Annotated in this window: 46 protein-coding genes; 23 read left to right on the forward strand and 23 right to left on the reverse strand. The window is 59.4% G+C overall.

What is annotated here, in order from left to right; genetic code table 11:
- From HW556_RS10345 to HW556_RS10365, 5 genes are all read left to right on the forward strand, one after another.
- Nucleotides 1-1,083 (forward strand): PHP domain-containing protein (locus HW556_RS10345; protein ID WP_246289608.1); only part of this gene is annotated, 1,083 nt, incomplete at its 5' end.
- Between the two features lie 147 nt (nucleotides 1,084-1,230).
- Nucleotides 1,231-2,289 (forward strand): glycosyltransferase family 9 protein, encoded by a 1,059-nt coding sequence (locus HW556_RS10350; protein ID WP_176899949.1) that lies wholly within the window; start codon nucleotides 1,231-1,233, stop codon nucleotides 2,287-2,289.
- 121 nt (nucleotides 2,290-2,410) lie between these two features.
- Nucleotides 2,411-3,064 (forward strand): hypothetical protein, encoded by a 654-nt coding sequence (locus HW556_RS10355; protein WP_176899950.1) that lies wholly within the window; start codon nucleotides 2,411-2,413, stop codon nucleotides 3,062-3,064.
- A 159-nt stretch (nucleotides 3,065-3,223) separates the two neighbouring features.
- A complete protein-coding gene (locus tag HW556_RS10360) occupies nucleotides 3,224-3,529 on the forward strand; it encodes a phosphoribosylpyrophosphate synthetase (protein WP_176899951.1) in 306 nt (101 codons plus the stop codon).
- A gap of 75 nt (nucleotides 3,530-3,604) precedes the next feature.
- Complete coding sequence (locus tag HW556_RS10365; protein ID WP_176899952.1) at nucleotides 3,605-3,967, forward strand: OsmC family protein; 363 nt, start codon at nucleotides 3,605-3,607, stop codon at nucleotides 3,965-3,967.
- Nucleotides 3,968-4,062: 95 nt separating this feature from the next.
- On the opposite strand, the gene serS is transcribed toward HW556_RS10365, so the two are convergent.
- Nucleotides 4,063-5,343: a serine--tRNA ligase gene (gene serS / locus HW556_RS10370; protein ID WP_176899953.1), complete on the reverse strand. Its 1,281-nt coding sequence runs from the start codon at nucleotides 5,341-5,343 to the stop codon at nucleotides 4,063-4,065.
- A 492-nt stretch (nucleotides 5,344-5,835) separates the two neighbouring features.
- On the opposite strand from serS, the gene rho reads away from it, so the two are divergent.
- Nucleotides 5,836-8,007: a transcription termination factor Rho gene (gene rho / locus HW556_RS10375; protein ID WP_176899954.1), complete on the forward strand. Its 2,172-nt coding sequence runs from the start codon at nucleotides 5,836-5,838 to the stop codon at nucleotides 8,005-8,007.
- Between the two features lie 183 nt (nucleotides 8,008-8,190).
- Here the strand turns inward: rho and HW556_RS10380 are convergent, their stop codons facing one another.
- The gene (locus tag HW556_RS10380; RefSeq protein WP_176899955.1) at nucleotides 8,191-8,667 is read right to left on the reverse strand and encodes a T9SS type A sorting domain-containing protein; all 477 of its coding nucleotides are present in this window, start codon (nucleotides 8,665-8,667) and stop codon (nucleotides 8,191-8,193) included.
- 1,044 nt (nucleotides 8,668-9,711) lie between these two features.
- Between HW556_RS10380 and HW556_RS10385 the strand changes: the two genes are divergently transcribed.
- Complete coding sequence (locus HW556_RS10385; protein WP_176899956.1) at nucleotides 9,712-10,374, forward strand: DsbA family protein; 663 nt, start codon at nucleotides 9,712-9,714, stop codon at nucleotides 10,372-10,374.
- Between the two features lie 26 nt (nucleotides 10,375-10,400).
- On the opposite strand, the gene HW556_RS10390 is transcribed toward HW556_RS10385, so the two are convergent.
- The 4 genes from HW556_RS10390 to HW556_RS10405 form a co-directional block, all read right to left on the reverse strand.
- Complete coding sequence (locus HW556_RS10390; protein ID WP_176899957.1) at nucleotides 10,401-11,027, reverse strand: hypothetical protein; 627 nt, start codon at nucleotides 11,025-11,027, stop codon at nucleotides 10,401-10,403.
- Between the two features lie 164 nt (nucleotides 11,028-11,191).
- A complete protein-coding gene (locus HW556_RS10395; protein WP_246289609.1) occupies nucleotides 11,192-12,115 on the reverse strand; it encodes a UbiA family prenyltransferase in 924 nt (307 codons plus the stop codon).
- 65 nt (nucleotides 12,116-12,180) lie between these two features.
- The gene (locus HW556_RS10400) at nucleotides 12,181-13,044 is read right to left on the reverse strand and encodes a class I SAM-dependent methyltransferase (RefSeq protein ID WP_176899958.1); all 864 of its coding nucleotides are present in this window, start codon (nucleotides 13,042-13,044) and stop codon (nucleotides 12,181-12,183) included.
- 62 nt (nucleotides 13,045-13,106) lie between these two features.
- A complete protein-coding gene (locus tag HW556_RS10405; RefSeq protein ID WP_176899959.1) occupies nucleotides 13,107-13,541 on the reverse strand; it encodes a hypothetical protein in 435 nt (144 codons plus the stop codon).
- Between the two features lie 380 nt (nucleotides 13,542-13,921).
- On the opposite strand from HW556_RS10405, the gene HW556_RS10410 reads away from it, so the two are divergent.
- From HW556_RS10410 to HW556_RS10445, 8 genes are all read left to right on the forward strand, one after another.
- The gene (locus HW556_RS10410) at nucleotides 13,922-14,560 is read left to right on the forward strand and encodes a hypothetical protein (protein ID WP_176899960.1); all 639 of its coding nucleotides are present in this window, start codon (nucleotides 13,922-13,924) and stop codon (nucleotides 14,558-14,560) included.
- Nucleotides 14,561-14,702: 142 nt separating this feature from the next.
- Nucleotides 14,703-14,996 (forward strand): winged helix-turn-helix domain-containing protein, encoded by a 294-nt coding sequence (locus HW556_RS10415; protein WP_176899961.1) that lies wholly within the window; start codon nucleotides 14,703-14,705, stop codon nucleotides 14,994-14,996.
- A gap of 58 nt (nucleotides 14,997-15,054) precedes the next feature.
- Complete coding sequence (locus HW556_RS10420; protein ID WP_176899962.1) at nucleotides 15,055-16,686, forward strand: DUF4153 domain-containing protein; 1,632 nt, start codon at nucleotides 15,055-15,057, stop codon at nucleotides 16,684-16,686.
- A 95-nt stretch (nucleotides 16,687-16,781) separates the two neighbouring features.
- On the forward strand, nucleotides 16,782-17,012 hold the full coding sequence (locus HW556_RS10425) for a hypothetical protein (RefSeq protein ID WP_176899963.1): 231 nt from the start codon (nucleotides 16,782-16,784) through the stop codon (nucleotides 17,010-17,012).
- Nucleotides 17,013-17,018: 6 nt separating this feature from the next.
- Nucleotides 17,019-17,396, forward strand: coding sequence for a hypothetical protein (locus tag HW556_RS10430; protein WP_176899964.1), 378 nt, complete (start codon nucleotides 17,019-17,021; stop codon nucleotides 17,394-17,396).
- Entirely contained in the window at nucleotides 17,393-17,767 is a 375-nt protein-coding gene (locus tag HW556_RS10435; protein ID WP_176899965.1) for a hypothetical protein, read from the forward strand. The genes HW556_RS10430 and HW556_RS10435 overlap by 4 nt, the downstream gene beginning before the upstream one ends.
- 80 nt (nucleotides 17,768-17,847) lie before the next feature.
- On the forward strand, nucleotides 17,848-18,243 hold the full coding sequence (locus tag HW556_RS10440) for a hypothetical protein (RefSeq protein ID WP_176899966.1): 396 nt from the start codon (nucleotides 17,848-17,850) through the stop codon (nucleotides 18,241-18,243).
- Between the two features lie 90 nt (nucleotides 18,244-18,333).
- Complete coding sequence (locus HW556_RS10445; RefSeq protein ID WP_246289610.1) at nucleotides 18,334-20,724, forward strand: transglycosylase domain-containing protein; 2,391 nt, start codon at nucleotides 18,334-18,336, stop codon at nucleotides 20,722-20,724.
- 93 nt (nucleotides 20,725-20,817) lie between these two features.
- Here the strand turns inward: HW556_RS10445 and HW556_RS10450 are convergent, their stop codons facing one another.
- The 5 genes from HW556_RS10450 to HW556_RS10470 form a co-directional block, all read right to left on the reverse strand.
- On the reverse strand, nucleotides 20,818-21,582 hold the full coding sequence (locus tag HW556_RS10450) for a creatininase family protein (protein WP_176899967.1): 765 nt from the start codon (nucleotides 21,580-21,582) through the stop codon (nucleotides 20,818-20,820).
- Nucleotides 21,579-22,040, reverse strand: coding sequence for a hypothetical protein (locus tag HW556_RS10455; RefSeq protein ID WP_176899968.1), 462 nt, complete (start codon nucleotides 22,038-22,040; stop codon nucleotides 21,579-21,581). Before HW556_RS10455 ends, HW556_RS10450 begins: the two co-directional genes overlap by 4 nt.
- 137 nt (nucleotides 22,041-22,177) lie before the next feature.
- On the reverse strand, nucleotides 22,178-23,086 hold the full coding sequence (locus tag HW556_RS10460; protein WP_176899969.1) for a TIGR01777 family oxidoreductase: 909 nt from the start codon (nucleotides 23,084-23,086) through the stop codon (nucleotides 22,178-22,180).
- A 121-nt stretch (nucleotides 23,087-23,207) separates the two neighbouring features.
- A complete protein-coding gene (gene folE / locus HW556_RS10465; protein WP_176899970.1) occupies nucleotides 23,208-23,897 on the reverse strand; it encodes a GTP cyclohydrolase I FolE in 690 nt (229 codons plus the stop codon).
- Nucleotides 23,890-24,297: a 6-pyruvoyl trahydropterin synthase family protein gene (locus HW556_RS10470; RefSeq protein WP_176899971.1), complete on the reverse strand. Its 408-nt coding sequence runs from the start codon at nucleotides 24,295-24,297 to the stop codon at nucleotides 23,890-23,892. Before HW556_RS10470 ends, folE begins: the two co-directional genes overlap by 8 nt.
- A gap of 239 nt (nucleotides 24,298-24,536) precedes the next feature.
- Between HW556_RS10470 and HW556_RS10475 the strand changes: the two genes are divergently transcribed.
- The gene (locus HW556_RS10475) at nucleotides 24,537-25,247 is read left to right on the forward strand and encodes a coiled-coil domain-containing protein (RefSeq protein ID WP_176899972.1); all 711 of its coding nucleotides are present in this window, start codon (nucleotides 24,537-24,539) and stop codon (nucleotides 25,245-25,247) included.
- Nucleotides 25,248-25,375: 128 nt separating this feature from the next.
- On the opposite strand, the gene HW556_RS10480 is transcribed toward HW556_RS10475, so the two are convergent.
- A complete protein-coding gene (locus HW556_RS10480; protein ID WP_176899973.1) occupies nucleotides 25,376-25,951 on the reverse strand; it encodes an inorganic diphosphatase in 576 nt (191 codons plus the stop codon).
- Nucleotides 25,952-26,142: 191 nt separating this feature from the next.
- Complete coding sequence (locus tag HW556_RS10485; protein ID WP_176899974.1) at nucleotides 26,143-29,121, reverse strand: M1 family metallopeptidase; 2,979 nt, start codon at nucleotides 29,119-29,121, stop codon at nucleotides 26,143-26,145.
- A gap of 156 nt (nucleotides 29,122-29,277) precedes the next feature.
- Here HW556_RS10485 and HW556_RS10490 point away from each other — a divergent pair, with 156 nt between their 5' ends.
- Nucleotides 29,278-29,703: a hypothetical protein gene (locus tag HW556_RS10490; protein WP_176899975.1), complete on the forward strand. Its 426-nt coding sequence runs from the start codon at nucleotides 29,278-29,280 to the stop codon at nucleotides 29,701-29,703.
- A gap of 167 nt (nucleotides 29,704-29,870) precedes the next feature.
- On the opposite strand, the gene rplS is transcribed toward HW556_RS10490, so the two are convergent.
- The 8 genes from rplS to HW556_RS10530 all read right to left on the reverse strand — a co-directional run bounded on the left by rplS (nucleotide 29,871) and on the right by HW556_RS10530 (nucleotide 38,495).
- Entirely contained in the window at nucleotides 29,871-30,254 is a 384-nt protein-coding gene (rplS, locus tag HW556_RS10495) for a 50S ribosomal protein L19 (protein WP_176899976.1), read from the reverse strand.
- A 139-nt stretch (nucleotides 30,255-30,393) separates the two neighbouring features.
- Entirely contained in the window at nucleotides 30,394-31,068 is a 675-nt protein-coding gene (gene trmD, locus HW556_RS10500) for a tRNA (guanosine(37)-N1)-methyltransferase TrmD (RefSeq protein WP_176899977.1), read from the reverse strand.
- Between the two features lie 11 nt (nucleotides 31,069-31,079).
- The gene (gene rimM / locus HW556_RS10505; protein ID WP_176899978.1) at nucleotides 31,080-31,667 is read right to left on the reverse strand and encodes a ribosome maturation factor RimM; all 588 of its coding nucleotides are present in this window, start codon (nucleotides 31,665-31,667) and stop codon (nucleotides 31,080-31,082) included.
- A gap of 98 nt (nucleotides 31,668-31,765) precedes the next feature.
- Nucleotides 31,766-32,350, reverse strand: coding sequence for a 30S ribosomal protein S16 (locus tag HW556_RS10510; RefSeq protein WP_176899979.1), 585 nt, complete (start codon nucleotides 32,348-32,350; stop codon nucleotides 31,766-31,768).
- A 193-nt stretch (nucleotides 32,351-32,543) separates the two neighbouring features.
- Entirely contained in the window at nucleotides 32,544-33,299 is a 756-nt protein-coding gene (locus tag HW556_RS10515) for an acyl-CoA desaturase (RefSeq protein WP_176899980.1), read from the reverse strand.
- Nucleotides 33,300-33,629: 330 nt separating this feature from the next.
- On the reverse strand, nucleotides 33,630-34,337 hold the full coding sequence (locus HW556_RS10520) for an RluA family pseudouridine synthase (protein WP_176899981.1): 708 nt from the start codon (nucleotides 34,335-34,337) through the stop codon (nucleotides 33,630-33,632).
- Between the two features lie 130 nt (nucleotides 34,338-34,467).
- A complete protein-coding gene (gene panB, locus HW556_RS10525; RefSeq protein WP_176899982.1) occupies nucleotides 34,468-35,283 on the reverse strand; it encodes a 3-methyl-2-oxobutanoate hydroxymethyltransferase in 816 nt (271 codons plus the stop codon).
- A gap of 248 nt (nucleotides 35,284-35,531) precedes the next feature.
- The gene (locus HW556_RS10530) at nucleotides 35,532-38,495 is read right to left on the reverse strand and encodes a putative LPS assembly protein LptD (protein WP_176899983.1); all 2,964 of its coding nucleotides are present in this window, start codon (nucleotides 38,493-38,495) and stop codon (nucleotides 35,532-35,534) included.
- A gap of 88 nt (nucleotides 38,496-38,583) precedes the next feature.
- Here HW556_RS10530 and HW556_RS10535 point away from each other — a divergent pair, with 88 nt between their 5' ends.
- The 6 genes from HW556_RS10535 to HW556_RS10560 all read left to right on the forward strand — a co-directional run bounded on the left by HW556_RS10535 (nucleotide 38,584) and on the right by HW556_RS10560 (nucleotide 45,487).
- The gene (locus tag HW556_RS10535) at nucleotides 38,584-39,396 is read left to right on the forward strand and encodes an N-acetylmuramoyl-L-alanine amidase family protein (protein WP_394354133.1); all 813 of its coding nucleotides are present in this window, start codon (nucleotides 38,584-38,586) and stop codon (nucleotides 39,394-39,396) included.
- 61 nt (nucleotides 39,397-39,457) lie between these two features.
- Complete coding sequence (locus HW556_RS10540) at nucleotides 39,458-40,462, forward strand: MlaD family protein (protein ID WP_176899984.1); 1,005 nt, start codon at nucleotides 39,458-39,460, stop codon at nucleotides 40,460-40,462.
- Between the two features lie 253 nt (nucleotides 40,463-40,715).
- Nucleotides 40,716-42,344, forward strand: coding sequence for an acyl-CoA carboxylase subunit beta (locus tag HW556_RS10545; protein WP_176899985.1), 1,629 nt, complete (start codon nucleotides 40,716-40,718; stop codon nucleotides 42,342-42,344).
- A gap of 16 nt (nucleotides 42,345-42,360) precedes the next feature.
- Nucleotides 42,361-42,864, forward strand: a complete 504-nt coding sequence (locus HW556_RS10550) for a hypothetical protein (RefSeq protein WP_176899986.1) — start codon at nucleotides 42,361-42,363, stop codon at nucleotides 42,862-42,864.
- A gap of 177 nt (nucleotides 42,865-43,041) precedes the next feature.
- Nucleotides 43,042-44,217, forward strand: a complete 1,176-nt coding sequence (locus HW556_RS10555; protein ID WP_176899987.1) for a hypothetical protein — start codon at nucleotides 43,042-43,044, stop codon at nucleotides 44,215-44,217.
- Between the two features lie 403 nt (nucleotides 44,218-44,620).
- Entirely contained in the window at nucleotides 44,621-45,487 is an 867-nt protein-coding gene (locus HW556_RS10560) for a transglutaminase-like domain-containing protein (RefSeq protein ID WP_176899988.1), read from the forward strand.
- Between the two features lie 81 nt (nucleotides 45,488-45,568).
- Here HW556_RS10560 and HW556_RS10565 read toward each other — a convergent pair whose 3' ends face one another.
- Both HW556_RS10565 and HW556_RS10570 read right to left on the reverse strand, forming a co-directional pair.
- On the reverse strand, nucleotides 45,569-46,171 hold the full coding sequence (locus tag HW556_RS10565) for a redoxin domain-containing protein (RefSeq protein ID WP_176899989.1): 603 nt from the start codon (nucleotides 46,169-46,171) through the stop codon (nucleotides 45,569-45,571).
- A gap of 32 nt (nucleotides 46,172-46,203) precedes the next feature.
- Nucleotides 46,204-46,857: a 4'-phosphopantetheinyl transferase superfamily protein gene (locus HW556_RS10570; protein WP_176899990.1), complete on the reverse strand. Its 654-nt coding sequence runs from the start codon at nucleotides 46,855-46,857 to the stop codon at nucleotides 46,204-46,206.
- Nucleotides 46,858-47,110 lie beyond the last annotated feature (253 nt).

Below are 47,110 nucleotides of genomic sequence, written 5' to 3' on the forward strand. Positions count from 1 at the left end.
GGCCCATTTGCCTGGCGCGGTACCGCTACGGCTTCGGCTGTCCAGGTAGATGTGCGGCTGATAGCGCCCGCCGAGTTCACCAACCAGCTGCTGCTTACCTCGGCCACCGATGCTCACCTGAGTGGTGCGCTGACCGACGACGAGCTGCAGCCCGGCCAACCGGCCAGCCTGCGCCAGTGGCTCAAGCGCGAGCAGTTTGCCACCGAAACCGACCTGTATGAGCGCGCCGGCCTGCAGTACGTGGAGCCCGAATTGCGCGAGGGCCTCTGGGAGTTACCACTGGCCCGCCAGCACCAGCTACCCCAGTTGCTGGAGCCCGGCGACCTGCGCGGCTCGCTGCACAACCACAGCACCTACTCCGACGGCACCCACAGCCTGCGCGAAATGGCCACGTTTCTGCGCGACGGCGGCTACGAGTACCTCGGCATCTGCGACCACTCGCAGGCCGCGCACTACGCCAACGGCCTGCCGGTGGAGCGCGTGCGCCAGCAGCACCAAGAAATCGACCAGCTCAACCAGGAGTTGGCGCCGTTCCGTATTTTCAAGGGCATCGAGTCGGATATTCTGTCAGATGGCGGGCTGGATTACGCGCCGGCCGTGCTCGAAACCTTCGATTTCATTGTGGCCTCGGTGCATTCCAACCTCAAAATGGACGAGCGCAAAGCCACGACGCGGGTGCTGCGAGCCATCGAGAATCCCTACACTACCATGCTCGGCCACCCCACCGGCCGGCTGCTGCTGCGCCGCGAAGGCTACCCGCTCGACCATAAAGCCATCATCGACGCCTGCGCCAAACACAACGTCATCATCGAAATCAACGCCAACCCCTGGCGCCTCGACCTCGACTGGCGCTGGGTGCACTATGCGCTGGAGCAGGGCGTGCAGCTCAGCATCAACCCCGATGCCCACCACACCAGCGGCTACGCCGACATGCGCTATGGCGTGCTGATGGGCCGCAAGGGCGGCCTCACTAAAGCCACAACCTTCAACACAAAGTCAGTGGAAGAAGCGGCCGAGTATTTTGCCCAACGCAAAGCCAACATCAAGCCCCCGCTCGAATTCCAGGATTCGTTGTTTGGGTAAGAACGGCATTGGCTGAACAGAAAGAACGTCATGCTGAGCGCAGCCGAAGCATCTCTACTGCAATGCTAACTCTATGCGACTGCAACGAAGCGGTAGAGATGCTTCGGCTGCGCTCAGCATGACGTTCTTTTGCCTTCAAGTGAACAAATGAAGATTCTGATTCTGCGGTTTTCCTCTATTGGCGACATCGTGCTGACGACGCCCGTTATCCGGGCCGTGAAGCAGCAGGTGGCGGGAGCAGTGGTGCACTTTGCCACTAAGCCGGCCTTCCGCAGCATCCTGGAAAATAACCCCTACGTTGATCGGGTACATTGCCTCACAGGCAGCTTGGGCGAGCTGGTGGCTGAGCTGCAGGCCGAGCAGTACGACTTCATCATCGACCTGCATCACAACCTGCGTACCACCATCCTCAAGGCCCGGTTGGGGGTGAAGTCGAGCAGTTTCGATAAGCTCAACGCCCGCAAGTGGCTGCTGGTTAACTGGAAAATCGACACCATGCCCCAGCTGCACATCGTGGACCGCTACTTGGCTGCTGCTGCGCCGCTGGGCGTGCAGAACGATAACCAAGGGCTCGATTACTTCATTCCTGAACAGGACGAAGTGGAAGTGGACGAGGTGCTGCCGCCCGCTTTCCGCAACGGCTACGTAGCCTTTGCCATCGGGGCACAACACGCCACCAAGCGCCTGCCCGTCGAGCGCATCATCGAGCTGTGTGGGCTACTGCGCCGGCCAGTGGTGCTGCTCGGCGGCCCCACCGACGAAAGCACCGGCCACGTTATCGAGTTGGCGTTTGATGAGGGCGCGGCCGCCTCGCCGCCCTCAGAAGCCAGAATTCCGGAGAGTCCTTACTATTTCCCCAAAAGCCCAGGCCCGCAAGCCCGCCGGACTATCATCTACAACGCCTGCGGGAAGTTCAACCTCAACCAATCGGCCTCGCTGGTCCGGCAGGCGCAGCTGGTCGTTAGCCACGATACCGGGCTGATGCACATAGCGGCGGCGTTTCAAAAAGAGATTTTCAGCGTGTGGGGCAACACCGTGCCCGAGTTCGGCATGTACCCCTACCGCACCGAGTTTCGGGTGCTGGAAGTGGAGGGCCTGAGCTGTCGGCCCTGCTCAAAAATTGGGTTTGCCGAGTGCCCCAAAGGCCATTTTAAGTGCATGCACGACATCGTGTTCGACCTGCCGCCCGGCCCAGACGGACGCTAGAAAATAAAGTTGCCTTGCTGAGTGGAAATCTTGAAATAATGAAAAGAAGAAATGCTAGATTTGTCGCTATCTGGTCTGATAACGAACAAATTAAAATTTTGTCTTCTTTAAATTAAATTGCATGAAAATTTCTACTCTGCGCCTTTGGGCGTTTATGGCCACGGCTTCCACTCTGACCGCTTGCTCTCCTACCATTTATTTGGCCCAGGACTTCAGCTCGTACACGCCCCGGCACAAAACCATCGCCATTCTGCCCGCGGCGGTTACCATGCAGCTACGCCCTAACCAGGCCCGCAACACCACGGCCGAGCAAATGCACGAGCTGGAAGACAAAAGCGGTATCGACTACCAAGAGCAGATTTATGCCTGGTTGTTGCGCCGCTCGCAGCAGCAGGGCTACACAGTAGGGTTCCAGGATGTGCGGCAGACCAATGCGCTGCTGCGCGAAAGTGGTATTCCATCCTACGAGTTGCGCACCCACTCGGCGCAGGAGTTGGCCAAAATTCTGGGCGTTGATGCCGTGCTGACTACCAGCGTGCGCACCTCCAAGCCCATGAGCGACGGGGCCGCTATTGCCGTGGGCGTGCTGGTGGGGGCCTGGGGTGCCACCAACCAAGCCAACATCACCGTCAATATCAATGAGTCGGACGAGGGCAAGCTGCTCTGGAAGTACGATTACGTGGCCAGCGGCTCGGTTGGCAGCTCTACCGAAAATACTGTTAACGCGCTGATGCGCAATGCCTCCAAGAGATTTCCTTACACGCCTAAATCCTAATTTGGTGGTAGTCTGACCAGTAGCCACTTATTTCCTGGGGGCCGCTTGTGCGTAAAGCACGAGCGGCCCTTTGCTTTCAGTTCTCAAGCTCCGCCCGGATAAAGCACAACGGTTAGCGAGCGGCTGTGTACCGCTGATAGGGCCTTTCCCTAACCAGCTATGAAAACCTACGACACGCTCAGCGGAGCCATCCGCGACTTGCAGCTACACGGTTACGACCAGGATTTCAACCTGGCCGACGACCACCTGCACTGCTCCGGTCTTGATTTAAAGCTGCACCTCGCTAATTTCCAGGTGCGCGAGTTCTACCGCTTCGAGGGCGACACTGACCCCGGCGACGAAACCATCCTCTACGCCATCGAGTCAGATGAGGGCGTGCGTGGGCTGCTGGTGAGTGCCTACGGCGCCTACTCGACGCCGGCCAACGACGCGCTGATGCAGAAACTAAACATGCCCATCGCCTGAACTGTGCGACTATACAGTACTGGTGAAAGCAAGCCCCGAGTCCCTCACGGCTGATGTGCAGGCTGGCCGCCATACTTGATTCGCCGACGAGCCCGTAAGCGTAGGCGGCTTCGACAAAGGCCCCACGCACGCCCTACGCTGCTGCTTTCGGCCCTAGGAGCCTGCACGGCCATTACACTGCGCCTCTACGCCAGCCGTAAGCAGTGGCCGCTCAAAGAAGGTGCGGAGGTGCGCCCGCGCCATGGCCGCGTACACGAGCAAGACTGCGAGCAATGTGAAGAAACCGGCCAGCTGCTCGAACAGGTGGACAAGGAGCTGCGCCTGCTGGGCCCCCTCACACCCGAGCAGCGGAAGCGTCTGGAAACCATTTCCTCCAAGTGCCCCGTGCAGAAAAAAACGCTGCAGGTCAGCCTGCGCATTGTTATCACGCTACAATAGAACTAAAAAGCACGGGCTCTACAAGCGCAAAGCCCCTGATATCCGCACGGACATCAGGGGCTTTGCGCTGAAGAGTAGTTCTTTCATTCGGCGAATTATCCGCCAATCGTGTCGAATCCGCAGTACGAGTGCAGCACTTCGGGCAGGCGGATGCCTTCGGCCGTCTGGTTGTTTTCGAGCAGAGCGGCCACAATGCGGGGCAGGGCCAGGGCCGAGCCGTTGAGCGTGTGCAGCAGCTGGGTTTTACCACCGGCCTCCGGGCGGTAGCGCAGCTTGAGGCGGTTGGCCTGGTAGGTTTCGAAGTTGGAGGCCGAACTAACCTCCAGCCAGCGCTGCTGGGCCGCGCTCCACACTTCCAAATCGTAAGTAAGGGCCGAGGTGAAGCCCATGTCGCCGCCGCACAGGCGCAGCACGCGGTAGGGAAGCTCCAGCTTCTGCAGCAGCATTTCAATGTGGGCCACCATTACCTCAAGGGCCGCGTAGCTGTTTTCGGGCTGGGTGATGTGCACAATTTCCACCTTATCGAACTGGTGCAGGCGGTTGAGGCCCCGCACGTGCGCGCCCCACGAGCCGGCCTCGCGGCGGAAGCAGGGCGTGTAGCCGGTGTTGCGGATGGGCAGCCGCTCGGTGGCAATAATGTCGTCGCGGTAGAGGTTGGTAATGGGCACCTCTGCCGTCGGAATCAGGTACAGGTCGTCGGCGGTGGCGTGATACATCTGACCCTCCTTGTCGGGCAGGTTGCCGGTGCCGTAGCCGCTGGCCTCATTTACCAGAATTGGAACCTGCACTTCGGTGTAGCCGGCGGCACGGGCTTCGTCGAGGAAAAAGTTGATGAGCGCCCGCTGTAGCCGCGCACCCTTGTCCTTGTACACCGGGAAGCCGGCACCGGTAATTTTGTTGCCCAGCGCGAAGTCGATAATGTCGTACTGCTCAATCAGGTCCCAATGCGGCTTGGCGTCGGCCGCCAGTTCGGGCTTAGTGCCCCACTCGCGCACCACCTCGTTGTCATCGGCCCCGCGGCCAGCCGGTACGCTTTCGTGGGGCAGGTTGGGCAGCTTATAGAGCAGCTGCTGGAGCAGCTGCTCGGTGTCGGCCAGTTCGTCGGAATGCGTTTTGGTCTGCTGCTTAAGCTCGCCGGTACGCACCTTGAGGGCCTCGGCTTCGGCTTTCTGGCCACTTTTCATCAGCCCCCCAATCTGGCGGGCCAGCTCGTTGGCTTCGGCCTGCGCCTGGTCGTGGCTGGTTTGCAGCTCGCGGCGGCGCTGGTCGAGGTCGAGCACGGCCTGCACGTCGGCTTCGGCAGTGGGGTAGTGGCGCTTGGCCAAAGCAGCCAGCATGGCAGCGGTGTTTTCTTTCAGGACGGCAACTTGCAGCATATTGGCGGGGCAGAAAAAGCGAATTCGGAAGCCCAAAAATAGCCGTTTGATTCCGACCGCCAAGCGTAGGCCATTTCCGGGCCGGCAAAGCGCCCGCCCGCATCCTTTCAGCGGCGCCCGCCGTATAGGCTGCGAGCAGTTGCCTAAAGAGAGCCAGTGGGTTTTTCGGGGCCGCTGCCGCCAGTTTCGTGGCTGCCTGCCCACTCGTACCAGCCTGAGTGGCCGGATTGAAAGCCCGATTTGGCAGTTCCCGCATATTCCGTTAACATTGCACATACAAGTCGGCTTTAGCCGGCGGGCCCGTTAGCTGATTTATTCTTTACGCCCCGCCCGTCTTCGCCCTGCGCCAGCCGGTTTCACTTACCCTATTTCCTGCTTTTCCCTGCATCAGGCACCGTCCCGCGGTTGCTGCTGATGTCCGGAATGCCCCTTGCCTCGCTTACGCGGTGCGCGCGCGGCCCCGAATTCCCTTTTTTGCCCCCACATCCGTATATGTACACCATCGACGAGCTAAAGGACCGTTTACTGTCCGAGTTGAAGGAAATTGCCGAGAACATTGAAGTTGGTAATTTCAAGAAGCTGAGCAAACAAGACCTGATTTACAAGATTTTAGACCACCAGGCCAAGGGCCCCGCGCCGCGGCCTGCCGCCCGGCCCGCCGCGGAGCCAGTTGCCGCTCCCGATTCGGTAGTCGCCGAAGTAGCGCCTAAAAAGCCGGCTGCCCGCGCCTTGCAGGCCGCCGCCCCGAAAAAAGCGGCCGCGCGTCCGGCTACTAGCCGTACCAAAGCAGCGGCCGAGCAGGCAGCTCAGCAGGCCCCTACGCCACCGGCGGCACCCGCCGAACTGGCTGCCGCCGCCCCCGAAGCAACTCCCAGCCCTACGGCTCCGGAAGCACCATTGGATCCTTCGCCTACCTATTCTGACGTGACCCTGACGGCCACGCCCGCCGAGCCAGCTGCTGCTGTAGCTGCCGACGGAATCGAGGAGCCTGGCAGCGCCGACCGCCCGGTAAAGCTCTACCAGCGCCCCGAGCGCCGGGTCCGCACCGACCGGGCCGGCCGGCCCATCACGGCCTCCGATGCTGCCCTAGCCGATGTTGCCTTGGCCGACGTTGCGCTTTCTGATGATGTGGCCGGCGCTAACGTAGCCGCCGCAGTAGCCGACGAAACGGCTGTTGCCCCGCGCGCCGACCAGCCCCGCAACTTCCGCGACGACCGCGCTGACAATTACAGTGGCCGTGAGGGCCGGGAGAACCGGGAAGGCCGTGAGAATCGGGAGGGACGCGAAAACCGGAACGACCAGCCCCGCGAAGGCCGCAACCAGCGTGACGGCAACCGCCCCGATGGGCGGGAGCAGCGTGAGCAGCGCCGCGAAGAGCGGTTTGCCGCCCGTGAGCTTGCCCGCCAGCAACGTCAGGCCGAGCGCCAGAGCGGCGGCGGTGCCGAAGCCGGCCGTTCCGACCAGAGCCGCCAGGACCAGCCCCGCCAGGATCAACCTCGTCAGGAACAGCGCGGGAACGAGCAGCGCGGCAATAAGCTGCCAGAAATGGACCTCGTCATTCCCGGCGACGGTACGCTGGAAATGATGCCCGACGGCGGTTACGGCTTCCTGCGCAGCCCTTTCTACAACTACCTCACTTCGCCCGACGATATTTATGTGTCGCCGCAGCAGGTGAAGCAGTTTGCCCTCAAAGCCGGCGACTCGGTGAAAGCCACTATCCGCCCGCCCCGCGAAGGCGAGAAGTACTTCGCCCTTGTGGGCGTGGAAAGCGTGAACGGCCGCTCGGTAGAGGAAGCCCGCGACCGAATTCCGTTTACTAACCTCACGCCGCTCTTCGCCGATGAGCGCCTCAAGCTGTCTACCAAATCGGCCCAGTACAGCACCCGCATCCTCGACCTGTTCGCTCCAATTGGTAAGGGCCAGCGGGGCCTGATTGTGGCCCAGCCCAAAACCGGTAAAACGGTACTGCTGCAGGAAATTGCCAACTCAATTTCCGAAAATCACCCCGAGGTGTACCTGATGATTCTGCTCATCGACGAGCGGCCGGAGGAGGTAACCGACATGGCCCGCACCGTGAAGGCCGAAGTACTCAGCTCGACCTTCGACGAAACGGCCGACCGCCACGTGAAAATTGCCACCATCGCGCTGGAAAAGGCCAAGCGCCTCGTCGAGTGCGGGCACGATGTGGTAATTCTGCTCGACTCGATAACCCGCCTGGCCCGTGCCTACAATACAGTGCAGCCGGCTTCGGGTAAAATTCTGTCGGGCGGTGTCGATGCCAACGCTTTGCACAAGCCCAAACGCTTCTTTGGCGCGGCCCGCAACGTGGAAGACGGCGGCTCGCTCACCATCATCGCCACGGCCCTCATCGAAACCGGCTCCAAAATGGACGAGGTGATTTTTGAGGAATTCAAAGGTACCGGCAACATGGAATTGCAGCTGGACCGGAAACTGGCCAATAAGCGCATCTTCCCCGCCATCGACGTGCCTGCTTCCGGCACCCGCCGCGAAGACCTGCTCATGAGCAAGGACGAGCTCAACCGCATCTGGGTGCTCCGCAAGTTCATGTCCGACATGACGGCCTCCGAGGCCATGGAGTTCCTCAAAGACCGTATGAAAGGCACCAAGGACAACGAAGAATTCCTGCTTGCTATGAACGGCTAAACCGGTCAGACTGGCCGCATCAACACCAGAAAGCCCGCTTCGCACTATGCGAAACGGGCTTTCTGGTGTTGATGCGGCTAGCTGATGGACTGACTTAGAAATGTTGGAAGTAGATCGGGCAGAGTTGCTCCAACACTTGAAGCATAAAGGAAACAGCATTTTTTGCGAATTTCCATTATGCGCTTAATGCCGCACGAAACGCTGGACGTGGCGCTGGCCGGCGGTAGTGAGTTCTATTAGATAAAGGCCGGCCGGAATCTGTTGCACGTCAAATGAAGTACCACCTGCCATGCGGCCCGCAAGCACAGTGCGGCCGGTAGCGGTGTAAACTCGGTAATCGACGGGCTGGCCTGTGCCAGTGGGGAGCGTAATTGTTGTAGCGCCGGGGTTGGGGTAAATGAGAGCCTCCAGTTGCTGTGGGCCGGTAACCACTACTACCGCAGAAAACGCTTCACTACCGTCGCGGTCTACTTGGCGCAGGCGGTAGTAGCTAGAGCCGGCCAGCGGGGCCGGGTCGGTGAAGCTGTACGTAGCGCCCGAGCTGGTAGTGCCGGAGCCGGGTACTTGGCTAATTGGCGCAAAAGTCTGGCCACTAGCGCTGCGCTGCACCTCAAAATAGTCGTTGTTGAGTTCGGTGGCCGTCGCCCAGTCGAGCTTCACGCCAGAAGGGCGGGTCTGGGCAGTAAAGCTAATGAGCGTAACGGGCAGGGGCCTGCAGAAGGGATTGCCGCCTGTCGGTGGATCCTGTACAGGTCCGGTTGCAGCGCAATTGGGCCTGTCTCTTCCTTCCATGCACCAAGTCAGGTTGCCACTGAAAACGTTGCGGGTGCCTCCGTTAACTCCCGTAAATTCCCCGACGATATGCACATCTGCAAGATCCGACGAGGATAAAGCGCTACCATTAATAGAGCCATTGCCGGTTTGAACATCAATGTTGCCGCTTACGATGAGACGAGCATTCTGAGCAAGGTCAATACCACCCTGATTGCCCAGCAGCAAACAGCCAACATTCACAGTCGAGTTGCTTCCAATACGCATCTTAGCAATGAATTGCCCCAATATGGTGTGATTAACGTTAAGCTGCGATACGTCCAGTTGTGGTTGGCTCGTATTAGGAGCACTAACACCTTCTATGTCCAAAGTGCCGCGGTCGATGTTGAGGATACGGAGTATTTCGGGTGCTTCCCTCAGCGACCCATTACTGGAGATAGTCATTACCCCGGATTCCTTGCCGTTGGGTGTGCCTGACAAAGAGAAGTTTATGTCAAGGGTAACCGCACTAACGATTTTGATGACATCGGTAGAGGTGGGAGTAGTGGGAGTGGAACTCCCAAGGCAGCCTTCACCTGATACGATCCAAGTGCCAGGGCTATTAAAATTGCCGCCTGCAGGCTTTGAAGTGTAGGTGCATTGGCCCAGCGCGGTTTCGATATCTACCAGTAGCACAGCCACCAGTAGTATCAGAGAGGTAGAGAGAGTTTTCATAATACATCATCCGCTTAGCGAGGGTAAATGGCAGAAAGAGGGCGTACCAGTGGTAAGGCCCTTGCTTAACCAATATACTATTAAATTATCAAAAGGTATAATTTATAATTTGAATAATTATACAAAATAAGAATAAGACAGCACTATTTTGTTTAATGGGCTTCTGTCAGTCTAATTCTGATTTGGCTAACCTGATTTTGCGCCGGTACTTTGTCCCTTATGCAACCTACCCCCGCTTCCGACCTGCCTGAGTTACTCTACCTCTATGACGCCTACTGTGGCTGGTGCTATGGTATGAGCCCGGTAATGCAACGTGTACAAACCGATTTTGCGGACCGCCTGACCATCTCGGTGCTTAGCGGCGGCATGCTGGCCGGCGAGCAGGCCGAGCCCATCGGGGCGGGTTGGGACTACATAGCAGGGGCCATGCCGCAGGTAGAGCAGACCACTGGCGTGCAGTTTGGGGAAGCCTATAAGCAGTTGGGCGTGGCCGGTACCTATTTTCAGGATTCGGAGGCTCCGGCCCGCGCGCTGTACATCGTGCGCCAGCTTGATGCCCATGGCCGGGTGCTGGATTCTGCCCATGCCGTACAGCAGGCGCTGTTCAGCCGGGGCGAGGATTTAAACGATGTGCACACTTACAAGCCACTGGTGCAGGCGCTCGATCTGGACTTCGAGGAGTTTGCCCGCCGGTTTGCGCTGCCCGAAACCGGCGCGGCCGTCCGCCGCGAGTTCGAGGCTGTGGGCCGTATCGGGGTGCAGGGCTTCCCGACCATCATTCTGCGGGCCGGTTCGCAGGGTTACGTGCTCAGCCGTGGCTTCCAGCCCTACGACGTATTCGCCCGCAACCTCACCGACGCCTTGGCGCAGGCGGCCGAGTAACCGACTACAGACTGGTTATTAACAAATCATGGCAGGTGCACAACCTGCTTGCTGAGCGGCGACCAAGCCAGATGGCGACGGTCTTCTTTGCCCACCAGATAATCGAAGCGCACGGCATCGGGACGCTGGCGCAGGTCGTTCCAGGTGGCGTGGTCGGGGCTGGTGGGGGCAGGGCTGGGGTAGGCGGCGTTGGCGGCCAGGGCCGGGCGGCGGAAGTTGGCTTTGGCAAAGAACTCCCGCACGCGGCGGCGCACGTAGGCCTCGCGCTCGGCCTGGGTGGCAGTAGGCGTTTTCATTTCGTACACCAGCGCCGCTTCCAGCTCCGGCGAGGTCAGGATTTCGCGGAAGATGACTTCGCCCGTGGCCGTGGTAATGGTGAAAGTGGCCTCGCCACTGAGCACGGCCGGACCGCGGAGTACCAGCGAAAACACGTCGGCCGCGGCCTGATTGGAGAATACATGGCGGCTCCGGTTCGTCAGCAACGTATCGGACTGGGCCGTAAGGGTAGCGGCGCGAACGGTATCGAGCGGTTCGAGCGGGGCAGGAGTAGCGGTTTCGGGAGTGACGGCCTGCTCGGCGGGCTGGCTGGTAGGGCCGGAGCAGGCCGTAGCCAGCGGGAACAGGGCAGACAGCAGCAGCAGGCGTAGGCGCATAACGGAGGAAGGTGAGGGGCTTGGGCAGGTTTTACGCAAAGACAAACCCAGTGGTTAAAGTGGTTTGGGAGTCTGTTTAGCACCCTGAAATTCGTGCGGGGCTACCCGCTGCAGTCGGCGCGCTGCCCGATGAAAAGCTGCTGGTTCCGTCCTCGGCCCGGGCACTAAAAAAGCAGCATCAGCGCAAAGGCCAGGCTCATGCACAGCGAAGAAACCTGGTTCATGCGCATGGTGCGGTCGAAGTCGGCGGCGGCCTCATCCTGCCACACGGCCCAGGCCCAGCGCCCGAATAGCCACACCACCGGGCCGGTAGCCACCAAAAACAGCAGCAAGTGAGTGGGCTCGTGGCGGCGCAGATAGGTGTAGGCCAGCAGCCCGGCCCCGGCCGCCAGCGCCAGCCCGGCAAACACAAACGTACCCCGAATTCCGAGCCGCAGACTCAGCGTCCGGTCGCCGCGGCGGGCATCCTCGGCGTGCTGGTACACCTGCGTAAGCGGGTAGGAGCCGGCTAGAAACAAGCTGCTCACCAAGGCCAGCAGCAGGTTGTCAGGGGCTACAATCTGCACCGAATCGGCCCCCACGCCCACCTGGGTCATCAGGAACGTGTAGGCACCCTGGAACACCACCACCACGGCCGTGCTCAGCAGCGGGTACTTTTTCAGGCGGATGCCCTCGTAGCTATAGGCCTTCGACACCAGCAGGTACACGGCCACCAGTCCCGCAAAGGCCGGACTCAGCAGCCACCCACCCAGCACCGCCAGCGCATCGAACAGCCACACCAGGTGCAACAGCTCGGCCGACACTTTAGGAGGCGTGCGCAGGCCGCCGATGCTGCCTTCGTCGCGGTCGTAGTAGCTGTTGTAGCCGTTGGAAGCGGGGTAGGCCAGCAGGTGCAGCACCACGAACACGCCCACCGCCCGCCAGGGGCTGAAGGGCTCCCGCAAAGCGCTCAGCCCAAACCAGAACACGGGCATCAGATACACCGAAAACGGTATCCGCAGCAGCGGAAAGGCGTTTTTGTACTTGGTAAGTGACAAGTAGTCGTTGATAATGCGCGTGAGGGGAGGGGGAAAGGTAAGCTGGTGCAATTTGAAGAAAGAACGTCATTCAGCGCGTAGCAAAGAATCTCGCGTGCAAATCGTTGAGCAGACTATTACAACGATTTGCACGCGAGATTCTTCGCTACGCGCTGAATGACGTTCTTGCTCTCCTCTTGCTCTCCATCTTCACGCGCTGCCCGTGGCACGCCAATCAAATACGTTACCTGCGGGCCCCACCAATGGCGCACTTTGCCGGCCTGCCAGGCGAAAGTGCCTTCCGGATCGGCGCGGTGAGCCAAGTCCAGTAGCTTTTCGGGCGGGTACATGCGCAGAATGCTTACGCAGCCGTCCCAGATGGTGAACAGCGGAATGAGCGGCACCATGTAAGTGAAAAACAGTCGGCTGAGGCGGAATGGACGGATGAAAGGCGTGATGAGCAGTTGGGCTACCGGCAGCACCGAAACCGCCAGCAGCAGCTCCAGCCAGTGCTTGCCCGCGCCCTCAAACACGCCAATGCCAGTACGCTGTCGCACGGCATCGGCCAGCAGGGCCTCGGCGGCGGCGGGCGGGAAGTGGTGGAAAGCGGAGAAGATGGTGCGGAAGCCCGGCAAATCGGCGGGTACGGCCAGCGCGTTTACGGGGGCCAGCTCAAACTCCAGACCGGGCGTAGCGGCCTGCAGCGGCTGCCACGCGGCCGGCTGGGGGTAGAGGTCGGTGAGGCAGACGCGGGCTTCGGGGAGGCCACTGGCCCGCAGGTCGCGCAGTACGCCGGCCGTGCCGCCGCCCGCCCCGGCCCCCAGCTCCAGCACCCGCGTTTGGCCGGTGTGGCGCAGGGCCGCCAGCAGCAGCGGCACAATGGGCCGGTAGGTACCCAAAGCCGAAATCATAAACCGCAGGTAGTCCATCATCCCAGCCCTAATAACCTTCGGAAACCAGGGCAAATCCTCAAATTCGAACAGTTGCAGGCGCAGCTTCATGCCGTGAGCTTACGGGCAGAGCAGGCGTTGCGTTGGCCGGCCCGGCCCGCGCAGGCGGGTCGCTAGGCCGGGCGCTGCGATGGGGCGGCTATGTGCCGGGCGGGGCCGTAGAGCCACAACACACCCAGCACCGCCGCCACGCCGTATGGCAGCGAAAACGGCAGCAATTCGGCCAACGAATTCATCGGAACGAGGTCGAAGAGCAAAACGTTGATGAGCAGAAAAAACAGGATGATACCCGTCAGCGCCATTGTGCGGCGTGGCCAGTTGGACTGCAGACGGCTCATGAGCAGGAAAAAGGGCACCACCAGCGGCACGATGGCCAGCGACGCAAGTGCTGCCGTCAGGCCCACCATCAAGGCAATCGAATAATCATCTAGCCGTGCGTAGGAGAAATCCAGTACCAGCCAGAGGGTGCCGCCGAGGTTGCTCAGCAACCACAGAATAAGGGTGCGGGTAATGGTAGAGTAGTTGGCCGAAGTATAGGTGTGCGTCATAAAAGTGGTGGCTAAGAAAAATGAGAGGATACATTTAGGGCCGAAGACCGAGTAGACGAACGGCCGGCGACAGAAGCATTGCAGCCAAAACTTACGGACCCAAAGTCTGCTCTGGTTTGCTCCAAAGCAGGTTTTTAATGGGAAACGGCTGTTTCAAAATGGGGCGTCCGTAGTTGTTCCACCTCGCGTCTGTAGCCTGGTTTCAGACCCGTACGGCCACCACCTGCGTCGGGTCCTCCACTCATTTTGGGACGAATTCGGACCTCTATCGGGCTAACCTGCCCGTTTACAAATGGGGCGTGTCGAAAAAAACAAGCAGCGACAAGACCGGAATTGGTAAAATAGTCGTTGCTTTGTAGTGCAAAGTTCTTTTTGAAGATATGGCCCAGCCCACTCCCGATCCGCTTGCCCAACTCACCGAGATTCGCGCCATTATGGAGCGGTCGTCGCGCTTTATTTCGCTGAGCGGACTGGCCGGGGTAGGGGCGGGGCTGGTGGCGCTGGCCGGGGCCGGAATCGGGCACTGGTACCTGAAGGGCCTGTATCAGCAGGCCGGCTACCTCGGGCTGCTGGAAACCTCGGCAGCCGAGCGGCGGGCGGTGCTGCCGTTTCTGCTGCTGCTGGCGGCGGGCATTGTGGTGGTGGCGCTGCTGGTGGCCATGTTTTTTACGGTGCGCCGGGCCCGCCGCAATGGTCAGCCGCTCTGGAGCGCGTTGGGCCGGCGGTTGGCCGTCAGCCTGGCTATTCCGCTGGTGGCGGGCGGGCTGTTCTGCATTGCCTTGTATATAGACGGTGCAGTGACTCAGGTGGTGCCGGGCATGCTGCTGTTCTATGGCCTGGCGCTGCTCAACGCCAGCAAGTACACCCTCGACGAAATCCGGTGGCTGGGCCTCACCGAAGTCGGCCTTGGGCTGGTAGCTATGTTGATTCCCGGCCTTGGCCTGATGTTCTTTGCGCTCGGTTTCGGCCTGGGCCACATTGGCTACGGCCTGCTGATGTATAATCGGTACGAGCGGTGAGTACGCTCAACACGTCATTCAGAGCGAAGCGAAGAATCTCGCCTGCTGACATTGTAGTTGTAAATCAACGACTTCGCGCGAGACTCTTCGCTTCGCTCTGAATGACGTTTTCATCACCACATCACCTTATCAATTCACCTCCTTGAAGCACCTGATTCACACGCTCAATAAGGCTTTCGACAACCGGGTGCGGTTGGGCGTGATGGCGGTGCTCATGGCCAACGAGGTGGTCAGCTTCACCGAGCTTAAGGAAGCCCTCGACCTGACCGACGGCAACCTCGCCAGCCACGTAGCAGCTCTCGAAAAAGTAGGCTACGTGAGTGTCAGCAAGCAATTCATCGGCAAGAAGCCTAATACTACCTATTCGGCTTCCAAGGAAGGCAAAACGGCTTTTCAGGAACATCTGGCGACGCTGGAAAAACTGTTGCGCGGATAGTAGTGCTCTTTTTTTGTCTCTCAACTTTGAAATACAAAGTTCTTTTAAATAAATTGATATGACCACATTCACCGTAAATCCCGCTGCTGGCCCTGCTACTGCCGCCACTACGGCCCGCCGCATTCCGCTGCCCCTCACGGCCCTTCAGAAACTGCTGCTGCCACTGGGCGCGGTGCTGTTCGACGTGCTGTTCTACCGGCAGGGCGTGGGCCTGAATCTGGCGCTATACACGCTGTTTGTGGTGGCGGCTACGCTGGTGGGGCTACCGAAGCACGCGGCGGCGTGGCGCTCGGGCTATTTCCGGCTGCTGCTGGCTGGTACGCTGTTGAGCGCGGGCGCCGTGCTGTGGTACGGCTCGGCGGCGGCCTGGCTGGCCTGCGTGGCTTCGCTGGTTATGCTGCTGGGCTTCGTGAACCAGCCCCATTTGCGGCTGCTGGCTTTTGCGTTGCTCACGGCGCTGGGTGGCGCGGCGCGGGTGCTGCCGGGGCTGCTGCCATATCTGCGACTGCCCAGCGCCGGAGCGGGCCGCTGGGGTCGCACGCGGTTCTACGGCCGTTTGCTGCTGGCGCCGTTGGCGGTGCTGGTGGTTTTCCACTTCCTGTTTGTGCTGGCCAACCCGCGCTACGAGGCGCTGGCCGGGCAGGTGCTGGGTTGGCTCGGCGACTGGCTGCTGGCGCTACTGCCCGCTATTTCTATCCTGCACGTGCTGTTTTTTTCGGTTGGTTTCGCGCTTACGGCCGGAGCACTGGTGGTCGTGCCGCTGCACTTTTTCCAGGACCAAGAGTCGCGGATGGGCGAGTTTGTGTGGCGGAAGCGCGACCGGGTGGCTTCGCTGGGCGTGCGCCGGCCCGACTTCCGGAACCTCAACCGCAAAGCCCTCGATTTGCGCAAGGAATACCTGGCGGCGCTGGCCGTGTTCGGCCTAGTGAACGCGCTGCTGCTGGTCGTCAACGTCATTGACATCCGCTGGATTTGGTTCGGTTTCGTGCCGGGCCCGGGGTTCGACCTCACCCAGTTCGTGCACGAGGGTACCTACGTGCTCATTTTCAGCATTCTGGTGGCCATGGGTATCGTGCTGTGGTTTTTCCGGCGCAACCTCAACTTCTACCAGCCCGGTTTGGCGGCCCTGCGCTGGGGCGCTACTATTTGGGTGGTGCAGAACGCGGTGCTGATGGTGTCGGTGGGGCTGCGCAACTACTATTACATCCAGTACACCGGCTTGGCCTACAAGCGCATTGGGGTGTACGGGTTTCTGTTGCTGACTTTTTTCGGCTTGGTTACGGTGCTGCTCAAAATCTGGCAGCGCCGCTCGGCCTTTGCGCTGGTGCGCCTCAACTCGCTGGCCGCCTACGGGCTGCTGCTGTTACTGGCCCTGGGCAACTGGGAAATCTGGATTGCCCGCTACAACCTCAACGCCCGCTTCGGCACCCTCGACCTCGGGTTCCTGCTCGAAATGCCTGCCCGCGTGCTGCCCGAGCTGGCCGCCCGCCAGCAGGTACTTGATGGCATGAGCCGCATCATTATCAGCCCGCCCGGCTCCTACACCGAAGAAACGGCCCCGCCCGCCGAGGCCCGCGCCCTCATTCAGCGCCGTCTCGCTGCCTGGCAGCTGAATTACAAGCGCCAACGCACCTGGCAAAGCTGGACTGGGGCTGAATCGGCGGCCTTTTATGCAGATGCTAGCCAGTAGCGGCTAACTGTCGGCTCTGTTCTGCCTGATCAATTTCAGAGAAATCGTCCATCGAAAGCTAGCAGCCATCAGCTGATAGCCAACAATTTGAAAGCATGAATTTCTTCCTCACTTTCCTCGGTCTATTCTGGTGCGTGGCCAGCATCGTTATCCTGGCCACGCTGCTTGTCTGGCGCGAGCGGGCCGCCACACCGCCCGAGCGGAGCCGCCGCCTGCTGGCCGTGGTGCTGCCCGCTGCGGCCGTGCTGCTGGGTTCCATCCTCTGGACGCTGCTGCACGTGATGCTGCTTTGGGGCTCAGGCGCGGCAACGGTGGCGACACGCTAGATGAGCATGCAGTCAGCTACTCCTACCTCTCCCGGCCGCTGTCTGGCCGTTCTGCTGGCCACCGGGGCCGTGCTCTGGATGAGCTGGCAGATACCCGGCTGGTACCGGCTGGGCTCGTCCGACACGGCCACTCTCGCTGCGCTGGTGCGGCTTTGGCAGCAGCCGCTGCTGGTGGCGGGGGTGGTGTCGGGGGCCAACGCCGTGGTGCTTTACCGGGCCACGCTGCCGCTGGCCCTGCCTAATACCCCGGCCTCGCTCCTTGACCGGCCCCGCTACCAGGCCGATTTCGTATTCTGGCTCTGCGTACTATTCCATCTGAGTAGCCTACTGCTCCTGTTGCTGCTGGGGACCGGCTGGCTGCTGCTAAACCCGCTCGGGCAATGAGACCGACCACATCACATGCGAGCCAGCTTTGGCAATTTGTATGGCAGGTGCTACTGCCGGCCGTGCCGCGCCTGGCGTGGCTGGTGCTGGGGCTGGTGGGATTTTTCCTGCTCAACTTGGGTTTTGAGGATGAGCTGTGGCCCCATCATCCGCGGGCGAAACAACTGCTCATACCCCTGCTCGTGCTCAGTCTTGGAGCGTTGCCGTGGCTGGGGGGGCATGTGGCCCGGCAGGTACGGCGGAACGTGCAACGGTGGTGGTGGCGCCGGCTCTGGCAACTGGCCACCATCGGGGCCTACACGGTGGCAGTTTTTTCCTCCATAATGATCTTCTCATTATTGCTGGTCGAGCTAATAAGTTGGGTTCGGTAGCCCAACGGTAGCCGCAGCAATTTCGCTAGCTTACCGGTCACGGCGCCTAGCAACTCCGCCAGCCCCTGACATCCCGCCTAATGGCCCGTACTGCCCTGCTGATTCTGCTCATTGTGGCCCTGCTCTTCGAACTGATACTGACCGTAGGCGGCTTCTTCGCTCCCGAAATGCTGCTGGCGAAATTCGGCGTCGGCGTTACGCCCGATACGCGGTTTCTGGCCTTTGTACTGGCCTGGCTGCTACTGTTCGTGAGTCTGGCTATTATGCTGGCCATCGTGTGGGTGTGGCGGCGCCATACGGGCTATCCGGCCCTGTGCTACCTGCTGGGCTTTTGGTGGATGGGCATTGGGTTGGGCCTATACCTCGTTTACGGGCGCTTCGACAACCTGCTGCTCGACGGGCTGAAGGGCCTGCTGCTGGTGCTGGCCACCTGGGCTACGCAACGGGCGGCGGTGCGCGAATTGGCCAACCAGTAACTGAACCGTTTCGGGCGGGCCGGCCGCAACTGGTATATTTGCGGTTCCGCTGCCGGCTTGCCCGGTGCTGCCTGCTACTCCGCGCCCTGCATGTCTGCTTCCCAAAGCCCTCAACCAACTGATTCCGCTGCTGCTGCTGCCCGTCCCCGGCGGCGCTGGCCCAACCGCGTTTCCCGGCTACTGTGGGCCGGTTTTGTGGTGGGACTGGGCATATTTCTGCTTTACCCGATTCTGGTAAGCATGAACTTCATGTTCCTGTTCGGCAAGTCGCCGAGCCTGGAGGAGCTGGAGAGCCCGCGCGTAGAGCGGCCCTCGCAGGTGTTCACCGCCGACGGCGTGCTGCTGGGCCGCTACTTCCGCGAAAACCGCAGTCCGGTGCCGCTCAGCAAGATGTCGCCCTGGCTGATTAAGGCCCTCGTTGCCACGGAGGATGCGCGCTACCAGGATCATTCGGGCATCGACCCTATTGCTATAGCCCGGGCCGTGGCGGGCGTGGCGACGGGTGGCAACGGGGGCGGGGGCTCCACCATCACGCAGCAGCTGGCCAAAAACCTCTACAAAACCCGTCGCAAAGAAAACACTGGTGCGCTGGGCCGGGTGCCGCTGGTGGGTACCATTATCAGCAAAACCAAGGAGTGGCTCACGGCTGTGGAGCTGGAGCGCCGCTACACCAAAAACGAAATTCTGGCCCTGTACTTCAACACCGTCGAGTACGGCTCGCAGGCCTACGGGGTGAAGGTGGCCGCCAAAACGTTCTATAGCACCTCGCCCGATTCACTAACCGTCGAGCAGGCGGCCATGTTGGTGGGCATGCTTAACAACCCTACGGCCTATAACCCCCAGTTCCACCCCGAAGCCGCCAAGCGCCGCCGCGACCTGGTGCTCACGCGCATGGGTCAGGCTGGCGTGCTGTCTGGCGATGAGGTAGCTGCCCAGCAGGCCACGCCCATCGTGCTGCAGTACCAGGTCGAAAAGCACGTGGATGGGCCCGAAACCTACTACCGCAGCGCCATCAGCCAGCGGGCCAACGAGTGGTGCAAGGCGAATGGCTACGACCTCTACCGCGACGGCCTGAAGGTGTACACCACCATCGACTCGCGCATGCAGACCCACGCCGAGGAATCGGTGGACAAGAAGATGAAGAGCCTGCAGCAGGCCTTCGACCGATTCTGGCGCAACCGCGGCACCGACCCCTGGGTGGACGAGGACGGCAACGTGATTCCCAACTTCATCGAAACCCAGATGAAGCGCACCCAGCAGTACAAGCGCCTGGCTGCCCGCTACGAGGGCCAGCCGGCCAGCCTCGATTCGGCCCTGAACGCCAAGCGGCCCATGAAGGTATTTACCTGGAAAGGAGACCGGGACACCACGCTGCTGCTCTCGCCGCTCGATTCGCTGGCCTACTACAAGCAGTTCCTGCACGCCGGCCTGATGTCGATGGACCCCTACACCGGCCAGATCAAGGCCTGGGTGGGCGGCATCGACTACCGCTTCTTCCAGTACGACCACGTGAAGCAGGGCAAGCGCCAGGCCGGCTCTACCTTCAAGCCCTTTGTGTACCTGACGGCCATCGACAACGGCTACGCCCCCTGCGACCGAATTCGGGATGAGCGCGTGACCATCAACTACGTGGAAAACGGCGAGCCCATGGAGTGGAAGCCCGACAACGTAACGCGCGAGTACACCGGCATGAACATGACGCTACGCTACGCCATGGCCCGCTCGGTGAACTCGGTTACGGCCCAGCTCACCGAGAAAGTCGGCTGGGACAACGTGGCCAAGTACGCCCACAAAGTAGGCATCAAAAGCAAGCTGCTGGGCGTGCCCAGCATCGGTCTGGGCTCGGGTGGTGATGTAAGTGTGTACGAGATGGTGAATGCCTATAGCACGTTCGTCAACCAGGGTTTCCGGCCCGAGCCTATGCTCATTACCCGCATCGAAGACCAGAACGGCAACGTGCTGGTGCAGTTCGACCCCCGCCAGAAGCGCGTGATTCCGGCCGAAACAGCCTGGCTGATGACCTACATGCTGCGTGGCGGCATGGAGGAGCCCGGCGGCACGTCGCAGGCTCTCTGGGATTACGACCTCTGGAAGAAAAACAATCAGATTGGCGGCAAAACCGGCACCACCAGCAACTACTCCGACGGCTGGTACATGGGCATCACCAAAGACCTGGTAACCGGCGTGTGGGTGGGTGGCGAAGACCGCAGCATCCACTTCGTCGGCTCGCAACAGGGCGAAGGCGGCCGCACGGCGCTGCCCATCTTCGGCACCTACATGGAAAAACTCTACAAAGACCCCGAGCTCGACCTCCGAATGGGCCCCTTGCCCCAGCCGACAGTCAAAATCAACAAGAAGTACACGTGCGTTACGGCCGAACCCCGCCGCCGCCCCGAACCCGTCGACAGCCTCGTGGTGGATGATTTACTGGAGAAGATCAACCAAGGCGTCATTGCTATTCCCGACAGCATCAAGCTTTAAAAGCGGTGAGGCAGTTCATTGGCAGCTCGCTGCCAGTGGTGGCCCGGAACTGAGGCCTAGCCGCGAATACTCGGTAGCGTAGACGACGAAAAGCTATTCGTACATGTCGGCCGGGTCGGCGGCAGCCAATTCTTGCAGAAACTTCCCCAGCGCGCTGGTAACAGCTGCCAGAAAAGCGGCTCCTTTATCGGCAGTGGCCAATGCCGGGTCGCCTACCCCGGTGTCGGCCGTTACTTGGCTCCATTCGCGCTGGGCCCAGGCCCATTCGCGCAGGGCGCGGATGCGGAATTGCTTGGCGGCTCCCGAACCGGCTACGGCCAAAGGCCGCACTAGGTGGGGCGCAATATGGAGCATAACGCTCGTTTCCAACTCGTCGGCATGGTCGCCGGGGGCCTCAAAAAACAGGCTACGATCGACTATCCGAAACAAGGTTGCCGTGCTCAGGAATACGGTCGGGAATTCGGCTTGCAATTCGCGCAGAATCTGGCGAAAGTCGTTGCCACCGTGGCCATTAAGCACCACCAGCTTTGAAATGCCCTGGCGAGCCAGCACCTGCACTATGTCGCGCAGAATGGCTAGCTGGGTACTGGGGTTGAGGTTGATGTCAAGCGTAATGTCGAGCTGGCCGGTGTTCACGCCGAACGGGACGGCGGGCAGCACCAGTACCTTCGCGCCCTGCTCCCAGGCCTGGCGGGCGGCCTCCGCAGCCACATACTCGTCTTGGTAGTTATCGGTGCCGTAGGGCAGGTGGTAATTGTGGGCCTCGGTAGCGCCCCAGGGTAACACAACAACTTCTACCGAAGTGTCTTTGACGGCTTGCCAAGTAGTTTCAGCTAGGATGTAGGGGCGAGCCGTCATGGTTTCAGAGGTTGGTTGGCGGGTTGTCGGTAATACGTTACGCTATCAAGCACCAGCGTATTGCCGCGAGAAAGCAGTGGGAATTCTCGTTTCCAGAAGGAGGAATCGGGGACGTAAAACTCTTTGAAGCGGGCCTGTTGTGTGGCCTCGTCCATGGTTTTTAGAAAGGCCGTGTCTGCCTGATTTTTAAGGGAATAAGGGGCTAGCACGTAATCGTGGCCAACCAACAAGATTCTGACGCTAAGCTGGCCTGAGCGGAGCCGCCTGATTTTGCCCCGGTAAGTGTAAAAGCCTCCATCGGAAGCGGAATACTGCTTAGAACCTTTCGTCATATGCCCGCCGAAGCTGACGGGCACCTTATCGATAAATACGGAGTCGGCCCGAATGGTTAGCGTGTTTTCGTGAAACCAGCGGTCTGTCGTGTCATCGGGCGTTATATCTTGGTCGATGGAGCCCATACTTTCCAGTCCGACGTATGTGCCGGCTCGCAAAAACGCGGAACTATCGTTTACCGTCGGCCCGGACTGCTGACAGGCAGCAACCCCAACCAAGCAGAGAAGCAATAGTCGCCGCATCATTCGTGCCGGGGCTACTACTAGTCGCCGTAGAACGACTCTAGGGCTGGTTTCAGGGTTGGGAATTCGAACCGGAAGCCGCGGCCCAGCACCTTCTCGGCGCTGACCCGCTGCGAGGCCAGCACGATTTCGCTCATCTCGCCCATCATCAGCTTCAGGCCGAACTCGGGCACTTTGGGCAGCACCAGCGGGCGGTGCAGCACATCGGCCAGGGTTTTGGTGAACTCCTTGTTGGTAACCGGGTTGGGGGCCACAGCATTGTACACGCCCTGCCACTGCTCATCTTCGATGGCCTTAATGAAGAGCCGGCACAAATCGTCGAGGTGAATCCAAGACATGAACTGCTTGCCCGAACCCAGCGGGGCGCCGGCCATCATCTTCACGGTGCGGGCTAGTGGCACCAGCGCGCCACCTTCGGGGCTGAGCACGATGCCAATACGCAGAATAGCGGTGCGGATGCCCTCCTGCTGCACGTATTCAGCGGCCTCTTCCCACTGTCGGCACACATTGGCCAGAAAGTCATCGGAGGCGGCGGCAGTATCCTCACTCAGCAACCGGTCGCCCTGGTCGCCATAAATCCCGATAGCAGAAGCCGAAATAAAGCCACGTACGTGATGAGTGACTTTGCGTAATTCCTGGGACAGTAGCTGTGTGCCGGCCACCCGGCTCGACAGAATCTGCCGCTTGCGCTCCGCCGTCCACTTACCATCTGACACGCTGCTGCCGGCCAGGTTCACGATGTAATCGGCGTAGGGCACGGCCGCTGGATCGATGGAGCCGGCCAGTGGATCCCAGCGGAAGCTGAAGTAGCGGTTGTCGCCGGGCGTACGGCTCAGCAGGGCCACCTCGTAGCCGCCGTCAATCAGCATTTCAGCCAGCCGCGTACCAATCATTCCGGTGCCTCCCGTAATCAGAACCTTACGCGACATAGCAATCCTTAAGCTGATAGCTAGCAGCTGTTAGCCGTTAGCTGGTGTCTTGAAGTAAAAAATCGTAATCGAGGCTGCAAGCTACTACGCAGTTCCGGCCTGTGCGTTAATAGCTAACAGCTCATTTGCCTATCAGGTGCAGGAACTCCTGGCGCAGGGCAGCATCCTGGCCGAACGCCCCGCCGTACTCGGCCGTGAGGGTGCTGCTGCTGGTATCGTTCACGCCCCGGCTCATTACGCACAGATGGTCGGCCTCAATGAGCACGGCCACATCGTCGGTACCCAGACTCTGTTTGAGTTCCTCGGCAATCTGGCGTGTCAAACGTTCCTGCACCTGGGGGCGGCGGGCAAAGTACTGCACTACCCGGTTCAGCTTGCTCAGGCCCACCACATGCTCGCCGGGCAGATAGGCCACATGCGCTTTGCCAATAATGGGTACAAAGTGGTGTTCGCAACACGAAAACAGCGTAATGTCGCGCTCCACCAACATCTGCCGGTATTGGTAGCGGTTCTCAAACAAACGTACCTCAGGCCGATAATCTGGGTTGAGACCCCGGAACCACTCCTGCACGTACATTTTAGCCACCCGGCGAGGCGTGCCAGCCAGACTGTCGTCGCTCAGATCCAGGCCCAGCACCTGCATTATCTCGCGGAAATGCCCGCTGATGGCTTCAATCTTAGCCTCCTCACTTAGCTCGAACGCATTGGCCCGTAACGGGGTGCGCAGGTCGACGGGAAATTGGTTGTCGGCGGCGGCAACAGCGGCAGGTTTGCCAACTGTAGCTGCTGCCGACAGCGGCAGGTTATCCATGGTATTCTACAAAGTTGCGTTCGGTCTCGTACAGCGTAACCGACAAAGCCAGGTTCCCGGCCAGGTGGGGCCGTAGTCGGTTCCAGCTTACGACGGCAATATTTTCGGCCGTAGGGTTGAGGGTCTGGAAATCGGCTACATCCAGGTTCAGATTTCGATGGTCAAAGGTATCGAGAATCTCCCGCTTGATGAGGTCGCTCAGCTTCTTCATGTCGTACACGTAACCCGTTTCCGGGTCAATTTCACCCGTCAGGCGCACGATAAGCTGGTAGTTGTGGCCGTGGTAGTGCGGGTTGTTGCACTTGCCGAATACCTCTTGGTTACGCTCGTCGGACCAAGCGGGGTTGTGCAGGCGGTGGGCAGCATTGAAGTGCTCTTGGCGGCAGATAGTTATGGTCATAGTGAGCACGCAACCCCTACGGGGAAGCTTTTGTTCAGGTAACGGGAGCTGTGCATAAGTTTATCATATAAATAAGTTGATATATAAATCTTCCCCTAAAAGTCTAATTTCCTGAAAAAAAACAATCGACGGTGTAGCAACATGCAGACAGGCTGGTTAAATTTGGTCAGTCGGAAAGTCTTTTTCCAAATCTTACTTCTGTTGCGCAAGCTTTTCTTTTTCAATCAATTGTTCTCCTTATGAAACGAAGCATACTTTTTCCGCTGCTGCTGGTGCTGGTATCGTCGGTAACCGGCTTCGCACAGACTGCCCAGGTTGACGAAACCGAGATGGCCATTAAAGGCATTCCCCGCAAAGGCCAGCGGGTTTCCATGCAGCTCGACAGCAAAAGAGTAGAGGACTCCTGGAAGAAACAGCTGGACGAGCAGTTCGGTAGCAAGGTAAAGTCCGACAAAGGCATTTACACCATGGACGGCGTGGTAATCGACGCACTGTCTAAAACGCCGGTGCGCGTTATCAGCAAAGTGGACGCCGTGCCAACCGGTACCACCATTTGGTGGTCGATTGACCTAGGCAACGCCTACCTGAGCAAGGACGCCACGCCCGTGCAGTGGAAAGCGGCTGAGGGCTACCTCAAGGACTTCTCCGTAAAGCTCTACCGCGAAGACATGGCCGTGCAGGTAATGTCGGCTGAAAAGTCGTTGGAGCAGGCCCAGAACCAGCACATTGCGGTTATTGCCAAGGCTGATGCCTACAAGAAGGAAATCGAGCGCAACAAGCAGAAGAAAATGGAGATTCAGCAGCAGCTGGCCCAGAACGCCTCCGAATTGCTGCAGCTCAACAACCAGATTGATACCAACCTGAAAGAGCAGGAAGGTGCCCGCGCCGACATCGTGAACATGCGCGTTGCACTGGAGGCCGTAAAAGAGCGCCTCAACAAGATCCAATAAGCTAGTCGGAGCCACCCTTTTCCGGGTTGTAGCCTCTCACATAGTCTCTGACAGAAAGCGCCCCATCGGTCTATCCGGTGGGGCGTTTTCTGTCAGAGGCTATGTGAGAGGCCTGCCTGCCACATCAGCTACCGCATCCACTGACGAATTAACTGGCTGGCAGCCTTCTCGTCTTTCCAGCCGACGATACGCGTGTTAGAGGCGCTGTTACGGAACCATAGGTCGAGAAAGGGCCTGACCGAGGGATGCGTGCGCTGCAGGCTGGCCCAATCGGTAGCCTGGGGCAGGATGCGCTGGCTGGGCCGGGCCGGCACGGCTACCACCACCGGCCGTAGCAGCCCATCCATATCGAGCGTGAGCAGGGCAACGGGCAACACCTCGAGTACGGTGCCGGTGGGCTGACTTTCGGCTAGTAGCAGAGCCGGCAGCGGCTGGCCTTTAGCCGCATCGGGTGAGCTGGTACCGGGTATGAAGCCCAGGTTGCCGGGCGCGGGCAGAAACTCTACCACTGCGGCCAGCCCCGCCAGCCTCAATGGCTCAAACGCATTTGTCGTGGGGTTATAACGCTGCTCGTGGTTGGTGCCGGCCGGCGTTTCCACCACCAGCTGCAGCAGCTTCCGATCGGCTGAGAAAGTGGGTATATCGGCATATTGCGGGCCACAGCCGGCCAGCAGCAGGCAGAAAATAGAGAGGCTTCGGCGCATGGCGGCAAAGTACTGGCAAAAGGGCGCAACCGCAACCGGATGGCGCAACGCAGCTGAATTACTGTGCTGAAATCAGATTTCACTACCGATAATTGCAGCAAAGGGACTTCCATGTAAGCCCGCAGAACAACAACGCCCGGCCGCGTAATGCGAACCGGGCGTCGGGGGGAGAGCCATAAAGCAGGGCTAGCCTACTGGGCCAGGAACTGGTTCAGGGCGCGGAAGGGACTCAGTTCTTCCAGATGGAAAACAAAACGAATCTGGTCGGTGAACTCCTTGCGGCTACCGGGTAGCCCGTTGCCGTACTGGCTGCCGGCCAGAGGCAGGTAAAGGCGCAGGATATTATTGGATATGGGTAGCAGCAGTTTGGTTACAGGCACTACCAGACCGGCATCGTAGTAGCCATTCACACGGCCCGAACTCGACTGACTGGCCCGGTTTACCAAGCCAAAATCGGCAAAAACTACCAGCGGGATAACAGGCAAATCGGCTTCGAGCCCCAGGGTAGTAAGCCACTTCTGGGAAGCCACGGGCAGGTAGGCCTTAAATCCGCCGTCCCGGTCGTCGGTTTGTTGCAGCTGGGCAGGGTAGGTGTGAGAAATCTGCTGGCGGTCCAGGAACATCGTCTGGCGGCGGTAGTCGAAGCTGCCACTCAAGCCCATGGCAAACGGACTATCCTTCCCCGAGTTCAGGAAGGCGCCGCCAAACAAGCGGGCGCGGATCTGTTTGGTGGGGTTGTAGTAGCGGCCGTAGGTGGCAGTGGCCCGCAACAAAGTCGCGTTCTGGCTGGTATTTTCCGATTCTGCGTTGGGGCTGAGCTGATTGAGCTCCACGTGGCCCGACCAGTTTTGCAGGGCGTTGCCGTCGCGCACCCGATACTCCAGCGTCTGAATGCTGGTGGTCTGGCGGGAGTCTTGGTCGCGGATATTGGTATTGGCAAACCGCACGAGGTGCTGGGCCCGGTTGAAAGCAGAGTGGGGTAGGTGCAGCGTCAGGCTAGGCTCAATTTTGCGGTAGCGCTCGAAGCGGGTCAGCTGCACGCTGGTCAGCAGCTGGCGGGTCAGGGTCTGGGGCAGCACGTTCAGCGTCAGGCTTCCAATGCCATTGAGCTCCCGGCGGTTGAAGCTGTACATCGGCATGGCCAGGTAGTTCAGCCGTTTGGGGGCCAACAGGTTGTTGTAGAAGGCGACCCCGAGCATGAACTTGTCGGAGGTATTCACTCCCAGCACCGGCATCCAGTTGATAGCCTGCTGGTCCCAGCGCTCCAGGCTGGCCAGGGGGCGCAGGTGCAACGGTTCGATGCGCCGAAAAGCACCGCCGACCTTCATCCGGTCGTCGCGGCGGTTGAGTTGGGGCGTGAGGTAGCCCGCATCGATTACCACGGCCGCCGCGTCGGTGGCGCGAAAGTCGAGTTGGGTTTCGTCCTGCGTATCGTCGTCGGTGCCGCCGAAAGCGGGTGTCCATTTGGTTTCCAGCACCCGGCCCTGGGCATCGAGCGTAGAAACGGGCACGGCAAACGGGGCGGGCGAATCGTTGCGCACCAGCACCTTCAGGGTTTCGCCCTGCACCAGCAAATCCGATAGGGCCGCCTCGTAGGGATGTTGGCTCGTGAGCATCTGCTGAAAAAACCAGCCCAGTTCTTTCCCCGTTGCCCGCTCGAATGCGGCCTGCATATCCTCGGGGTAGGGGTGGCGGAACTGCCACTGCTGGTAGTAGGCGCGCATGGCCACATCAAACTGCTCCTGCCCGAGGTAACCGGCCAGGTATTTCAGCAGCAGCGCCGTTTCCGAGTACGTGATGATGTTATAGTTGAAACGGCCGTAATCAGCCGATGCAACCCCGCTCACGGGCTGGTCGAAGCCGCGCGACGCGAGGGCGGCAACGGGCAACCGATCCAGGGAAACGGCCGGTAAGTCGGCAATGCCCGTGGCAGTTTCTATTAGGGGCCACTTGGATAGAAAGCCCATCATTCCGCCGACGGCCGTGTCGCGTTCAGCTATGCGGTTCTCCGTATACGTGTTCACCCCCTCATCCATCCAGGCGAAATCCCGCTCGTTCGAGCCCAGAATACCGTAAAACCAGTTGTGGCCCACCTCGTGCACAATGGCCGCGGGCGGCGTCACGGTTACCATCGGATATTCCATGCCCGAGCCGGCACTCATGATCCCGTCTACGGCCGTAGCGGAGGCATACGGGTACTCACCTACCCAACGAGAGTAGTAGGTGAGGGCGTCATTGACGTCCTGAAGGCCTTTTATCCACTGTGGCGCATCTCGGTTGGTGAACATCACCCAAGAGGTGACCGTACGGCCCGAAGGCAGCGTAACACCGCTTTTGAGCACGTTGAAGCGCTTGTCGGCAAACCAGGCGAAGTCATGAACGCGGTCCTGCACGTAGCGCAGGGTTTTGGTTTCGGGAGCCGAAGCCGGGAATTTAAGGTCGGTGCCAAAGTCCTCGGCCGTTTTCTTGCTGGCTCCGATGGCAGCCAGCGCATCGAGGCGCGCAAGCTCGTCGGGGTTTTGCAGTACGCCGGTGGCCCCCACCACATAGTTAGCCGGCAGCGTAATGCGCACATCAAACGAGCCGAATTCGGAGTAGAATTCGCCCTGACTGAGGTAGGGCATTGGGTGCCAACCCTTGCGGTCGTATACGGCGGGCTTGGGGTACCATTGAGTTATCTGGTAGTGCTGGCCCACATGCGCCAATCGGGAAAACGAGTCCGGAATTTTCACCCGGAAGGGCGTGGTGATAGTGATGCTGGCGCCGGCCGCCAAGGGCTGAGGCAGCAGCAGCCGGGCCATGTCGGGGTTGTCAGCGTCGAACTCGAGGCGGGCGGGCTGGCCATTTACCTGAAACTCCAGTCCGTCGATGAAGCCGCGCTGAGCGGGCGTAGCGAACTGGAACGTCCGGTTGCCGTTACGCAGCTGCTGGTGGGCAAAGGCCGTGCTATTGTCGCGGTAGGCATTGGGCCAGAGATGAAACCAAATAAAGGGCAGCACATCGGGCGAGTTGTTGGTGTACATGATTTCCTCGCGGCCGATGAGTTCATGGCGCTGGTCGTCGAGGGTTACATCGATAGAATAATTGGCCTGTTGCTGCCATTCGGTGGTGGGCTGCTGGGCCAGGGCTGGCAGCGCCAGCAGACAGAGTAGGTAAAGGATTGTTTTCATGCAGAAACAGAGCGGAAGGGGAGAGCCAGGAGAAAAAGAGACCAAATGTAGCCTCTCGGGCCACAAGATGCGCTACAACCTTTCCCAGTTGCCCGCGTTTGCACAAACAGTATTCTCCACGCTGCCACCTAAGAGGCAGTCTAACCATTCTTTCGCATGTCCTTCCACAAAATCCCTAAAGACGATACCCAACACCAGGTTCACCTCGACGGCGCTACTACGCTACTCGGCAACGACCTCCAAGAAGAAGCCAGCCGTGCCGGCCTTGATAACCATTTCCAGCGCTGGATTGAAGACCTCAAGGATACCAACAACCCTGAGTTGCACCAGCTGGTAGTCGACCTGCAGGACCTGAAGGCCCACTTCGGTGGCGGTGCCGTCAACCAGGATACCGTTACCCGCCTCATGGGCCGCTTAGGTACCAATACGCTGGCCGCCGCAAGCTTTGCTGAGAACCCGAACACGGCCGAGCGCATCACTAAACTTGGCGAAGCACTGAGCGCCGCCGCCAAGCAGCTCCGCGGTGGTGGCAACGACAACACGCCTGCCCAGGACCTGAAGCAGGATTCGCAGAACAATTAATTCCTGCCTGATATCATCCTACCATAAAAAAGGACCGGTGGATAGTCTACGCTTCAGGCGCAGATTATTCACCGGTCCTTTTTTATGGTAGGATGATAAACAGATAAACAAAAGAGCCGGCCCTCCGCAAGGAGAGCCGGCTCTTTTTATGCTGGAAGCAGCGCTACTTACGCAGCGGCTACTGGCTTGGGGGCGTTCAAACGACGCTCCTTGATACGAGCTGCTTTGCCCGACAGGCCACGCAGGTAGTACAGACGGGCGCGACGCACCTTACCACGACGGATAACTTCTACCTTCTCGATGTTAGGCGAGAGGAGGGGGAAAATCCGCTCGGTACCAATCTGGTTCGAGATTTTACGCACGGTGAAAGTTTCGCCGTTAGTGCTGGTGTTCTTGCGCTGGATTACAACGCCCTGGAACTGCTGCACGCGCTCTTTGTTGCCCTCGCGGATTTTCACGTGGACGTTAACGGTGTCGCCGGCAGCGAAACGGGGGAAGCTGGCGCGGCGCTCCTGGGACTCTTGCTCAATAAAATCGAGTAGTACGCTCATGGTTGAAAAGACGATAAAGGACGGTCGCGCCGCCCCGGGGGTTTCTGGTAAAGAGGCGCAAATATAGCGCTCTGTTTTTAAATGGTGAAATCGTGAGGTGGTGGAAGGCTGGCAGTTGCCGGCTGGTTTCTCCTGCTCACTACTCCAATAGGTCCGGGCGGCGCTGTTGGGTGCGGGCCAGGGCTTGTTCGTGGCGCCAGACGTCGATTTTCGGAGTGTTGCCCGAAAGCAGAATTTCTGGTACCGATTGGCCCCGCCATTCAGCGGGCCGGGTATAAATGGGCGGCGAGAGCAGGTTGTCCTGAAACGAGTCGCTCAGGGCCGATTCTTCGTTGCCCAGCACGCCGGGCAGCAACCGAACTACGGCATCAACCAGCACCGCGGCACCCAACTCACCCCCGCTCAGTACGTAGTCGCCTACACTGATTTCGTGGGTGATGTAGGCCTGCCGAATCCGCTCATCGACGCCCTTGTAGTGCCCACACAGCAACAGCAGGTTGCCGGCCAGCGACAAACGGTTGACCAGCGGCTGGCGCATGGTTTCGCCGTCGGGCGTGAGGTAAATGATGGCATCGTAAGTACGTTGGGCCAGCAGCTCGTCGAAACAAGCGGCAATTGGCTCCACGCGCAACACCATGCCGGCCCCACCTCCGAATACATAATCGTCAATCTGGCCGTGCTTGTTGATGGCATAGCGGCGCAGATCATGCAAGTGGATTTCGGCCAGACCTTTTTCCTGGGCGCGTTTCACGATGGAATGCGCAAAGGGGCTGACCAGCAAATCCGGCTGGCACGTAACGATGTCGATCCGCATCAGTTGAACGGTTACGCGGCCGGCTCGTCGTCGTCTGAATCCTGCTCGTCGTTGGGCGAGGAAGGCGTCATGTACACGTCGAGCAAACCGTCGGGCAGCTTCACCAGTAGGCGGCGGGCCGCCTGGTCGGCGCGTAGGATCAACTCATCCACCACCGGAATCAGGACTTCCTGACCCTGGTAGCGCATGCCCAGCACGTCCTGCCGGGGCAGCTCGTAGAAGGCTTCCACCGTGCCCAGCTCGCCCAGTGCCTCATCCACCACGAGGTAACCTACCACGTCGTGAAAGTAGAATTGGTCGTCGGCCAGAGCGGGTAGCTCGGCCAGCGGGCGCCAGAGTTTGGCGTTGCGCAGGGGCTCGGCGTCCTCAATCCGGTCGATGCCTTTCAGCTTGAACAGAACCTTGTTGTCGGTCTGGGGCTGAAATTTCTCGACTCCGTGGGCTACCAGCTTGCCGGGAGCGGCGGGCATTTCCAGCCATACCGTTTGCAGTTTGCGGTAGTCGTTGAGGTCGTCCACATCGAAGAACGCCACCACAAACCCTTTCAGGCCGTGGGGCTTCCCGAGGGAGCCCAGCTGGTAGCAGTCGTCGATTTTCATGGATTGGAGCAGATGGAGCGGTTAGCTATGCAAATTGAGCAGTTGAAGGTGGGAAGGCCATTACGGCAACACCATTCTTCAACTGCTCAACTCACAAACTATTCAGCGGCAGCTTCGGTGGTTTCTTCGGTCGAAGCAGCAGCTTCGGTCGTTTCGCCTTCGGCTTCCGAAGTGGCTTCGGTGGCCTCCTCGGCTACGGGAGCCGGGGCGTTGGCAGCATCGATGGCGGCCTGCTTGGCGCGCTGAGCTTCCGAACGGGCTTCCTTCACCTTGGTTTCGGCAGCCATGCGCTGCTGGCGAGCCTCATCCTTGGCGGTGCCGAGGCTGGTGCGCTTGCTTTCAATCTTGGTGTCCTTGTCTTCCTTCCAAGCGGTGTAACGCTCGTCGGCAGTTTCCTGCGAAATAGCGCCTTTGATTACACCCAGCTGCAGGTGCTTGCGGTAAAGCACACCACGGTACGAGAGCATAGCCCGTACGGTATCGGTGGGCTGGGCACCTTTCATGATCCAGTCGAACGCCTTATCGCCATCGAAGTTGATGGTAGCGGGGTTGGTCTGGGGGTTGTAGGTACCGATTTTCTCGATGAAGCGACCATCACGTGGAGCACGCGAGTCAGCAATAACGATGTCGAACATTGCGGCCTTCTTGCGGCCGCGGCGGGCGAGGCGGATTTTAACTGCCATAAACCGGTTGGGTTAAGCGACGCATCCCGTGCGTCTGGTTGAAAATGAGGTGCAAAGGTACTCACAGTTTGGGCGGATTGAAAGCATTGCGCAGATTCAAATCCATTCCTTTCCATTCGGCCAGCCTAAGACCAACGAAAAAGGGTTTCTCCGCACGGAGAAACCCTTTTTCGTATAGCGGACTAACAGCTGACTAGGCGGCCATCTGCACGTCTTCCTGCCACTTGCGCTTAATCTTCACCACTTTCACCTTATCGAGGGCCCAGATGAAGGCATAGGTGGGGTCAACCTCCCACTTCTTCACGCCGAAGTTGACGCGCATGGGCAGCTTGTGGTGGTTGTTCTGGAACAGCTCGCCGAACGCCAAAAAGTCGAAGGGCAACGTGTTTTTGGAGTGGTCGTGGTTGTCAAAGTTTTGGTAGCCATACTTGTGGCCGCCCCAGTTCACGATGGCACCATGAATCGGACCCATCAGAAAGTGCAGCGGCAACAGCAGGAACTGCCACCAGGCCGTAGCGAAGTTCACGTAGAACAGCACATAGAACGTGCCCCAGGCCACGCGGGAGTACCACTTATCGCCCAGGTTTTCGATGAGGCTCCACTCGGGGTAATCACCTTCGAAGCGCTCAGCAGCCGCATAGTCGCGGTTAAGTACGGAGTTGTAGATGTTCTTGGTCTTCCACATCATGGTGAAAGCGTTCGACGAGTACAACGGCGAGTGCGGATCCAGTTCGGTGTCGGAGTAGGCGTGGTGCATGCGGTGCAGCAGCGCATAGGCCCGCGGCGACAGGAACGAAGAACCCTGGCAGATGTAGGTGAACAGGAAGAAGAACTTCTCCCAAAACTTGTTCATCGTAAACATCTTGTGCGCCGCATAGCGGTGCAGGTAGAACGTTTGCGTGAACAGCGACAAGTAGTAGTGCGCGACGAAGAAAACGAGTATTGCCATTGAAAAGGGCAGAAAAAGTGAGGAGGTCTTAGGGAGGGGCCGCCGGAGCGTACAGCCAGCAAAGCGTGGAAATGCTATATAAGTTCAGCGACTGTGGTGCAAAACTACGGCTACCCCTACCGCCAGTGCAATTTCCCTGCCCAAAAGGCCATAATGTTGTTGGGCTTGGCGGAGGCCACCTCATCCATAAATTCCCAATTACGCAGAACGATGTAGGGGCGGGGCTTGTCCCCGCCCGCAATTTGCGCCGTTTCAACGAGTCCCTCCAACCACGCCATCGGCCCGAACGGCGGGCGGGGACAAGCCCCCCCTACACCGTGCTATCCCAACCTAATAATACGCTTCGGAGGCCTGCCAGTGCGCTACATCTGGCAGCGGGGCTACGATGCGCATATCTGCCTGAGTTACCGGGTGCTTGAACTGCAGTTCGCGGGCGTGCAGGGCAATGCTTACGTCGGGCAACGGGGCCAGGAAGCCGTACTTCACGTCGCCGACGATGGGGGTGCCCAGGCCGGTGCTTAGCTGTACCCGAATCTGGTGGGGACGGCCCGTAATGGGGCTTACCTGCACCAGAAAGCGGTTGCCAGCCTCGCCCATTACCTGGTAGTCCAAATCCGACTTCTGGCCCTGGCCGTGGCGTTCGGAGTAGGCCTTGGTTACGTTGCGGATAGGGTCTTTTACCAGCCAGTGCGTGAGGTGGCCCGAAATGGGGGAGGGGCACTTACCGGTGAGGGCCCAGTAAGTTTTGCTGATTTTGTTGTCGCGAAATAGCTCGTTCATGCGGCTCAGGGCCTTGCTGGTTTTGGCCAGCACTACCACGCCGCTCACCGGCCTATCGAGGCGGTGTACCACACCGATGAAGGCGGCACCTGGCTTCTTGTACTTGAAGCGCAGGTACTCCTCGGCCTTATTGGAAAGCGGCTCGTCGCCGGTGGAGTCGCCCTGTACGAGCAGGCCGGCGGGCTTATTGATGATGAGCAGATGGTTGTCTTCGAACAGAATTTCCTTCCGCTCCGACCACAAATTCGGACGATTCACTTTTTGAATTAATTAATAATTAAGAATTGATGATTGGGAATTGAAAAAATGCTCTTTTGTTCCGCTAAGTGCGGATAATAGCAGAGTTCAAGCCCAATTATTGACTCTTAATTATTCATTGCTAATTAAACTAATACGCTTCGTCGGCGGTGGGGAAGTCGCGGGCTTTTACGTCCTGGATGTAGCGCTGCACGGCGTCGTGCATGGCGTCGCCGAGGTCGGCGTAGCGGCGCAGGAAGCGGGGTTTGAACTCCTTGGTGATGCCCAGCATATCGTGCACTACCAGCACCTGCCCGTCCACATCGGGGCCGGCCCCGATGCCGATGACGGGAATGGTGAGCTGCTCGGCCACGCGCTTGGCCAGGCCCGATGGAATTTTCTCCAGCACGAGGGCAAAACAGCCTATTTCCTGCAGCAGCAGCGCATCTTCAATCAGCTTCTGCGCCTCCACCTCTTCCTTGGCCCGCACCGAATACGTGCCAAATTTATAAATACTTTGCGGAGTAAGGCCCAAATGGCCCATCACCGGGATGCCGGCCGTAAGGATGCGGGTGATGCTGTCCTTGATTTCAGCCCCACCTTCCAGCTTGATGCCGTGGCCGCCCGACTCCTTCATGATGCGGATGGCCGAGCGCAGGGCCTCCGACGAGTTGCCCTGGTAGGAGCCAAATGGCATATCGACGACTACGAAAGCCCGCTTCACGGCGCGCACCACGCTCTGGGCGTGGTAAATCATCTGGTCGAGGGTGATGGGCAGCGTGGTTTCGTGGCCGGCCATCACGTTGGAGGCCGAGTCGCCGACGAGCAGCACGTCGATGCCCGCACCGTCCAGAATCTGAGCCATCGAGAAGTCGTAGGCCGTGAGCATGGAGATTTTCTCGCCGCGCTCCTTCATGGCCAGCAGCTGGTGCGTGGTCACGAGTTTCACTTCCTTGTGTTGAGACATGTTTTTTAGCTGTTAGCTAATAGCTGATGGCTGTTAGCTGAGGTTCTGAATAGTGCTTCCGTTTCCCTGTAAAGCCGCACAACTTGCATGTGCTCACGACCAAGTAGCAGGCGCATTGCAAGCTGCAACGCAATCGGTCGGCTTCAAGCTTGCCGGGCCTTACCGGATTGGGAAAGCAAAGCTGCGGTTTTTTCAGAAGATACGAACAAAGCTACCAGCTAACAGCTGGCAGCCAGCAGCTAAAAACGCTACAGGTTGTTGAGGAAGGTGCGGTTGCGGCTCAGCTTGAGGCTTTGCAATAGCGCCGATTTAGCGGCAATGGTTACGAAGTAGCCGCGGGCCGGACCGAAGGGCGTCCAGGTACCGTTAATCTGCCAGCAATGCAGGTCCTTGGTCAGGTCGAGGCGGGTGAAAGCGGGCGTTTTATTGACGAAATCGTAGTTGGAGCTGAAGCCGAAACGCAGTGACTCGGTGAGCTTTACCGAGCCATTAAGGTTGAGCGAGGCCGCCGTGTAGGGACCTTTGCGCACCCGGCCGGGCCGCGCCGGCAACGGGCCCTGGTTCTGGTAGGTGAGGGCAAAAGCCGTATTCAACTCCCAGGGAATCTCGAAATTCACGTAGTCCTCGTAGGGGTTGAGCGGCGTAACGGCACCCAGCTGCGGGTCGTTTACGGGGGCCACATCGCGCTTCACAGCCGACTTGCGGTTGCCCTGGCTGGGATTGAACTGGTAGGCCAAGTTCATGCTGGCGCCGGTCAGGCGCGCCAGCCGCACCTTCGACTGCTGCCACAGGTATTTGTCGAGCATCCGGCCCAGCGAGTCTTGCTGGTAGGGGCTGAGCTGGCCGTTGATGAACACCGTGAGCTTGCGGGCCACCTCCGTATTAAAGGCGAAGGAAAAGGGGTCGAGGTTGAAGCCCCCAACCCGCTCGAAGTCGTAGCCACCCGAGAACGTGAGGTCGCGGATGAGGGTCACCTTATTAAAAGGGGTGGTGCCGGTGGTATCGTCGGAGTTGCGCACCTTCAGTTCCACCGAGTTCTGCAACTGGAAAGACAGCCGGTTGTTGGAGCTGTTGAGCGGTACGCCGTAGATGAAGTTGTTGAACTGGGGGAATAGCAGCCCACCGTTTTCTATATACTGCCTGTCCGAGGAGTAAAGGCGGCCGGTAGCGGGGTCGCGCAGGCCGTCCAGCCGTAAGGTCTGGAACGCATCCGCGCCCGGCAGATTCTTGGGCGCGTAGCTGTAGCCGACGCTGGGCGTAACCTTGTGGCGCAGTGCCTGCAGCTTGCGGTTACCCTTGCGGATAATGGTGCCGTAGAACGACGTGTTGAGGTTAAGGTTAGCTGAGCCCGTGGGTAGGCGGTTGAAGCTGACTGTCGTATCAATTTCTACGGCCCGAGCCAGTTGGTTGTACTTGTAATCGAGCCGCTTGAAATACCAAACCTCGTTGTACGTGATGCCGGGGCTGATATTGAATTTGCTGACGGTATAGCTGCCCAGCGTGATGTTGAAGTCGTGCTTCATGCCCGTCTGGGAGTTGCGCAGCAACTGGTTCAGGTTGCCCAGCTTAATGGGCGTAATGTAGGGGTCGCGCGAGCCACCCAGCAGCGGAATGGTGCCACTGTTGAGCAGCCGGGCCGGCACGTTGTTGGTCAGGCTGTTCCGGAAGGTGAGGTTGTAGGAAAACGCCAGCTGCTCGTAAGCCTTGCGGGGCCTGATTTTCAGAATATCGTACACGTACTGCCGGGCCAGGCCCACCGTTAGGTCGGGCAGGTTGGCCGTCATCGTGCCCAAGCGGGTGTCCTGGGTCTGGCTGAGCTGCAGCGCGTAGTTGATGGGGGCGTTGCGCAGCTGCTTAGAGTAGCTGATGTTCGACTGGAAGGAAGCGCTCAGGTAGTTGCGGGTGTTGAAAGTCGCACTACGCTGGTACGCACCATTGGCCGATTGCAGGTTTACGCTGGCCGAAAACCGCCCGCCTCCCGGCCGCGGTACCGGCGTGTGTCGCCAGCTTAGGGCAAACGAGTTGGACGAACTCGGCGGCGTATAGGTCGGGTTGGTGTTGGCGTCGGTGCTGTTGAAGATTTTCTCGATGGGCTGCGAGTTGAAGCTGAACGTGAACAGGCCGTCGTACTTGTAGCGCGTGATGTACTGCATCTCAGCCGTACCCCGCCAGCCCCCGAACCGGTCGCTGTTGCCGGCGTAGATGTCGCCCGTCAGGCGCACGCCAATGTGCTCGTTGGCGGCCCAGTAGTAGCCACCGTTGCGCAGGAAAAAGCCCCTGTCGGCGGCCTGCCCAAACGTGGGGATGATGAGGCCTGAGGCCCGCTTGTTGGTTTTGGGCGTGGGAAAGTAGCCGAACAGAAAGCCCAGCGGTGTCGGAATATCCCCGATAACCAGGTTGAACGGCCCGGTGATGACCTGCTCCCCTGGGATGAGCTTCATCTTGGACGCGTTGATGTAGAAGTGCGGGTGTTCGAGGTTGCAGGTGGTGTAGCTGCCGCGCAGGCCGTCGATGTCGCCGTTGGGCTGGCGCTTGATTTTTTCAGCATGAATAAAGCCCTCGCCCTGCTTGGTTACCACATCGGTAATGCGGCCGCGCTTGCTCTTGATGTTGTAGTCGATGCGGCCCGCCTGGTAAGTTTCGGCTCCCTGCGTGAACAGCGGCCGGTCCTGTACTTTGCCCGTCGAGTCGGCGGCGCCTTCGGCCGTTACCAAGTCGAGCGCATAGTCAATCGTAATCAGGGCCGCCTTCAGGTTCACGTCGCCGTAAGTCACGTCGGCCTTATCGTACAAAATGGCGCGCTTGTTCTGCACCTCGAACCGGATGGAGTCCTGGGCCTTGTAGACCACGGTGGTTTCCACGGCACCCTTGCGGCCCGGGCTCGCGCCCAGCAGCACCGAATCGGGGGTGCCGCCCACCTGCAGGCCAGTGGTAGTCGTATCGGTGCGCACGCGGCCGTCGGGCTTGGGCGGGTTTACGATGGTGGGCAGCGGGCGCACATCGCCCGGCGCGTTGGTGCTCGGCGACACCTGCGTGCCCGGCGGCGGCGTTGGGTTGGGCACCTGCTGATCGGGCAGCGGCTTTTGCCGGGTAGGCGTCGGCGTTTGTTGCGCCTGGGCCGGGGGCATGAGCAACCCCAGGCTCAACAGCAGCGTAAGCAGCACCACTGGTGCTGGCCGAAGCCCGAATAAGCGTGTTAAGAGATGAAACACAGGCGCGAATAGGGCCACGTAGTTATTTATCGTTTATTTTGTGGCGGTTTGCAAAGGTAGCCGGTAGCTACCTCAACTAACGAACTCCGTGCGGAATATTGTCGCTCTGGGTGTGGCGAGCCTTCTTCTTTTCGCCGAATTTACTTCTCCCCTCACGCCGGCTCCGCAGACGGTGGCCCCGCCGCCCGTGCGCTACAAGCTCCGGACGGTGGTGCTCGATGCCGGCCACGGGGGTAAAGACCGGGGCTGCACCGGCGTTTCGGCCCGCGAAGCCGACGTGGCCCTTAAGCTCGTGCTGGCCCTTGGCAAGGAAATCGAAGGGAAAATGCCCGATGTGAAGGTGGTGTACACCCGCAAAACCGACGTGTTTGTGGAGCTGGCCGACCGCGCCAACATCGCCAATAAACACAACGCCGACCTATTCATCTCCATCCACTGCAACGCCGCGACTCCTGCGGCTCACGGCACCGAGGTCTGGACGATGGGCCCGCACAAAACCGACGCCAACTTGGCCGTAGCCAAGCGCGAAAACTCGGTTATTCTGCAGGAGGATAATTATAAGGAGCAGTACAACGGCTTCGACCCTACCTCGCCGCAGAGCCACATCCTGTTCAGCCTGTTTCAGAGTGCCTACATGGTAAACAGCCTGCGCTTTGCGCAGAAGGTTGACCGGCATTTCCGCACCACGCTCAAGCGCCCCTCGCGGGGCGTAAAGCAGGCGGGTTTTCTGGTGCTCTGGAAATCGGCCATGCCCGCGGTGCTGATTGAGTCCGGCTTTCTGACCAATCGGCAAGAGGAGAACTATCTGAACGATAAAACCAATCAGGCGTATATGGCTTCGGGCATCTACCAGGCTTTCCGCGAATACAAGCAGGAGCTGGAAACCGGCTCGGGCGACTAACCGGCCCGTGCAACTACGGGCCCGCTTGCTGACTCTCTCCCTCATATAACCGCGACCTCCCGTGTCCAAAGAAATAAAAGTAGCCCTGCTGGGCATTGTGGCCGTGGCGCTGCTCATTTTCGGCTTCAACTTCCTGAAAGGCAGTAATATCCTCTCGTCGGACCGCACATACTTCGCCAAATACGATAACGTGGACGGGCTGGCCATCGGCAACCCCGTGATTCTGAACGGCATTAAGGTGGGCCAAGTGAAGCAGATGGAGCTGCTGCCCGAAGAAGGCAACCGCGTTAAAGTGTCGGTGGAGCTCCAGAAAGGCGTAACGGTGGGCGACTCGACAGTGGCCAGCCTGAGCGGCTCGCTGCTGGGCTCGAAAACCATTACGTTGTTTCTGGGTCGCAACTCCCAGGTGTTTAATGGCGGCGAGGAGCTGAAGTCGTACACCGTGGCCAGCCTCACCGATGCCTTCCAGGCCAAAGCTCTGCCGGTGCTCGGTACCGTTGATTCGACGCTGACCAAGGTGAATGCGTTCCTCAACAAAGATGCCCGCCTGAGCCTGCAGGCCACGCTGCTCAACAGCCAGGCCGCCACCGAGGCTGTCAAGAATCTGCTGTTGCTCAACCAGCGCAACATCAACCAGATCACCAGCAACATGGCCCAACTCACGAGCGACCTCAACAAAACCAGTGTTAAGTTCGACCGTATTGCCGCCAACATGGCCCAGCTCAGCGACTCACTCAAAAACGCGCCCATCGGCCCGGCCGTACGTAAGCTCAACAACACCATGACTGAGGCGCAAAGCGCCGTTACGGCCCTCAACCGCTCGCTCACCGATCAGCAGGGTTCGCTCGGCAAGCTGCTCAACGACAGCACGCTCTACCGCAACCTCAACGCCACCGCCGCCAGCTCCAACGCCCTTATTTCCGACCTGCAGGCCAACCCCAAGAAATACGTGCACTTCTCGGTATTCGGTGGCGGCAAGAAATCCAAGAAAGAGGTGGAAACCACGGTTACCAAGCCAAATGGCACCGTTATCGAAACCGAACTGGAAACCAAAACGGTAAAATAGCCCGGCCGGCTTCCGCCAATCTGCTTACCTTTGAAATCCGCCCACCCAGGCGGATTTCTTTGGTTTTAACTGGTGTCTAAAATGATCTGAACTGAATGCGGAGGGCGATGTCATGCTGAGCTTGTCGAAGCATATTTACCGCAGTGGTAACTCTGTTGGCTACGACGAGCTCAGTATGACACCGCTCTGTTAATTATCTCGTTCGGGCCTCTCACTACCCAATTCTACCCACCCACTTCCCATCCCACCCGCAATGAACCTCGAATTCAACAAAAACGAAGACAGCCTCAAGCAACTCATCTTTCAACTAAGCCAGCGCAACAAGCGCGTGGCGTTGGGTGGCGGCGAGAAAAGTATGGCCAAGCACAAAGCCAAGGGCAAGCTCACGGCCCGCGAGCGGATTGCCTACTTGCTCGATGAGGGGGCGGACAGCGTGGAAATCGGGGCGTTTGCCGGCGACGGTATGTACCAGGATGAGGGCGGCTGCCCCGGGGGCGGCGTGGTGGTAACGATTGGTTGGGTGCAGGGCCGGCAGTGCGTGGTAGTGGCCAATGATGCCACCGTGAAGGCCGGGGCTTGGTTCCCGATTACGGCCAAGAAAAACCTGCGGGCCCAGGAAATCAGTATCGAAAACAAGCTGCCCATCATCTACCTCGTCGATTCGGCGGGTGTATATCTGCCCATGCAGGACGAGATTTTCCCCGATAAGGAGCACTTCGGCCGCATCTTCCGCAATAACGCCGTGATGAGCTCGATGGGCATTGTGCAGATGGCCGCCATTATGGGCCCCTGCGTAGCCGGCGGGGCCTACCTGCCCATCATGAGCGACGAGGCCATGATTGTGGACGGCACCGGCTCGGTGTTTCTGGCGGGCTCCTACTTGGTGAAATCGGCCATCGGCGAATCCATCGACAACGAAACGCTGGGCGGGGCCTCCACGCACTCCGAAATTTCGGGCGTCACGGACTACAAATTTGAGAACGACGAGCAGTGCCTCGACCACCTGCGCAACATCTTCGATAAGCTCGGGGGCCAGGCCACGGCCGGTTTCTCGCGCAAAGCGGCTGTTGCGCCTAAGGCGAATCCCGAGGAAATCCTAGGCGTGCTGCCGGCCGACCGCGCCAAGCCCTACGACATGATGGACATCATCAACCGGCTGGTGGATAACTCGGAATTCGAGCCCTACAAAGACCTGTATGGCCAGACGTTGCTGTGTGGCCTGGCCCGCATCGACGGTTGGGCGGTGGGCATCGTGGCCAACCAGCGCAAAATCGTGAAGACCAAGAAGGGCGCCATGCAGATGGGTGGCGTCATCTACTCCGACTCGGCCGACAAGGCGGCGCGGTTTATTATGAACTGCAACCAGAAGAAAATTCCGCTGCTGTTCCTGCACGATGTGTCGGGCTTCATGGTGGGCTCGCAGAGTGAGCACGGCGGCATCATCAAGGACGGCGCGAAAATGGTGAATGCCATGGCCAACTCCGTGGTGCCTAAGTTCTCGGTGATTGTGGGCAACAGCTACGGCGCCGGCAACTACGCCATGTGCGGCAAGGCCTACGACCCGCGCCTCATCGTGGCCTGGCCCACGGCCCAGCTGGCTGTAATGAGCGGCGCGGCCGCCGCCAACACGCTACTCCAGATTCAGGTGGCCTCGCTTAAGTCCAAGGGCCAGGAAATCACGCCCGAAGCCGAAAAGGAGCTGCTCGACACGATTAAGGCCCGCTACGACGAGCAACTCTCGCCCTACTACGCCGCCGCCCGCCTCTGGGTCGATGCCATCATCGACCCCCGCGACACCCGCAAGGTTATTTCCCAAGGCATCAGCATGGCCAACCACGCGCCGATTGAAAAGGCCTACAACGTGGGCGTTATTCAGGTGTGATTGGTAGCGTAAGAAAATGAAAATACCATTCAGGATACATCGTTCCTACAAGTCGTCATTGACGGTAGAGCAGATATATCAATTTTTAGATCACCTCTCATCAAAAAAATCTGAGATATGGACATTCAAAAGCAATACTTATGACGTTCAGGTTGATGATGAGTGCTTTTCAATTAAAAAGCGTGGTGGGAGCATAAATGGCCAAATTCATCCGTTGGTGAAGGGAGAAATTATGAATGCTGACTTTGTACAGGTGAGTCTGGATATTAAACCGTCATACTCCACCATGTTCCTCAGTTTTATAGTAGGCAGCATTCTGCTTTTCTCCCTTTTGTTAAGTGAAAAAATAACTATTAATGGTGTGTACAGATCCATCACTTTATTGGAAAGGACAGGCTTTGTTTTCTTTGTTGTGGCCATACCAGCAGGACTTTCCTACTTCAAAACTATCAAGCCGACGCAAGACACAGAGAAGTGGTTAATTAGGGAAATGCAGCTCAAACCGCTTCCGAATGAATAAATAAAACTATCGGCCCGCCAGTTCCACCCGGAGCGGCGGGCCGCTGGCGTTTCGGCGGACCGGGTGGATGCTTGGGCTGAACGCAACGGCAGGCTGAGGCCTGTAGGGATACAGGTAAACCGGAGCCAAAACTGTAAAACGCCGTAATTTGGTCATTCAACCTAGCAGTTTCCGCTCATGGCCAAGAAGAAATCTGATGGCGCGCCCGCCCTCGTGCATATTCCGAACGCAGGCAAGGGTTCCGACGCGCTTTCCAAGGAGCAAAAGGCCTTCAACCGGCTCACCAAGCAGATTACTAAGCTCGAAACCGAGGTGAGCGAGTTCCGGGCGGCCGCCGACAAGCTGCGCCAGCGGGTGCAAAACGAGTACCGGCCCCTGCAAACCCGGCACCACGACCAGCGCGCCGCTATGGTACGGGCCCTGGGCCAGGCCTACGAACAGCAGAAGCTCACCAAAACCGAGCGCACTAAAATTGTGGATCTGGTAGTGGACAAGTGTGCCGACCTGCTTGACCGGGGCTACGACGACTTGGCTCCCATTTTCGACCTGCTCGACCCGCCACCCACGCCCGAGGAAGCGGCGGCTCTGGAGGCGGAGGACGCCGACCTGGAAGCCCAGACGGCCGAAATGATGAAGCAGATGTACCGCCAGCAGTTCGGCATCGAGTTCGAGGAAGGGGTGGATGTGAGCACGCCCCAGAAGTTTCAGGCCTATGTGGCCCAGCAGATGGCCGCCCGGCAGGAGGCCTACGAGCAGCAGGAAGCCGAGGCCGAGGAGCGCCGGAGCAAGCGCAAAAAGAGCCCCACGCAGCAGGCCGCCGCCGACAAAAAGAAGGCTGAGGAGCAGAACATCACCCAAGCCGTGCGCACGCTGTACATGGATCTGGTGAAGCACCTGCACCCCGACCGGGAGCCTGACGAGGACGAAAAAATCCGCAAAACCGAGCTGCTGGCCCGCGTGACTACCGCCTACAAGGCCAACGAGCTTCTCACGCTGCTACGGCTGCAACTGGAGCTGAACCGCATCGATCAGGCCCACCTCGAAAGCCTGGCCGAAGACCAGCTGCGCTACTTCAACAAGCTGCTGCGCGAGCAGGTCAAGGAGCTGGACCAACAGTTGTTCGATGAGCAGATGGGCCTGCAAAGCTTCACCGGTAAACAGTATTTCTACACCAGCAGCCCCGCTGCCATGGAGCTGGATTTCCTGCAGATGAAGGCCAGCTTGGAACAGCGAATCCGGCAGTTGGAGGCTGAGGTAACTGCCTTCGGCCACGACCCCAAGGCCCTCAAGGCGTTTCTCAAGGACTACAAAATCCCCAAGGCTGGCTCGGACCCCCGGTTCATTCGGCTATAAACGGCAGCGCCGGTAGGCAGCAGGGCATGGTGGTTTGAAAGCCGCGTGGAAAGTAGCGCGGCCCTGGTAAGCCGTCCGGCCGCTACCGCCTATCTAATTGTGCTAGCGAATGGAACGTTACGGAGAGTGCCGCGAAGCCTCTCGCGTGCTGACGTTGGCTTATCGTTACAATATCGTTACAACGTCAGCACGCGAGAGGCTTCGCGGTACTCTGCATGGCGTGCTTTCGACCAGCCATCCACACACGCTACGGCTCTGGTTTGCTTCCGGCCATTGCTGCCAACCGAACAAAACGGCCCAGCCAACGTGTTAGCTACCGGCAACCTGCCCACTAAAACGGCGTCGGTTGTGTTTAGTCGCTTATTTTGTCTGCTCCTGCTTTAGTTGCCGCCCGCTTCCGTCCATGACCAACCGCGAAATCAAGGCCCTTATTTCCCTGCTCGACGATCCGGAAAGCGCCCCCCATGTGGAGGGAAAAATCCAGACGCTGGGCGAAACCATTATCCCGTTTCTGGAGGAAAGCTGGGAGGAAAGCCTCGACCCGCGCCAGCAGCAGCGCCTCGAAGACCTGATTCACCACTTGCAGTTTGAGGGCCTGCAGCAGCGCTTTAGGGTGTGGCGCGAGGCAGGGGCCGAAAACCTGCTGGAGGGCATGTGGCTGCTGAACTCCTATCAGTATCCCGATGCCGATTTTCAGAGCCTGAACCGGGCCATTGAGCAGCTACGTTTCGAGGTCTGGACGCTGCTGCAGCCCGAAATGCACCCCGCCGACCAGGTGCAGACGCTCAACCACGTGTTCTTCCGGGCCCATAAGTTCGCGGCCAACACCCAGAACTTCCATTCGCCGGCCAACTCCATGCTGCACCGGGTGCTGGAAACCAAGCGCGGCAACCCGCTCACGCTCTGCGTGATATATCTGCTGGTGGCCCAGCGCCTTAAGCTGCCGGTGTTCGGTGTTAACCTGCCCAACCTGTTCGTGCTCACCTACCAGCTCGAACCGCCCCTGGAGCCTTTCTACATCAACTGCTACAACCGTGGCCTGGTGCTCTCGCGCACCGATATCGAACACTACGTACAGCAGCTCAACCTCACGCCCAACGACATCTTCTTCGAGCCCTGCACCCACCTCGACATCGTGCGCCGGGCCCTACGCAATCTGCAGCTCAGCTTCGAGAAGCTGCAGGAGCCCGCCAAAGCCGTGGAAGTCGGCCAGTTGCTGACCATACTTACCGACGACCCGCAGCCATCCGACACTGACCCCAACGAATAAGTAAGTAGCAAAGCTATAAACGGCCACGGCCGGCCTGCACTAATATGCGGGCCGGCCGTGGCCGTTTATAGGGAAAGAGGTTTAGAACCGCTTGATCAGGCAGCCGGCGGCGCGCTTGTCGGTTACGCCGGCGGCGCGGCCGGCCAGCAGGTTGTCGAGCACCTGGGCCAGGTACTTTTCCTTCACGTAGTTCTCCACCTGCGGATTGTCGTCGATGGCCCCTTTATAGCGCACCGCAAAACCGCCGCTGACGGGCTGCAGTACAATTACCTCGGGGGTTTTGGTGGCACCCAGCAGCGTGCTCACCGTCTGGCCTTCGTCGGTGAGCAGTGGGAGGGCCGCGCTGCCACTGGCCTTCACTTTCACTTTCTCGTTGGCATCAATGGCCGCCTCCACGTTAATGGGCGTGTCGATGAACAGGAACTGCACGCCTTTGCCGCCGTAGTCGGCACTGAGAGCGGCCAGCCGGTTCTGGTATAGCGTCGAGAAGGGGCAGGTCTGGTTGATGAACACCACGACCACGGCCTTGCTGCCGGTGTAGCTTTTCAGGCTCACTTCCGTATTGTTCTGCTTGAGGCTGAAATCGGCTACCGAGCGGCTGCCCTGGGCGCGGGCCGAGCTAACGGCGAAGATGCCGAACAACAGCGTGGCGGCGGCAAGCAGGGAAATGCGGCGGAAAGACATAGGGACGTTGGTGAGGTGGTGAGCGGGTTCACTTACGCAGCATCTACGCAGTAAGTGAGCACGTAATCGGGGGTGGGCTGAAAATAATGAATCTGGTGTTGGCGGCGGGAGTTTTCTAGCAGCAGGTGTCCCGTCAAAACACCTGCCTCCCGCCGCTCAAACGGATTGAGCAACAATTGCTCTTTGAACACCAGCCCCCGGCGACTATGCAGCTTGTAGAGCGTTTCCTTGGCACTCCAGTACAGGCAGTGCTTGGCTGCATCGTTGCCGGCGTCGGTCTGTTCGGCTTCCGATAGAAACCGCCGGGCCAGCTGTTGGGCTTTTGGGCGGATGAGTTCAATATCTGTGCCAACGGCTGCGGCACCCCGGGCAACCAGCGCCGCCACCCACTCGCCCGAGTGCGACAACGACACCCCGAAGGCGGGCAAACCACTGAAATAGGGCCGGCCGTTCGGGTCGTTTTCGAGCGGGGTGGGCGCATCGGTTAGTTCGCGCAGCAGCTGCCCGGCCAGCACACGGGCCGCCAGCCACTGCCGGGCCCGCAGTTCGTCGCGGCCGTCGGGAAACCGGGCCAGATAGTGCGCCGGACTCGGCAGCAACTCCCAGAGTTTGTCGGCCGGTTCCGTGAGGTGCCACAGCCCTAGCAGGGCCTCGGCAGAAACAGGGGAGAGGGAGTGCAGCGGCATCAATGGGGTGGAAGCGAATGAGTGGCTCGGGAAGCAGGGAGCCGATAAGGGGCAAAGGTACGGTCATCCTGAGCGCAGCGAAGGACTTATATAGAAGCGAATAGCAAACAGCAGCTTAACCCCAAGTTGGGGAGGTCGATGTAGGGGCGGGGCTTGTCCCCCCCCGCCCTCGAACGGGCCTTGTTTGGATCGTTCAACGACGGGCGGGGGAAAGTCCCGCCCCTACGTCGTGCCGATATATGCACGCCACAGT

This window comes from Hymenobacter terrestris, from assembly GCF_013377905.1.
In the GTDB taxonomy this organism is placed as follows: domain Bacteria; phylum Bacteroidota; class Bacteroidia; order Cytophagales; family Hymenobacteraceae; genus Hymenobacter; species Hymenobacter terrestris.

What these genes read in the sequence shown, in the direction of transcription:
- HW556_RS10440 (WP_176899966.1), top strand. Translation starts at nt 17,848, where the DNA reads ATGGCCCGTACTGCCCTGCTGATTCTGCTCATTGTGGCCCTGCTCTTC.
- HW556_RS10555 (WP_176899987.1), top strand. Translation starts at nt 43,042, where the DNA reads ATGGCCAAGAAGAAATCTGATGGCGCGCCCGCCCTCGTGCATATTCCG.
- rho (WP_176899954.1), top strand. Translation starts at nt 5,836, where the DNA reads ATGTACACCATCGACGAGCTAAAGGACCGTTTACTGTCCGAGTTGAAG.
- HW556_RS10460 (WP_176899969.1), bottom strand. Translation starts at nt 23,086, where the DNA reads ATGTCGCGTAAGGTTCTGATTACGGGAGGCACCGGAATGATTGGTACG.
- HW556_RS10510 (WP_176899979.1), bottom strand. Translation starts at nt 32,350, where the DNA reads ATGGCAGTTAAAATCCGCCTCGCCCGCCGCGGCCGCAAGAAGGCCGCA.
- HW556_RS10480 (WP_176899973.1), bottom strand. Translation starts at nt 25,951, where the DNA reads ATGCGCCGAAGCCTCTCTATTTTCTGCCTGCTGCTGGCCGGCTGTGGC.
- serS (WP_176899953.1), bottom strand. Translation starts at nt 5,343, where the DNA reads ATGCTGCAAGTTGCCGTCCTGAAAGAAAACACCGCTGCCATGCTGGCT.
- panB (WP_176899982.1), bottom strand. Translation starts at nt 35,283, where the DNA reads ATGTCTCAACACAAGGAAGTGAAACTCGTGACCACGCACCAGCTGCTG.
- HW556_RS10485 (WP_176899974.1), bottom strand. Translation starts at nt 29,121, where the DNA reads ATGAAAACAATCCTTTACCTACTCTGTCTGCTGGCGCTGCCAGCCCTG.
- HW556_RS10445 (WP_246289610.1), top strand. Translation starts at nt 18,334, where the DNA reads ATGTCTGCTTCCCAAAGCCCTCAACCAACTGATTCCGCTGCTGCTGCT.
- HW556_RS10430 (WP_176899964.1), top strand. Translation starts at nt 17,019, where the DNA reads ATGCAGTCAGCTACTCCTACCTCTCCCGGCCGCTGTCTGGCCGTTCTG.
- HW556_RS10405 (WP_176899959.1), bottom strand. Translation starts at nt 13,541, where the DNA reads ATGACGCACACCTATACTTCGGCCAACTACTCTACCATTACCCGCACC.
- HW556_RS10455 (WP_176899968.1), bottom strand. Translation starts at nt 22,040, where the DNA reads ATGGGCTCCATCGACCAAGATATAACGCCCGATGACACGACAGACCGC.
- rplS (WP_176899976.1), bottom strand. Translation starts at nt 30,254, where the DNA reads ATGAGCGTACTACTCGATTTTATTGAGCAAGAGTCCCAGGAGCGCCGC.
- HW556_RS10560 (WP_176899988.1), top strand. Translation starts at nt 44,621, where the DNA reads ATGACCAACCGCGAAATCAAGGCCCTTATTTCCCTGCTCGACGATCCG.
- HW556_RS10550 (WP_176899986.1), top strand. Translation starts at nt 42,361, where the DNA reads ATGAAAATACCATTCAGGATACATCGTTCCTACAAGTCGTCATTGACG.
- HW556_RS10515 (WP_176899980.1), bottom strand. Translation starts at nt 33,299, where the DNA reads ATGGCAATACTCGTTTTCTTCGTCGCGCACTACTACTTGTCGCTGTTC.
- HW556_RS10385 (WP_176899956.1), top strand. Translation starts at nt 9,712, where the DNA reads ATGCAACCTACCCCCGCTTCCGACCTGCCTGAGTTACTCTACCTCTAT.
- HW556_RS10420 (WP_176899962.1), top strand. Translation starts at nt 15,055, where the DNA reads ATGACCACATTCACCGTAAATCCCGCTGCTGGCCCTGCTACTGCCGCC.
- HW556_RS10360 (WP_176899951.1), top strand. Translation starts at nt 3,224, where the DNA reads ATGAAAACCTACGACACGCTCAGCGGAGCCATCCGCGACTTGCAGCTA.
- HW556_RS10490 (WP_176899975.1), top strand. Translation starts at nt 29,278, where the DNA reads ATGTCCTTCCACAAAATCCCTAAAGACGATACCCAACACCAGGTTCAC.
- HW556_RS10470 (WP_176899971.1), bottom strand. Translation starts at nt 24,297, where the DNA reads ATGACCATAACTATCTGCCGCCAAGAGCACTTCAATGCTGCCCACCGC.
- HW556_RS10565 (WP_176899989.1), bottom strand. Translation starts at nt 46,171, where the DNA reads ATGTCTTTCCGCCGCATTTCCCTGCTTGCCGCCGCCACGCTGTTGTTC.
- trmD (WP_176899977.1), bottom strand. Translation starts at nt 31,068, where the DNA reads ATGCGGATCGACATCGTTACGTGCCAGCCGGATTTGCTGGTCAGCCCC.
- HW556_RS10350 (WP_176899949.1), top strand. Translation starts at nt 1,231, where the DNA reads ATGAAGATTCTGATTCTGCGGTTTTCCTCTATTGGCGACATCGTGCTG.
- HW556_RS10475 (WP_176899972.1), top strand. Translation starts at nt 24,537, where the DNA reads ATGAAACGAAGCATACTTTTTCCGCTGCTGCTGGTGCTGGTATCGTCG.
- HW556_RS10390 (WP_176899957.1), bottom strand. Translation starts at nt 11,027, where the DNA reads ATGCGCCTACGCCTGCTGCTGCTGTCTGCCCTGTTCCCGCTGGCTACG.
- rimM (WP_176899978.1), bottom strand. Translation starts at nt 31,667, where the DNA reads ATGAAAATCGACGACTGCTACCAGCTGGGCTCCCTCGGGAAGCCCCAC.
- HW556_RS10450 (WP_176899967.1), bottom strand. Translation starts at nt 21,582, where the DNA reads ATGACGGCTCGCCCCTACATCCTAGCTGAAACTACTTGGCAAGCCGTC.
- folE (WP_176899970.1), bottom strand. Translation starts at nt 23,897, where the DNA reads ATGGATAACCTGCCGCTGTCGGCAGCAGCTACAGTTGGCAAACCTGCC.
- HW556_RS10570 (WP_176899990.1), bottom strand. Translation starts at nt 46,857, where the DNA reads ATGCCGCTGCACTCCCTCTCCCCTGTTTCTGCCGAGGCCCTGCTAGGG.
- HW556_RS10545 (WP_176899985.1), top strand. Translation starts at nt 40,716, where the DNA reads ATGAACCTCGAATTCAACAAAAACGAAGACAGCCTCAAGCAACTCATC.
- HW556_RS10425 (WP_176899963.1), top strand. Translation starts at nt 16,782, where the DNA reads ATGAATTTCTTCCTCACTTTCCTCGGTCTATTCTGGTGCGTGGCCAGC.
- HW556_RS10400 (WP_176899958.1), bottom strand. Translation starts at nt 13,044, where the DNA reads ATGAAGCTGCGCCTGCAACTGTTCGAATTTGAGGATTTGCCCTGGTTT.
- HW556_RS10410 (WP_176899960.1), top strand. Translation starts at nt 13,922, where the DNA reads ATGGCCCAGCCCACTCCCGATCCGCTTGCCCAACTCACCGAGATTCGC.
- HW556_RS10355 (WP_176899950.1), top strand. Translation starts at nt 2,411, where the DNA reads ATGAAAATTTCTACTCTGCGCCTTTGGGCGTTTATGGCCACGGCTTCC.
- HW556_RS10435 (WP_176899965.1), top strand. Translation starts at nt 17,393, where the DNA reads ATGAGACCGACCACATCACATGCGAGCCAGCTTTGGCAATTTGTATGG.